Genomic DNA, 57671 nt, shown 5'->3' with positions numbered 1-57671 from the left:
GCGAGACCGCGACGCGCGAGCGTGTCGTGATAACCGCGCTGCCGGTCGCGCACGCCTTCGATCGCCTCGTCGCCGCCCAGAAAGGCAATGCGCGTATGACCGAGCGCGATCAGATGCTCGACGGCCATGCACGCGCCGCCATAGTTATCGACCGATACCGAAGGGAAGCGATTGAGCGTGCCACGCTGATCGACCACGACCACGGGCACGTGCGCGGCGGCGAGCGCATCGAGGCACATGGTTTCGCGCGGCAGGATCACGAGCAGGCCGTCCGAGAACTGACGCACGAGCTTGATGAGTTCCTGATGCGAATGGCTGTCGTCCGAGACGGTGTACACGAGCACTTCGCAGCCGGCGGCGCGCGCGGCGCGGCCCGCGCCCAGGATCAATTCGCTGGAGAACTGCGTGTCGAGCGTGGGCGTCATGATGCCGATGATGCCGTTGCGGCCGCCCGAGAGCTTCTGGGCGGTGCGGTTCACGACGTAACCGATATCGGAGGCGATACGCAGCACTTCATCGCGGGTTTCGCGGGAGACGCCGGGGCGTCCATTGAGTGCGCGCGAGGCCGTCATTTGCGACACGCCGGCCAGCCGCGCGACATCCGCCAGCGTGGGATTTTGCTTGGTCATGCGACGAGCTTGTGATGAAGGAGTGTGCAGCGCGACCAAGATGAATGCTGGTAACGCTATCGTTACAGTGGAAATCATTCTAACAGAACGTCACGTCCCATCCATCTGCGGGTGGCTGCGCCGTCACACGGGCGTTGTACGGATGCCGCAGATCGCGGGTCATTTTCGGGTTAACACCGTCTGGTGAGTACGCTGCGATGTTACTACCATGCCGTAACGTTAAGGCTAACGTTAAGCGATGGTCGATAAAACCAGAATCAGGAGACATCGGAATGGCGTACACGGCGGTAACGAAGACGATCGGCCACGCGGCGCTGTTCGCCGCGCTGGCTGCGACGGGCGTGTTGAATGTGGCGCATGCGCAGGACGCGAAGGTCATCACCACCTGGGATCAGCAGACTAATGCCACGTCGAGCAAGATCCTGCGCGACGCATCGGATCGCTTCGAGCAGAAGAACCCAGGCTACAAGGTCGAGAACTCGCACATTCTCAACGATGCTTACAAAACCAAGCTCAAGGTGGCCTTTGGCGCCGGCCAACCGCCCTGTGTCTTTGAATCCTGGGGCGGCGGGCCGCTCAACGAATATGTGAAGGCCGGTCAGATCGTCGATCTCACACCGTATCTGCAAAAGGACGCGGCTTACCGTGAACGCTTCCTGCCCGCCTCGTGGAAGGCGGTGACCTTCGACGGCAAGACCTATGGCGTGGCCGCGGAAAACGCGTCGGCTGCCGTGATTTTCTATAACAAGGATCTTTTCAAACAGTACGGCCTCACGCCGCCCGCCACGTGGGACCAGCTTATGCACGTCGTGCAGGTGCTGAACTCGCACGGCGTCGCGCCGTTCGCGCTCGCCAACAAGAACAAGTGGACGGGCTCGATGTACTACATGTATCTCGTCGACCGCATCGGCGGCCCGGAAGTCGTGCGCGGAGCGGTGGAGGGCGGTGGCAAGGGCTTCGGCGATCCGGCCTTCGTGGAGGCGGGGAAATACATTCAGGAGCTCGTGAAAGCGGGGGCGTTTGCACAGGGTTATAACGGCCTCGACTACGACGTGGGCGCTTCGCGACGCCTGCTGTACTCGGGCCGCGCCGCGATGGAACTGATGGGCGGCTGGGAAGCCTCGACCATTGCGAACGAGAATCCCGCTTTCGCGGCGAAGCTAGACTTCTTCCCGTTCCCGAGCGTGCCGGGCGGCAAGGGCGATCCGCGCGACGTGATCGGCACCGTGGGCGACGGCTTCCTGAGCATTTCGAGCGCATGCAAGTATCCGGACGCCGCATTCAAACTGATCCAGTCGCTCACCGACGACACCTCGATGCACGCGCGCGTGGGCGACCGCAAGATCCCGCCGGTGAACAACATCGCCATCGACGATCCGTTCCTCAAGCGTCTGCAAAGCCTGATCGTGCAGGCGCCGAACGTGCAGCTCTGGTACGACCAGGCGCTGCCGCCGCGTCTGGGTGAACTGCACAAGGACACCACGCAGGCGCTGTTCGGCCTCTCGGTCACGCCGCAAGCCGCGGCTCAGCAGATGCAGGACGCCGCGAAGGCGGGCGGCTGACGATTTAATTCGCCATCCTGATCGACAGGCTCCCTTGACAAGTCAGGCCCGCACCCGCAAGGGGCGGGCATCCCCATGCGCGCAAACATCGCTCTCACCGTCGCCCCCGAACGCCGCTTGCGCCTGCCGACCCAATGGCTCGTGGCGGCCGCGTTTCTCGCGCCCGCCCTGGTGTTGCTGGGCGTGTTCCTGCTGTATCCGCTCGTCTCGAGTCTGCGGCTGTCGCTGCTCGACTGGAACGGTCTGGGCAGCAACGCGCGCTTCGTCGGCCTGGCCAACTGGGCGAAGCTCGCCCGCGACGCCGTGTTCTGGCAGTCGCTCGCCAACAACGCGATACTCGCGGCCGCGTCGGTTGCCGTTGAACTGCCGATCGCGCTCGCGCTGGCCGTGCTGCTCGAAAAAGCGGGGCGGGGCTCGCGCGTGCTCAAGATCCTGTATTTCCTGCCATTGCTGATGTCGAGCGTCGCCATCGGCGTGCTGTTCAAGAATATCTACGATCCGAATTTCGGCCCGCTCAACGCCGCCTTCCATGCGCTCGGGCTCGATGGTCTCGCGAAGGACTGGCTCGGTGACCCGCATTTTTCGCTGGGATCGACCATCGCCGTGATCTGCTGGCAGAACACGCCGTTCTACATGATCCTGTTTCTCGCCGGGCTGTCCTCGCTCCCCGCCGAGATCGTGGAAGCCGCGCGTCTCGACGGCGCCTCGGAATGGACCACGTTCTGGCGCATCAAGCTGCCGCATTTGCAGGGCACCGTGCGCACCGCCGTGCTGCTGTCGATACTCGGCTCGCTGCGCTACTTCGACCTCATCTACGTGATGACCGGCGGCGGCCCGGAAGGATCGTCCGAACTGATGGCCACCTATATGTACCGCACCGTGTTCAGTTCGTTCCAGCTTGGCTATGGCAGCACCATCGGCTCGGCCATGTTTCTCATCGTGTGCGCCGTGGCCGCCGTGTCGCTGCGTTTCACGCGCCGTTACGCGCAAGAGGCTTGAACGATGCGAACGCAACCACTTAGCCGACTGCGAAATCTCCGCGTGGGCGTGCCGCTGCTTGCATTGATCTGGCTCGCCGTTACCACGCTGCCGTTTCTCTTCGTTGTGGGAACGAGCCTGAAGACCCAGGACGAAACATTCTCCTCGCCCGTGTGGGCGCTGCCTGCGCGTCTCTACTTCGGCAACTACGCGGCCGTGCTCGAAGGCCCTTATTTCACGTACTTTCGCAACAGCCTGTTCGTGGTGGGCGTTTCGGTCGTGCTGATCGTCATCGTAAGCGCGATGGCGGCCTACGTATTCGCCCGCCTGCGCTTCGCGCTCAACAAGCCGCTGTTCGGGCTGATTGTGGCGGGCATGATCGTGCCGCTGCACGCCACGCTGGTGCCGATCTACCTGCTCACGCGCAATCTGGGCCTCTACGACACGCCGTTCGCGTTGATTGGCCCTTATGTAGCACTCAGCCTGCCGGTGTCGATCTTCATCCTCACCGGCTTCATGCGGCAGATTCCGCGCGAACTGGAAGAGGCCGCGCAACTCGACGGTTGCGGGCCGTTTGGGATCTTCTGGCGCGTGTTTTTTCCGCTTTCGGGGCCGGGCCTCGCCACCGTGGCGATCTATAACGGCATCGGCCTCTGGAACGAATTCATCTTTGCCTACATGCTGACCTCGACCTCCGAGCACCGCACGCTGCCGCTCGCTGTGTGGGATTTTCAAGGGCAGTACTCGTCGAACGTGCCCGCGATGCTGGCCGTCGTCACGCTCACGTCGCTGCCGCTGATCGTCGCCTACGCGTTTGGCCAGGAGCGCGTGATCAAGGGGATGATGGCGGGCTCGCTCAAGGGCTGATGCAATCAATCGAAGCGTAACGGGAACGGAATACGACACATGGCAAGCATCACGCTCAACAACCTGCAGAAGGCCTACGCAAACGGTCAGGCCGTCATTCGCAACGCGCAGCTCGAAGTCGGCAAGAATGAGTTTTGTGTGTTTCTCGGGCCTTCCGGCTGCGGCAAGTCCACACTGCTGCGCATGATCGCCGGGCTCGAAACGATCAGCGAGGGCGAGTTGCGTATCGACGGCCAGCGCATGAACGAGGTCGCGCCCGCGCAGCGCCGCGTGGCGATGGTGTTCCAGAACTACGCGCTCTATCCCCACATGAGCGTGTACGAAAACATGGCGTTCGGGCTGCGCCAGGCGAAGATCGGCAAGGCCGTGATCGACACAAAAGTGCGCCGCGCGGCGGCCGCGCTGCAACTGGATGCGCTGCTGGAGCGTCGTCCCGCCGCGCTATCGGGCGGGCAGCGGCAGCGCGTGGCGATCGGCCGCGCTATCGTGCGCGAGCCGGGCGTGTTTCTGTTCGACGAGCCGCTCTCGAATCTCGACGCCTCGCTGCGCGTGCAGACTCGCACGGAAATCGCGCGGCTGCATCGCGAGTTTCGCGAGGCCAGCGCCGTTTATGTGACGCACGATCAGGTCGAGGCGATGGCGCTCGCGGATCGCATCGTCCTGCTTCAGGCGGGCGCAAACATGGAGCGTCACGGCAGCATTGCGCAGGCGGGTTCGCCGCTCGATCTTTACCACCATCCCAAGAGCCGCTTCGTGGCGGGTTTCATCGGCTCGCCGACGATGAACTTCTTCGCGGGCACGGTGGCGCGTGCCGACGAGGGCGGCGTGGAGGTGGTGCTTGAAAGCGGCGAGCGCTTGCGTGTACGCGTTGAGGCGGCTCATGCGCGCGAGGGGATGAAGGTAACGGTGGGCATTCGCCCTGAGCATTTACGCATCGCCACGGATGCGCGCAACGAGCAGACGCTCGCTTGCCGTGTCCGTCTTGTCGAGCGCATGGGCGAGCATAGTTACGTGCATCTTGCGCAGACGCAGGCGGGCTCTGGCGCGCTGATTGCCAAGCTGCCCGGCGACAGTGCGCTCGCGTATGAGGACACCGTGCGCCTGGCGTTGCCCGCGGAGTCCTGCCATCTATTCGACGAGCGCGACATGGCGTTTCGTCGCTTGAACTAAGCCGCGCAATATCGGGCGCTGGGTACGTGCACCCAGCGCTTCACAACGATCAGTCATACTAATTTAAACGGAGTGCCTTGATGTCGCTAGATCACCATAGCGAGGTTCCGCTTTATCGCCGTGCCGATGCGCCCCTCACAGATCGCGTCGACGACCTGCTTGGCCGCATGACGCTGGACGAAAAAATCGCCCAGTTGCACGCGGTCTGGCTCAAGCTGCGCGCGAATGGCCATCACGCCTGGCGCACCGAGGACTTCGCTCAGCGTGACACGGACGTGCCGCTCGATACGCTGTTGCGGCACGGCCTTGGCCAGGTCACGCGGCCGCTCGGCACGCATACGGTGGACCCGATAGAAGGTGTCGAAGCGTTCAACGCCTTGCAGCGGCAGATGGTGGAAGGCACGCGTCTGGGCATTCCGGTGATGGCGCACGAAGAGTGTCTGGTTGGCTTGATGACGAAGGACGCGACGCTTTTCCCCTCGTCTTTGAACTACGCCGCCACCTGGAACCCCGCGCTGGTGCAGCGCGTGGGCGCGACGATAGGAGAGCAGGCGCGCTCGATCGGCTGTCACCAGGGGCTCGCGCCCGTGCTCGATGTCTCGCGCGATCCGCGCTGGGGGCGCACCGAAGAGACCTTCGGCGAAGATCCGTATCTGGTCGGCGTGCTGGCTTGCCATTATGTGCAGGGTCTCCAGGGCGAGCACCGCGACGTGCTTGCCACGCTCAAACACTTCGTCGCGCACTCGGCGAGCGAGGGCGCGCGCAATCACGCGCCGGTGCACGTTGGGCCGCGCGAACTCAACGACACCTTCATGCTGCCGTTCGAGATGGCGGTCAAGCTCGCCAATGCGGGCTCCGTGATGCCCGCGTATCACGACATCGACGGCGTGCCGTGTCATGCGAATCTCGACCTGCTGCAAGACGTGCTGCGCGAGAAGTGGGGCTTCGACGGCTTGATCGTGGCCGACTATGCGGGCGTCAATCTGCTCTACACGCACCACGGCACCGCGCGCGACGCCGCTGAAGCCGCCGCGCAAAGCTTCAACGCAGGCCTCGATATCGAACTGCCGGGCCATGAGTGCGCGCTGCATCTGCAGGAAGCGCTCGCGCGCGGGCTCATCGACGCGCGCACGATTGACGCGGCGGTGCGGCGCGTGCTGCGCGTGAAGTTCGAAATCGGCTTGTTCGAAGCGCCCTATGCGGACCCGCGGCGCGTGAACCTGCGCAGCGAGGCCGCGAGCGGCGTGGCCTATGAAGTCGCGCTGCAATCGGCGGTGCTGCTGAAGAATAACGGCGTGCTGCCGCTCAAAAACGACGACATGCAACACGTGGCCGTGATCGGCCCGACCGCCGACGATCCGCTCGCGCTGCTCGCGGGCTACAGCTTCCCTGTTCATCTCATCAACAGCGGCGAAACTGCGCCTTCGTCGATGACCACGCCCTTGCAGGCCTTGTGCGCGACGCTGGGTGCATTGAATGTCAGCTATGCACGCGGCTGCGCGATCATCGAAGAGCGCCGCGCGGGCGCGCCGGTCTTTCCCGGCGACGTGGCGATGACGACGCGCGATGTGGACGCGCGCAACGCATTGCTCAGCGCGGATCTCTCACAGATCGACGCGGCCGTCGAAGCGGCCCGCGTGGCGGACGTGGCGATCGTCTTCGTCGGCGATCTGGCGGGCCTGTTCCAGTCGGGCACGGTAGGCGAGGGTTCGGACACGGATAGCCTCACTTTGCCGGGCGTGCAGCAGACATTGCTCGACGCGGTGCTCGCCACGGGCACCCCAACGGTGGTCGTGATGACGGGCGGGCGGCCTTATACGCTCGGTGCCCAGGAGGCGCAGGTGGCTGCGCTCGTAATGGCGTTCGCGCCCGGCGAACAGGGCGGCGAAGCGCTGGCCGCGCTGCTCACGGGCCGTGAGAATTTCAGCGGCCGCCTGCCGCTTTCGGTGCCGATCAGCGCGGGCGCCGTGCCTTACGTTTATAACCACCGCCTCAAGAGCGCGGGTACGCCGGTGGCGTGGCACTTCGGCTCGCGCTATCCGTTCGGGTTTGGCCTCGGCTACACGACGTTCGCATACGAATCGCTCGATCTTGCTACCAAAACGGCCTCGATCGAAGACGGCACCTTCGATTTCACCTTCACGCTGAAGAATACCGGCGAACGCGCGGGCACCGACGTCGTGCAGATCTATGTGCGCGACCGGATCGCGTCCACCTCGCGGCCGGTGAAGGAACTGAAAGCGTTCGCGCGCGTGAGCGTGGCGCCAGGCGGCAAGGCACGCGTGCGCGTGCGCCTGCCCGTGGACATGCTCAACTTCACGGACGCGCGCGGCGAACGCATCGTCGAGCCCGGCGAATTCGATCTGATGATCGGTAGTTCGAGCCGTGACCTTCACCTGCAGGCCACGCTTACGGTCACAGGTAACGCCACGCGGACCTTGCCGCGCATGTGGCGCATGCTCAGCGACGTGTCAGTGGAATAAAGCCGCGCAAAAATGCTGCACTGCAAGCGATGACCGCGTGCGCACGCAGTCATCGTTCAATCACGTCGCCGGTGCATAATGGACTCCCGCCGATGCAGTCGATGGCCATCCGTCCCAGGAGTCCGCCATGCAAGCGAGGAACGAAGAATTCGTCGCCCATCTGCTCTCCGATCTCGTGGAATTCGCGCGTGCGCGTCTGCCCGAGCCGGTCTTCCAGACCGTCGAGCCTTTCCTGCGCCACTATTACGATTTCGTCGATGCCGAGGACCTGCGAAGTCGCGCGATCGCCGATCTCTATGGCGCGGCGATGGCGCACTGGCAGACCGCGCAGCGCTTCGTGCCCGGTACGGAGCGCATGCGGGTCTATAACCCGATCCTCGAACAGCACGGCTGGCATTCGGATCACACGGTGATCGAAATCGTCAACGACGATATGCCGTTTCTCGTCGATTCGGTGACGATGGCCGTCAACAAGCTCGGGCTTGCGCTGCACTCGGCCATGCACCCGGTGTTTCGCATCTGGCGCGCGCCGGACGGCAGCATCGCGCGCGTGGACGTGGGCGGCGCGGGCGCCGACGACGGGCAGTCGCAACTGGCCTCGTTCATCCACTTCGAAGTCGATCGTTGTGGCGATGCAGCAAAACTCGACGAGTTGCGCCGCGATATCGCCAGGGTGCTAGGCGACGTGCGTGCCTCGGTCGAAGACTGGCCGAAGATCGTCGACATCGCGCGCGAGACCATCAAGACCATGAAGGCGCGCGAGAGCAGCGCCGAAGACATCGAGTCGCGCGCATTCCTCGAATGGATGGTCGCCGATCATTTCACCTTCCTCGGCCAGCGCGATTACGCGCTGGTTTCGCATGACGGCGGCTTCGGCCTGCGCGGCGTGGAGGGCTCGGGTCTAGGCATCCTGCGCGAGTCGTTGCGCGCGCCCGGCGTGGCCGATGTCACGCCGCTGCCGCCCGCCGCGAGCGAGATCATCTCGGGCGCGTGGCCGATCTTCCTGACCAAGGCGAATTCGCGCGCCACCGTGCACCGTCCCGGCTATCTGGACTACGTGGGCATCAAGCTCGTCGGGCCGGACGGCAAGGTCTGCGGCGAGCGCCGCTTTGTCGGCCTTTACACCTCGACCGTCTATATGGTGTCGATCGCGGAGATCCCGATCGTGCGTCGCAAGTGCGCGAATATCGTGCGACGGGCGGGCTTTTTGCCGAAGGGTCACCTGGGCAAATCGCTGGTGACGGTGCTGGAGACCTGGCCGCGCGACGAACTGTTTCAGGCCGACGAAGACGAGCTTTACGACATCGCGCTCGGCGTGCTGCGGCTCCAGGAACATCAACGCACGCGCCTGTTCGTGCGGCGCGACCGCTTCGGCCGCTTCGTCTCCTGTCTTGTGTACGTGGCGCGCGACAAGTACAACACCGACCTGCGTCGACGCATCGCGCAGTTGCTGAGCGAGGCGTTCAACGGGGAGTCCGTCGAATTCACACCGCTGCTCTCCGAATCCACGCTCGCGCGCATTCATTTCGTCGTCCATATCAAGTCGGGCGAGATGCCCGAGGTCGATACACGCGAACTCGAAGCGCGGCTCGTGCAGGTCACGCGCCGCTGGCAGGACGATCTTGCCGATGCGTTGCTGGACGCCTTCGGCGAGGAGCAGGGCACACGGCTGCTGCATCGCTACGTGGACTCCTTTCCGGCGGGCTATCGCGACGATTATCCAGCCCGCACGGCGGTACGCGATATCGAACTGATCGAGCGCGTGCAGGGCACGCAGCGCATCGCCATGAATCTCTACCGGCCCATCGAGGCGGGACCGCGCGCATTCCGCTTCAAGGTCTATTGCGCGGGCGACGCCATCGCCCTTTCGCGCAGCCTGCCGATGCTGGAGCATCTGGGCGTGCGCGTGGACGAGGAGCGGCCTTATGTGATCGTCGCGCCTGGCGGCCAGCCCGCCTGGGTCCATGATTTCGGGCTTGAACTGGCCGACGACGCCGAATTCGACATCGAGCGCGTGAAAGACCTCTTCGAGGATGCGTTCGAGGCCGTCTGGACCGCGCGCATCGAGAACGACGATTTCAACCGCCTCGTGCTGCGCGCCTATCTGGGGGCGCGCGAAGTTACGATCCTGCGGGCCTATGCGAAGTATCTGCGCCAGGTGGGCTCGACCTTCAGCGACGCTTATATCGAACGCGCGCTCACCGGCAATCCGGCGATTGCGCGCCAACTGGTCGAGTTGTTCCTGATCCGCTTCGATCCGCGTTCGGGCGAAGGCGCCACAGTGACCGAGGCCCGCACGGCGCGCATGGAACTGGCGCTCAAGGCTATCGACGCCGCGCTCGACCAGGTGCCCAATCTCGACGAAGACCGCATCCTGCGGCAGTTCCTCGGCGTGATCAAGGCGACGCAACGCACGAACTATTTCCGTCGCGATGCCGACGGAGCGCCATTGCCCGCGCTCTCGTTCAAGTTCGATCCCTCGAAAGTGCCCGGCCTGCCCGAACCGAAGCCGATGTTCGAAATCTGGGTCTATTCGCCTCGCGTGGAAGGCGTGCATCTGCGCGGCGGACGCGTCGCCCGGGGCGGTTTGCGCTGGTCCGATCGGCGCGAGGACTTCCGCACCGAAGTGCTCGGCCTGATGAAAGCGCAGATGGTGAAGAACGTGGTGATCGTGCCGGTGGGATCGAAGGGCGGCTTCGTGGTGAAGAACCCGCCGCCGCCCACCGACCGCGAGGCCTGGATGCGCGAAGGGATCGGCTGCTATCAGACCTTCCTGCGCGGGTTGCTCGACCTCACCGATAACCTGGTGAACAACGCGATCGTGCCGCCGCCCGACGTGGTGCGCCACGATCCCGACGATCCCTATCTCGTGGTCGCCGCGGACAAGGGCACGGCCACTTTCTCCGACTACGCCAACGCCATATCGCAGGAGTACGGTTTCTGGCTGGACGATGCATTCGCCTCCGGCGGGTCGGTCGGCTACGACCACAAGAAAATGGCGATCACGGCGCGCGGCGCGTGGGAGTCGGTCAAGCGCCACTTCCGCGAGATGGGCGTGGATACCCAGGCGAGCGATTTCACGGTGGTGGGCGTGGGCGATATGTCGGGCGACGTGTTCGGCAACGGCATGCTGCTTTCGCCTCATATCAAACTGGTGGCCGCGTTCGATCATCGGCATATCTTCCTCGACCCGAATCCCGATACGGCGGCAAGTTTTGCTGAGCGCGGCCGGCTCTTCGCGCTCGATCGGTCAAGCTGGGCCGATTACGATCCCGCCGCGATATCGGCAGGCGGCGGCGTGTTCGCACGCACCGTCAAGACCATCCCGCTATCGGCCGCTGTGCAGGCGGTGCTCGGCATCGAGTCGGCGGCGCTCACCCCCAGCGAATTGATCCGCGCGATTCTGCAAGCGCCGGTCGATCTGCTCTACAACGGCGGCATCGGCACCTATGTGAAGGCGGCGCACGAAACCAATGCGCAGGTGGGCGACCGTGCAAACGACGCCGTGCGCGTGAATGGTGCGGATCTGCGCTGCAAGGTGGTGGGCGAGGGCGGCAACCTGGGCGTCACGCAGTTCGGCCGTATCGAGTTCGCGCAGCGAGGCGGGCGCATCAACACGGATGCAATCGACAACTCGGCAGGCGTCGATTGTTCGGATCACGAAGTCAACATCAAGATTCTGCTCGGCCTCGTGGTCGCGGACGGCGAGATGACCACCAAGCAGCGCAACACCCTGCTTGCGGAAATGACCGACGAAGTCGGCTTGCTGGTGCTGCGCGACAACTATTACCAGACCCAGGCCCTGTCGATTGCGGGGCGCTACAGCGCCGAGCTGCTCGACGCCGAAACGCGTCTGATGCGCTGGCTCGAACGCGCGGGCCGCTTGAATCGCGTGATCGAATTCCTGCCCACCGACGAGGAAGTGGCCGAGCGCCAGGCCGCGAAGCTCGGCCTGACGTCGCCCGAGCGAGCCGTGCTCCTCGCCTACAGCAAGATGTGGCTGTACGACGCGCTGCTCGATTCGGACATGCCCGAAGACCCGCTCGTGGCGGCGATGTTGATCGACTATTTTCCGATTCCCTTGCAGCAACGTTTCAGCGCGCCGATGCAACGCCATCCGCTGCGCCGTGAAATCCTGGCGACCCATCTGACGAATGCGCTCGTGAACCGCGTCGGCGGCGAGTTCGTGCATCGGCTCATGGAGGAGACGGACGCGCGCCCCGGCGAGATCGTGCGCGCCTGCATCATGGCGCGCGATGTGTTCGACCTCGACGCGATCTGGCGTGACATCGACGCGCTCGATAATCGCGTGCCCGACGACGTGCAGGCGCGTATGTTCGTCGACGTTGCGCGGCTGCTCGAACGCGCCGCGCTCTGGTTCCTGCGCCATCTCCAGGCGGGTGCGGTGGACGGCGGCGGCGTGAACACGCTGCTTGCTCGCTGCCGCGATGCGGTGGAGCGGCTCGCCCCGCAATTGCCGACGCTTTTGCCGGCCGCCGACCTCGAAGCGCTCTCTGCGCGTCAGGCCACGTACGTGAACGCGGGTGTCGAAAGCGCATTGGCGGTGCGGGTGGCGAGCGGCGAGTTGTCGGTCGCGCTGCTCGATATCGCCGATGTGGCGGCGGCGTGCGAGCGTCCGCTCGAATGGGTCGCCGCCGTGTATTTCGCGCTGGGCACGCGCCTGAACTATGGATGGATCAGCGAGCGGGCGGCGGCGCTGCCCACGCCCACGCACTGGGACACGATGGCGCGCGCGGCGGCGCTGGCCGAAGTGGGGCGCCTCAAGCGTGCGCTGACGATGAGCGTGCTGGCTGAGGCGCCCGCGTCGGCGGACGCGCAGGCGCTAGTGGACGCATGGTGCGCGCAGCATGAGGCGGCGCTGGAGCGGTATGCGCGACTGCTCGCGGAATTGCGGGCGACGAGCGGGGTGAGCCTGTCTGTGCTGCTGGTGATCGTGCGGGCGATGGCGCTGCTGGAGCGGCCTTGAACCGGGGATCGGTAATAAGGAGCGTTGGTATGCGGTAGAGTATTGATCCGGCGATTCTGCTTTCCCGTCTTCTCATGAAAATCATCCGCAGCAAAACCTTCACCGCCGAGCGCGCCTGGGGCGCGCTCGATATCGCCAACATGGGCGGCATCACCACGCGTCTGCACTGGACCGACCAGCCGTACAAGTGGCACGTCAACGACGGCGAGGAAGTTTTCGCGGTGCTCGATGGGCGTGTCGAAATGCGATATCGCGAGAACGGCATTGAGCATTCGACCCTGCTCGAAACGGGCGACGTTTTCTACGCCTCGATCGGCACCGAGCATGTCGCGCATCCGCAGGGCGAGGCACGCATCCTCGTCATCGAAAAAGCAGGCAGCGTCTAGGCCTCGCGCCAGGAGCGCTCAGGCCCGCATCTGGAACGTCTGCACGATCTCGTCGATCGTCGCGCGAATGCGCGCGGTGCGGCGCAGATCTTCGTGCGTGACGAGCCACACCTCATAGGGCGCCTCGCGCGTGCGCAACGGCCAGATGCGGATCAGTCCATCGCGAGCGCCCATGCTCGCGGGTAGCTCGCCGAGCCCGATCCCCGCCTTGATGGCCGCGCGCACGCTCAGATTCGAATCGAACCGTCCCACGATGCGCCCGCCGTGCAGCGGCTCGCCCGCGAACGTCGGCGGTCGGCCCGCTTCCAGATACGGCTGATACACCACGAGATCGTGGCCCGCGAAAGCCGTGCCTTCCTCTGGCAAGCCATGCCGATCAAGATAGGATTCCGATGCAAATATGCCCGTCGGCCAACTGGCGAGCTGTCGCGCGACGAGACCCGGGTTGTGCGGGCGCACCGTTCTCACCGCGATATCGGCTTCGCGTTTGGCAAGGTTGAGCAGTTGCGTCGAGGTGCTCAGATGCACGCACACGTCGGGGTGCTTCGCGTGCAGACGCTCGATGGACGGAATCACGAACTCAAGCGCGAGCGCATCGGTCGTCGTCACCTTGACCTCGCCCGCCAGCCGTTTGTCGAGCCCCTGCGTCTGCCGCGTGAGATCGTGCGCGGCGCGCTCCATCCACTCCGCGGGCGCTAGCGCGAGCTTGCCCGCTGGCGTGAGCGTATAGCCCTTCGTGCTGCGCACGAATAACGCCGCCGACAAGCCATGTTCGAGCGCCGCAAGCCGTCGCCCCACGGTCGCCTGGTCGAGATTGAGCGCGCGGGCTGCAGCGCGTAGCGTGCCTTCGCGGTGGACCGCGAGAAAAATGCGGGCGTCATCCCAGTTCATGCAGACTCCATTCATGACTAACATCGACTGATGCATTTTTGCATCAGCGTGCGGGCAATTTGCTGCGTGGCTAAAGAGGCTTCGAAAACTATACTCGTTTGCAGATCCGAGGCGTGCCGTTCAACGAAACCTTCCGGTTCACACGCCCCCCGATCGAGCTTATGAGGATGAGTCGATGTCGAATGCAGCACACCCCATTGCGCCGACCATGTCGGCAGTCGAAATTACGCAGCCGGGCGGCCCGGAAGTATTGGTGCCGACGGTACGCCCTGTGCCGACGCCGGGCCACGGCGAGGTTCTGATCCGCATTCACGCGGCGGGCGTCAATGGCCCGGACGTGTTTCAACGCAAGGGGCTTTACGATCCGCCGGCAGGCGCGTCCGATCTGCCCGGCCTTGAAATCGCAGGCGAAGTGGTCGCGCTCGGCGCGGGCGTCACGCGCTTCGTGATCGGCGATCGCGTCTGCGCGCTGATTCCCGGCGGCGGCTATGCCGAGTACGCTACGGCGCATGAAGCGAATACGCTGTTCATTCCCGAGGGTTTAAGCCTCGTCGAAGCCGCGGCCATGCCGGAAACCTTCATGACGGTCTGGCTCAACGTGTTCCAGCGCGGCAAGCTTGCGAAAGGCGAGACCGTACTGATTCACGGCGGAGCGTCGGGTATCGGCACAACTGCGACGATGTTCGCGAAGGCGCTGGGTGCGGGCCGCATCATCACGACCGTGGGCTCCGACGAGCAACGCGCGGCGAGTCTCGCGCTGGGCGCGGATCTCGCGATCGACTATCGCCACAGCGATTTCGTCGCTGAAACGCTCGCGTTCACCGAAGGCAAAGGCGCCGATGTGATCGTCGATATCATCGCGGGCGACTATGTCGCGCGCAATTACGCGGCGGCCGCCGTGAATGGACGCATCGTGCAGATTGGCGTGATCAAAGGGCCGGCCACGCAGGTCGATCTGTTCCCGATGCTCACGAAGCGACTCACGCATCTGGGCTCGACGCTGCGCTCGCGCACGCACGAAGAGAAAGCGGAAATCTTCCGCGAACTCGAAACCCACATCTGGCCGCATATTCGTAGCGGTCAAGTGAAGCCGACGATCTATCAACAATTTGCGCTGGAGCACGCACGCGATGCGCACACGCTGATGGACTCGGGCAAGCACATCGGCAAAATCGTGCTGACGACGCGCGCGGCAGGACAGTAAGCGCGGCTGACCCGCACAACCGGGCGAGACGCACGGCGTCCTGCCCGGTTTACTGTTTGGCTGATGGCTGGGTCTGTGCGACGGCTGCGCGCAGATGGAACGCCTTGCCATCGAAGGCGTAATAGTACGTGCCGTGTTCCTTGCTCTCGTTGCGGCTTCCCCGAACAACGACCATACAGCTATTTGCGCGGTACATTAGCGGCTCGGTCACGTCCAATGGCCAGTCCGAAACGGTGAAGGGTAGCGATGTCACGTGGCCGCTTTTTGTATCGACGGCCGCCGCCATCACGCAACCGGCCCCGCATCCCCATTGCGCGAGGATATAGTGCCCCGCGAAGTCGATGGGGCCGCGTGCCGCGTCCTCGATGGCGCTTCGATACCGCCGTGACTGCGCATCGAATACAAGGCGCGGCATGGCGCGCTTCGCTTGAACGGTTGCCGGACAATCATCGAACGTGGGTTGTCGCTGCGCGTAAGCGAGGCTTGACGTCGCGCATAAGAAGCAAAGCGTGACTGCTAGCGTTGGCTTGAACATGGACTAATACGGTGTTTCCGAAGCCTGATGAAGCCGTCAACTTACCCTGATAAGAGCGCGCCCGCAATCATGCCGGGGCGCGCTCGCACACTACGCGCTTACAACCCCACTTCCTTCAACAGCGCAGCCGCCGCCAGCTTGCCGATGTTATGCGACGCCAGCGGACTATCGCCGGTGATGAGCTTGCGATCTGTGTGGCAACGGCCGTCGATGCCTCTGTTCAGCACTTTCACGCCCAGCTTTTCCAGACTTTCCCCCACTAACCACGGCAGCAACCCAGGCATATAGCCGATCTCCTGATTCGCGCCCGTGTCGAGCGAATCGGGAAACACGCAGATTTCGTAGCCCTTGAACGGGTAGTCCGCGGGATCTTCGTCAACCGCAGCTGCAAGCAGGCACGCCGGCCCGTGACACAACGTGACGATGTACTTGTCGTGATCCATCGCCCATTTCAGCGCCTGCTTGACTTCCTTGCTGTACGGCACGCCCGCCAGCACCCCATGACCACCCGGCACGAACACCGCGATATAGGGCGAGTCCTGGCCCAGGCTCTTTTCCAGCACGTCGGCGAGTTTGAGCGGCTGCTTGAGCTTGGGTAAATACTTGCGATACGTGCTCAGGACCGCTTCGTCTTCGTTCGGCATCGCCCAGAGTTCGAGCTTGGCGGGATTGCCCGAGAGTGTAGCGATATCGATTTCGAAACCGGCCTGATCCATGTGATGCATCGGCAGCAGCATTTCGACCGGGTGATTGCCCGTCGAAAAGAATTTGCCGTTGGTCGTGAGGATATAGCGCTCGTCGGTCGCAATCATCAGGACTTTCCATTTGCCCTCTTTATAGGGGTTCGGATAAGTCGTGCCGTCGAAATCGGTTTTCGATGCGGTGTATTGCGTGAGCGAGTACGGCGAGGGAAAGAACGCGTTGTGTTCGGCGTGATCGGGCGAGGGCGCGCGATCGGACGCCTGGTTGGCGGCAGTCATGCTATCTCCTTGAGCGGGATGGCGAAGGCGTTTTGCGAAAAAAAGGGGGGAATTGCAAGCGCGGCGCGAGCCACAGAGGACATGGTAGGAAACCACGCCCCGCATACAAAGCCCCCTGAATGGGGGGCGTTTGCGAAACATCGGATGAAACTAGAGGCTTACTCGCTCGCCACGCGCACAACGACCTTGCCGAAGTTGCGGCCTGCGAGCAACCCGAGGAACGCTTCGGGCGCGCGTTCGAGCCCATCGACAATATCTTCCTGGAGCTTGACCTTGCCCTGCTCGATCCACGCGCTCATGTCGCGCAGGAAGTCATTGAAACCGCTCGCATAGTGGTCGCCGATGATGAAGCCTTGCATGCGAATGCGCTTGAACAGCAGCATTTGCAGGAAGCCCGGCAGCATGTCGGGTGTGGGCGGGGCGCCATCGGCGTTGTACTGCGAGATCAGGCCGCACAGCGGGATGCGTGCGCCCACGTTGAGCAGCGGTTGCACCGCTTCGAACACCGCGCCGCCTACGTTCTCGAAGTAGACGTCGATACCGGCGGGGCAGGCCAGCGCGAGTTGCGTGGCGAAGTCGGGCGCGCGCCGGTCGAGGCAGACGTCGAAGCCCAGTTCTTGCGTCACGTAGCGGCACTTTTCCGCGTCGCCGGCGATGCCGACCACGCGTGCCCCCTTGAGCTTGGCGATCTGCCCCACAACCGCGCCCACTGCGCCGCTCGCGGAGGCCACCACCACGGTTTCACCCGCTTGCGGCTCGCCGATTTTCAGCAGCCCCCAGTAGGCGGTAAAGCCCGGCATGCCGAGCACGCTCAACGCGTGTGAAGGCTCGGCGATGCCGTCGAGCGCCGTGAGCGACGCGCCATGCGCCAGCGCATATTCCTGCCAGCCCGCGTGCGCGAGCACGAGATCGCCGGCCTTGAACTGCGCGTGCTTCGAATCCACCACGCGGCTCACGGTGGCGCCCACCATCGGGTCGCCGAGCGCGACGGGCGGTGCGTAGGAGGCCGTATCGTTCATGCGCGTGCGCATATAGGGATCGAGCGAGAGCCAGAGCGTGCGCAGCAGCACTTCGCCTTCGGCAGGGGCGGGCACGGCGCTTTCATGGAGACGGAAATTGTCGTGCGTGGGCGCGCCGTGGGGGCGCGAATGAAGCACCACGCGACGATTGACGGTAGGGGTGTGCGACATCGGGACATCCTCAAATGAGTGGCGACGCGCAGCGCGGGCGATCCATCGGCACGAGGCCGCCGTGCAACCCGCGCCGGCATCGGTTTCAAGCAGGCCGATTGTAGGGCGGCGGGTTGCACCGAATGCCACGTCGAAAGGAAATCATCGTTGCTGATGGCGTGGGAATCGCGGCGTAGGCGTCACCATGCCGGGCTCCCCCCCAAGCAGGGGGCTCAATGCGTCAGAGCGCTTCGATAATCTGTCACATGACATTCGCGAACGTATACACAAGAGATTGGCATGGCTAAACAAATCACTGAACGAGACGAACAGGACGATCAGGCTTACGCTTATCCGCTCCTCATCAAGCAACTGTTGCATACGACGCTGGCCACCTGCCCGGAGCAGCAGATCGTCTATGGCGACGAAGTGCGTTATACGTATTGGGACTTCCGTCATCGGCTGGGACAACTGGCGAGCGCGCTTGCCGCAGCGGGCGCGAATGCTGGCGACACCGTGGCTGTGATGGACTGGGATAGCCACCGCTATTTGGAGTGCTATTTCGCGGTGCCGATGATGGGCGCCGTGCTGATGACCGTAAACGTGCGGCTCTCGCCCGATCAAGTCCTCTACACGATCAACCATGCAGGCGCGAGCGTGCTGCTGGTGCATCGGGATTTTCTGCCGTTGCTGGAGAGCATCCGCGCGCGGCTCGAAACGGTACGCACGTTCATCCTGATCGGCGATGGCGATGAAGCGGCCGTGCGTCCCGCCGGTTTTCACGGCGAGTACGAGGAGATGGTAAGCGCGAATTGCCCCGATTACGTCTTCCCCGATTTCGACGAACAGACCCGCGCCACGACCTTCTACACCACGGGCACGACCGGCCTGCCGAAGGGCGTGTCGTTCAGCCATCGTCAGCTCGTGCTGCATACGCTCGCCGGCATGGCGGCGCTCGGCAGCGCGCGCGAGCAGGGCCGCGTGCATCGCGAAGACGTCTATATGCCGATCACGCCGATGTTCCATGTACACGCCTGGGGCATGCCGTATATCGCCACCGCGCTGGGGCTCAAGCAGGTCTACCCGGGGCGCTACGCGCCCGAGAGCTTGCTGCGCCTGATCGAGCGCGAAGCGGTCACGTTCTCGCACTGCGTGCCGACGCTGCTCGACATGATCCTCGCGTGCCCCGCGGGCGCCGATATCGACCTCTCGCGCTGGAAGGTGATCGTTGGCGGCTCGCCATTGTCCGAGGGTCTGACACGCACCGCGCGCGCCCGCGGCATCGACGTGTACACGGGTTATGGCATGTCCGAGACCTGTCCGCTGTTGACGCTCGCGCAGGCGCGTGGCGAAGCGACGCCGGGCGACGATATCGGCGTGCGTACGCGCGCGGGCATGCCGCTGCCGCTCGTGGACCTGCGTATCGTCGACGAGCATATGCGCGACGTGCCGCGCGACGGCAAATCGGCTGGCGAGGTGGTCGTGCGCGCGCCTTGGGCCACCCAGGGTTATCTGGGCGATGCGGGCGCGAGCGCGGCGCTCTGGGCGGGCGGCTATCTGCATACGAACGACATCGGCGTGATCGACGCCGAGGGCTATTTGCAGATCACCGACCGCATCAAGGACGTCATCAAGACGGGCGGCGAATGGGTGTCGTCGCTGGAGCTGGAGAACATCCTCTCGACCCATCCGGGCGTGCGCGAGGCGGCGGTGATCGGCGTGAAGGATGCGCGCTGGGGCGAGCGGCCGCTTGCGCTGGTCGTGCTCGCCGAAGGGCACGAAAGTGTGACGCCCGCGCAGTTGCAGGCCCACGTCAAGCGCGTGGCCGAGCGCGGGCTGATCTCGCGCTATGCGGTGCCGGAGAAGCTGTTGATCGTGTCCGCGCTGGAGCGCACCAGCGTCGGCAAGATCAACAAGCGCGTGCTGCGCGAGCGCTATCAGGCGGCCGCCCCCCGAGCGGGGGGCTGATCGCACGGGCAGTCAGCGCCGATAATGCGTGCTTCGATGGCAGTGCGCCCTGGAACGGAGCGCCCGCCTGGCACAAACCGCAGGTCATGATGGACATGCTCGAAAACATGCGTACCTTCGTGCGCGTCGTGGAGGCCGGCAGTTTCACGGCCGTCGCGAAGCGCATGGATACTTCGACGGGCATGGTGTCCCGCGCGGTCTCCCAGCTCGAAGACTCTCTCGCGACACGTCTGCTGCAGCGCACGACGCGCCACCTCGCCTTGACCGAAAGCGGGCGGCGCTATTTCGAACGCGTGCGGCCCATCCTCAGCGATGTCGACGAAGCCAACGCCGAGGCGCGCAACGCTTTGGTCAGACCTTATGGCCGCCTGCGCGTGCATGCCATGCCGGGGCTAGGCCAGCGTCATGTGATGGCCTCGGTGGTGGCGTACCGCCAGCTTTACGCCGATGTCGCCATCGAACTCACGCTCTCGCAGCGTCTGCCCAATCTGGTCGAGGACGGCTACGACGTTTCCGTGCTGACGGCCGCCGCCTTGCCCGATTCGGGCTATATCGCCCAGCCGATCGGGGTGAGCTACAGCGTACTGGTGGCGTCGCCCGCCTGGCTCGCGCGCCACGGTGTGCCACGCACACCGGCGGACCTCGCCCAGCACGTTTGCCTCGGCCTCGACACGCCCGCCGCGCCCGCGCACGAGTGGCGTCTGCAAGGCCCGGACGGCGAGTCGGTGCATGCGCTCGGCGAGCCCGCGCTGCAGGTCAACGAGCCCGAGGCGCTGGCCGTTGCCTTGCGCGCGGGCAGCGGCATCGGGGCGCTCGCCATATACTCGGTGATCGACGATCTGCGTGCAGGCACGCTCGTGCGGGTGCTGCCCGACTATCAGTTGCAGGCCCTCAACGTCTACGCGGTGTATGTGTCGCGCGTCTATGTCGATGCGCGTATCCGCACCTTCGTCGAGCATCTGCGCACGACGCTCGCGCCCGTGCTGCGCACCGAGGAACAGGAGATCGAGCGGCTCGTGCATGCCACGTCCAGCGTGGCCGTGCTGCCGCCGAGGAGCCAACCGCGCCGATGAATCCGCGTCCCGACAGGCGTCGCCGCGAAACGCCCCCAGACAGCGCCGCCGCGCTGATCCGCACCAAGCTCGCGCCCGCCCATGCGCGCGAGCACGTCGCGCGCGCCGCGCCGCTCGAACGGCTGCGAGCGGGGCGCGCCCGCAAGCTCACGGTGGTCTGCGCGCCCGCGGGCTACGGCAAGTCCACCTTGCTGGCCGAGTGGCGCACGGCCTTGCTCGCCGAGGGCGCGCAGGCCGCCTGGGTCAGTTTCGACGACGAGGACGACGAGCCGTCCACCTTCGCAGCCTACCTGGTCGCGGCGGTGGTGGAGGCCACTGGCGGCGTGGGCGCACGGGCCCAGCAGCAGTTGCGCGAGCGCGCCGTGCTGCCGATCCAGGTCGCCTTCGCGGAACTGCTCAACGAACTCGCCGCGAGCAACACGCCGCTGTTTCTCTTTCTCGACGATGTGGACCGCCTCGCCGCCCCGGCGATTCACGATGCCTTGTTCAGCCTGCTGCGCTACGCGCCCGACAACCTTCATCTCGTGCTGGCCTGCCGCTCGACTCCGGCGTTGCCGCTCAGCTATTTCGCCTCGCGCGATCAACTCGTCTGGCTCGACGCCGAAGCGCTGCGTTTCACGCGCCCCGAAGCCGCCGAATTCGTGCGGCGCGTGGCGGGCAAGGAGCTTGCCGCTCCAGACCTCGAAGCGCTGGTCGGCGCGACCGAAGGCTGGGTGTCGGGCCTGCAACTGGCCGCGCTCGCGTTGCGCGACGATGTGGACGCGGGCCAGGTCGTGCGCCGCATCGCCCAGGCGCGCGGCGGCATCGCGGCGTATCTGAACGAGAACGTCATGAACGCGCTGCCGCAGCCCGTGCGCGACTTCCTGCTCGCGACCGCCGTGCTGGAGCGCATGACGCCCGCACTGTGCAACGCGCTCACCGGCCGCGACGACGCGCACGCCACGCTCGAATGGCTCAGCGCGCGCAATCTCTTCGTCAAGACGCTCGATGGCGAGCGGGAGTGGTTCCGCTATCACGCGCTGTTTTCGCACTATCTGCGCGACGAATTGCAGGTGCGCCAGCCCGAAGCCGTGGCCGGACTGCATCGCACGGCGGCGCGCTGGTTCGGGGCGGCGGGCCTGTGGTCCGAGGCCGTGCGCCATGCGCTCGCGGCGGGCGAAGTCGTGCAGGCTGCGGACTGGGTCGAGGCCTGCGCGATGGAGCTGATCGCGGCAAGCGACGTGCGCACTGTCCTCAACTGGATCGCGCGCCTGCCCGACGCCGCGTTCGAAGGCCGCGTGCGGCTGCGGCTCGCGCACGCGTGGGCGCTGGCGCTTTCCTTGCAGATCGTCGCGGCGCGGCGGGCAATCCAGCGTATCGAAGCGGATATCGAAAACGGGGCGCTCTCCGTTGATGACGTGGCTGCGCTCGAAGTGCTCGCGGTGCGTTCGCTGATCGCGGGCCTCGCCGACGAAAGCGCCGAGTCGCTGCGCCTCGGTCGCCGTGTGCTCGATGCGCAACCGCCGCCCGGCTCGTGGATCGAGCAGATCGGGCAGACCACGCTGACCTTCGGCTTGAGCTACGCGGGCGGCCTCGACGAAGTGCTGCGCCTGCGCGCGCGCGACGAAGCGGCGCAAGACGCGCCGCTGTACTCGAACGTCTACCGGCGCAGCATGAGCGGGCTGGGTGAATTCGTCGCGGGACGGCTGCACGACGCGTCGCGCACGTTCGAAGGCGCGCTGCGCATCGCCGAGGAACGCGCGGGACGCCTGTGCGCGGCGGCGGCGCTGCCCGCCGGTTATCTCGGTGCGATCTACTACGAATGGGGCGATCTGGCGCGTGCGCGCGACCTGCAACGCGAGCGCCTGCCGATCGCCTTGCAGGCCTGCTCGCTCGGGCCGATGCTGCGCTTCGCGCTGACGGCGGCAATGGGTCTGGCGCACGCACGTGATTTTGGCGGTGCGCAGGCGCTATTGCGCGACGTCGAGCGTGTCGCGGCGGGGCGGCAGTGGCTGCGTTTGCAAGTGGCGTGCGTGGGTGCGCAGGTGCGCGTGAGTCTCATGGAGGGCAAGCTGACCCAGGCGCATCGCGATGGCGAGGCCTTGCGCACGCTCGTCGATCTCGCGGGCAGCGCGCCGCCCGCCGGGTGCAGCGGTATCGAAACCTGGTCGTTCGCCGAATTGGCCCGCGCCCGCCTGCTGGCGAGCGACGGGCGTGCGAAGGAAGCAGCCGCCACGTTCGGCACGGTGCAGCGCGAGCTGGCGTCGCGCGGCATGCCGTGGTTCGCGGCCCAGGCGGCGGTGCCTGGTGCGCTCGCGTGGCACGCGGCGGGCGACGAAGACGCGGCACTCGCGCTCCTTGCGGATGCGCTGGCTTACGGGCAACGCAACGGACTCGTGCGGACCTTCGTCGACGAAGGTGCGGGCGTGGAGAAGTTGCTGTCGAGCATCGGCAATAGCCTGGCGCGCTTTCCCGACGTAAGCCCGTGGTATCTCGACGAACTCAAGGCGGCCTTCGCGGCTGCGTCCACCGACTGGCAGAACGACGTGCAGGGCAATGTACAAACTCCACCCGAACGCCCCGCGCCGAGCCTCGCGGCGAGCAACCTCAGCGCGCGCGAAGTCGAGATCCTCGACTACGTGGCGCGCGGCCTCTCGAACAAGGAAATCGCCCGTGCGCTGCGTGTCGCGCCCGAGACCATCAAGTGGCATCTGAAGAACATCTTCGAGAAGCTCAACGTGAGTTCGCGTATTCAGGCCGTGCGCAGCGGCCTTGCATTCGACATGCCGCCCGTGCGCCGGGAAGCCGCTACGCCTGGCGCGGACAAGCGGCGCTGAACGCGGCCGCTCATGAAACGCGCTATCGTCACGGCCTGTCGCTGACCAACCGGGAACGCTTTCATGGCCGTTACTGAGAACCCCATTGCCAGCCGCGTGTTCGCGCCGTCGCAATTGTCGATTGGCCTGTCCTTGCCCGTGCTGCGCGCGCAAACCGAAGTGCCCGATTTCCGCGAACAGGTCGCGCTTGCGAGCCATGCCGATGCGCTGGGCTTTCGCGCGCTGTGGGTGCGCGACGTGCCGCTCAATAGCGCCGATTATCCCGATCCGGTCGGTCATCTCGATCCGTGGGTGCTGCTTGGCGCGCTCGCCATGCATACGCAGCGCGCCGCGCTCATCAGCGGTGCGATCGTGCTGACGCTGCGGCATCCGCTGCATATCGCCAAGGGCGCAGTTTCGGTGAGTCATCTGTCCGATGGGCGCTTCGTATTGGGGCTGGGTTCCGGCGACCGTCCCGCCGAGTACGCGGCGTTCGGTCAGGACGGCGAGGCGCGTCGCGAACTGTATCGACGTCATTGGGACACGCTGGCCGCCGCGCTCGCGCCGGATTCGCGCATCGTCCCGGACTTCGCGCCGCCCGATGCGCCCGAGTTCTATCTCCAGCCGCGCCCGGGCGCGCCGGTGCCGATGCTCGCTGTTGGCTCGGGCGGTCAGAGCGTGGACTGGATCGCGCGCAACTCGATCGGCTGGATGACCTATCACCGCGAGCCCGAGGCGCAGCGTGCGCGATACGCGCTTTGGCGTGCCGCCGTGGCGCGCGCGGCGCCCGACGCCTTTCGCGCCTTCGGCACCGCGATGCGCCTGCAACTGAGCGACGACCCGCACGAAGCGGCGACGCCCGTGCCGCTCGGCTATCGCACGGGGCGTATCGCGCTAGTCGGTGTGCTGGAGGCGATGCGCGAGGCGGGTATGCATCACGTGACGTTCAATCTGGGCACCGAGCGACCGGCGCGTGACGTTCTCGACGAACTCGCCGCCGAGGTGCTGCCGCATTTCCACGCGGACTGAACGTCCCGAAGGTTTAGCCGCGCAGGACGGTTTCCATCGCTTGGGCAATCCCCAGCACATGTGCGTCCGAGAGCGCGAGGCCCGCGATACTCAGGCCTACCGGCGCTTCGCCTGGCGGCGTGCACGGCAGCGACACCGCGCAGCCATCGAGAAAATTCACCACCGACGGATTGCGCAGCACCAGCCCATTGGTGGCGGCGAAGTGCGCGGCATCGGCTTCGAGCGCGGCGATTAAAGGCGGCACGATGGGCACGGTCGGCATGAGGAAGGCGTCGAAACCGGCGAGCGCGGCGCGGGCCTCGCCGATAGCGTCGGCGCGGGCGGCGAGCAGGTCGAGATAGTCGGCGGCGCGCGCCGCCTCGCCGTGGCGGATGCGGGCAAGCACGCGCGGATCGTAGGCATCGGCTTGCGTGTGCAGGCGTGCACGATGCGTTGCGTAGGCCTCGATTGGCGAGAAGCCATAGCGATTGATCGACGGCAGCGTGTCGAGCACCGGCAGGCGCAGTGGCACAAGACGCGCGCCCGCGCGGGAGAGTTTCGTCAACGCCGCTTCCCAGGCCTGAGCGACGGTTGCGTCCATGCCTTCCGTCACGTAATTCGACAGCACCGCGAGACGCACGCCGTCTAGCGTCGTGCGCGTGTTCTCAAGCACGCCCGGCTCGAAGGTGGATGCCGACAGCACCTGATCCAGCCGTGCGCAACAGGCCACGCGTGGTGCGATGGCGCCCGTCGTGTCGAGCGTTGTCGAGAGCGGAAACATGCCGCCCGTGGGCGTGCGGCGCGCCGTCGGCTTGAAACCGGTCAGGCCGCAGAATGCCGCCGGGATGCGCAGCGAGCCGCCCGTGTCGCTGCCCAGGCCCGCCGCCGCCATGCCTTGCGCCACCGATGCCGCCGCGCCCGAGGACGAGCCGCCCGCCACGCGCGGCTGGCCCTGGGCGCTATCGCGCCACGGCGAGCGTGGCGTGCCGTGCCACGGGTTCAGGCCCAGTCCCGAGAACGCGAACTCGCTCATATTGGTGCGGCCGATCAGCACCGCGCCCGCGCGGCGCAGGCGTTCAATCGCGGGCGCGTCCTGCGTGGCGGGCGCGGCGTCGTTTAGCACACGCGAGCCCGCGCGCGTGGCCTGGCCTGCGACGTCGAACAGGTCTTTCACGGACACAGGCAAGCCTGCGAGCGGCGAAAGCTTCACGCCCGCGCGACGCAACGCGTCCTGGGCGTCGGCCTGACGGCACGCGCCGTCGGCATCGACGTGAATGAAGGCGTGCGCGCCGTCGCCGCCCGCAGCGGCGATACGTTCGAGCGCGGTATCGACGAGGGCGCGGCTCGTGGTCGTGCCTGCGTCGAGCGCATCGGCGAGTTGCTGGAGCGGGGCGGCGGGCGGAAAGGTCATCGTCGGCATGGGGTTCTGTCGGGGTGGACTCGCGGGTATGGGGGGTTCAGGCGACCACGGGCAGGGCGCGCACGCGGTAACGCTGGCGCAGGCTGCGGCCGAGCACCGGATCGTGCAGTTCCATCTCGAAGCCCTCGCCAGTGCTCATCGCCGCGAGATTGCCGTGCACGGCCAGCGTGCCGCTGAACATCGCGCAGTGTTCGGGCAGCACGGCCTCGGCGGTTTCGGGCGTTTGCGCGTAGCCGCGCCAGAGTGCGGGCGGCGGCAGCAGGCCGTCCACCGCGCCATGCTGATAGGGCCGCGCGTTGCCATCGGCGTCAATCAGCGACGCGCGCAGTTCCAGCCGGTCCCAGTGCGCGGCCACGTCGGCGTAACGCCAGGCTTCGCGGGCGAGCGGCTTCGCGCAGACCTGCTTCGACACGGCGACGCTATAGGCTTCGGCCTTGCGGTCGGTGTGATCGGAGCCGATCGTCACGAGCGTGCCGAGCGGGCTGTCCATCAGCACGCACTCGATCTCGCCGCTCGTATGGGTGCCGAGCACCTCGACGGTCTCGGCCTGGGTCAACTGGTCGGCGGCGACGCGGTAGAAGCAGGGCGTGCTCGTCGGCGGCGCGACGCCCAGCGCGGCGAGTTCGTCGATATGCGCCTGGATGGCCTGCGCGTCGCGCCCGGCCCAGCCCGCGATCACGAGCGTATCGATCTCGACGGGCACGGTGGCGGCGGCGCCATCGGCGGGGAAGACGGTGAAGGAAAGCGTGGTCATGGAGCAGTAAGGCAAAAACGTAGGGTTGAGTGCGGCCCCGGCATGGCGCGCGAGGCGCCTGCCGTGACCGTTCGAAGCGTGAGTGCTACGGGTGCGGGTTTATTCGTCGAGCGGGCGATGCGCCGTCTCGCGCGCTGCGAACAGTGCGAGCGCCGTGACCAGTAGCGCGCCGCTCACGTAGAGCGAGACTGCCGTGGTCGCATGCCAGCTACGGAACAGCGCGACGATGATGAGCGGTGCGAAGCCGCCACCGAGAATCCCGGCGAGCGTATAGGCGAGCGAGGAGCCGGCATAACGCACGCGGGTAGGGAACTGCTCGGTGACGAAAGCCGCTTGCGGGCCGTACATCACGGCATGGATCACGAGGCCGATCATCACCGCGAGCACAATCAATACGGGCTGCGAAGTATTGACGAGCGAGAAGAAGCCGAATGCCCAGACGATAGCGGCCAGCACGCCGCCAAGATAGACGGGGCGACGGCCGAAGCGGTCGGACAACGCGCCGAACAGCGGCACGGTCAGCGCGTTGCAGGCGGTGCCCGCGAGCACGGCGCTCAACGCAAGCGAACGAGAAAGATTGAGCACCGTCGTCACGTAAGTCAGCGTGAAGACCACGAGCAGCGCGTAGAGCACGTCCGAGCCGATGCGTGCGCCACCCGCCACCAGCAGACGCCGCCAGTGCTGCGAGAACACTTCCGCGACCGGCACCTTGGCGGTGGCGTGCGCTTCGTTGAGCTTCTCGAATTGCGGGGTTTCGCCCACGCTGTTACGCACCCAGAGGCCGAAGCCAACCAGCAGCAGACTCGCGAGGAAAGGCACGCGCCAGCCCCACGAGAGGAACGCGTCGGGCGCGACGGCAAGCGTGAGCAGCGCAATGAAACCCGTACCAAGCAGCGTGCCGAACGACGGCCCCACCTGTGCCCATGAGGCGTTGAGGCCGCGCTTTTTCTGGTCGCCGTGTTCGACCGCGAGGAGCACGGCTCCCGCCCATTCGCCGCCCAGCGCGATGCCCTGCACGAAGCGCAGGCTCACCAGCAGGATCGGGCTCAGGATGCCCGCGCTCGCATAGGTGGGCAGCACACCCATCAGCGCGGTAGTGAGGCCCATGAGCACCAGCGTGATCATGAGCACGGCGCGCCGTCCGACTCGGTCGCCCAGATTGCCGAAGATCAAACCGCCAAGCGGACGCGAGATATAGCCCACCGCGTAGGTGGAAAACGCCAGCAGCGTGCCCGCGAGCGGATCGACCGAGGGGAAGAACAAGTGATTGAAGACCAGCGCGGCGAGCGTGTTGTAGACGGTGAAGTCGTACCACTCCAGCGACGTGCCGATCATGCTGGCCGTGGCCAGGCGTCCGCGTCCCGCTCGCGGGCGCTCGAGCGCCGAGGCTGACGATGGTGACGAATCGGTCTGGGCGAGAGAGTTCATCGGGTTCTCCAAGGGATCAAGCGGCACGCCGTGCGTGTGGTGTGCTCTGGTTGTATTGGGTCGGCGCTGTTGCGTCGCTTTTCCGTCGTTGTTGCGTCGCTGTTGCGTCGTTATTCAGGCCGCGAGGCGCCAGAGCAGATCGAAGCTGCGCACCGTATCGGCAGTGGGTTGCACGTCGGCAAGCGTGGCGAGTTGTGCGGCGGTGTCGCGCGCGGCGGCGTTCGTACTGCCTTCGACGATCACCAGCGCGTCCTGCGGCGCGGTGGTCGCTACACCGTCGCTGGTGGGAAGCGGTGCGGACAACGATGCATCGGTCACGAACACGCGCACCGCATGCATACCGGGCGTGAGCGTGACGGCGTGCGCTGCATCGCGCCACGCTTGCGAGGCCACGGCTTGCGGCGACGCGATGAAGATCGCCGCGTGGCCGCCTTCGCCCGCGCCCGCCTCGAAACGCTGTTCGCCCACGCGGCGCTGCGTGTTGCTCATACGCGTGAAGTTCTGCATCGACCAGTCGGTCTGTACCGTGAAGGCCTGGCGGTAGGCGTCGCTATGGAACACGTCGAGCGAGGCCGTTACGTAGAGCGCCAGATAGCGGCGCGCGCCGCCGTCGTTGGCAAGGAAGCGGCGCGCGGAGCGAAAGCCCGGAATCGCGACGCGTTCCTGCATGTGCTCGCGGTCGTACCACGCGTTGAAATCGGCTTCGGTGTTTGGGTCTGTATCGGTCCAGATGCAGAGTTGCCCTGCGTTCGTGGATGCGGTCGTCGTGGTTGCCTGGCTCATCGGGTAATTCCTGCGCTCACAAAGGGAATCGGATAAGCGCAGTTTGGCGAGCGTGGGGTGTTCCGGTCCAACAAGAAAAAAAATACGCGTTGAAAGCGTTTTCTTATCGCTTACGGGAACGGGGGTTTTTGGCAGCGACTTTGGCGACTTCGGCGGCTTTTGCCGGCGCAGCCGCTGCGGCGCGGGCGTTCTGGCCCTCCAGTTCCGGCCCCAGTGCCGCCACGAACGCGCGTGCCTGCTCGGTCGCCAGTTCGGCGATGCGCGCGGGCAGCGGGTGGCTTTGCAGCCGGTAGCTCGCCACCAGTGGCAGAGGCGCAAACGCGCTTTCTACGTCGAGCACTTCGAGCGAACCGTCGTGCAACTCGCGCTGGATGATGGCGGGCGGCAGCGCGGCCACGCCAAAGCCATCGGAGACCAGCCGGATCATCGCGGCCACCGAGCTGATGCAATTGATGCGCACGGGCCGCTCGACGGCGCGCGCGAACTCGCGCTCCACGGCGGTATGCGGTCCCGAGTGACGCGAAAAACTCAGGATCGGCAGTTCAGCGAGACGTTCGAGCGCGACGAGCTGGCCCGCAAGGCCAAGCGTGGGGCTCGCGACCCAGCGCATGGGAAATTCACAGAGCGGGTGATTGACGAAGTCGCGGTCGGGCAGCGAATCGGTCTGCAGGATCAGATCGACGGCATCGGCGCGCAGCAGTTGCACGAGATGGATCGTGGTGTCGCTCGTCACTTCGACTTCGAGATGCGGGAAGCGCTCGCGCACGCGCGCCATCAGCGCGGGGAACCAGCTATGCACGATCGACTCCACCACGCCGATGCGGATCAGGCCCGCATCGCCGCTCGCATCCTCCACTTCGCGGCGCATTTCGTCGCCCAGACGCACGATGCGCTCGGCGTAGGCGAGCATCTTGCGCCCGGCGGGCGTGAGCGTGGCCGAGCGCGAATTGCGGTCGAACAGGCGCACGTCGAAGCTCTCTTCGAGCGAGGCGATGCGGCTCGACACCGCGGCCTGGGTGGTGTGCAACTTCTCGGCGGTAAGACGGAAATTCTGCAGGCGGGCGAGCCAGATGAAGGTCTCGAGAAACCGGATATTCATGGCTTCGTGTGGGGCAGTGGCAAATGCCTATCATATCGCGCCGAAATTCGCACTTATCCGCGCTGACACAAAACACGCGGCGCACGCCTGTGTCCCGGCGGCGATAACAAAATCTTTTCGACGCGAATTTATTTTCTTGTTTGACCGACTGCGCACCGGATCGCGACACTCTCGCATCCAGCCCGCCGATGTCTTTCTTGCGGCGATGCGAGTTTGCTTGTTCGTCAATCGCAACGGAATCCTAATTATTATCAAAAGAGGAAAACAACAATGCCGCGCCCAGCCACTCCTTGCTTCGCCCCCCGTCACGTTGCACTCGCCGTTGCCGCCGCCGCGCTGCTGCCGTGCGCCGCTCACGCGCAAACCAGCGTCACGCTCTACGGCACCATCGACACCGCGCTCGTCTACGCGAACAACGTGGGCGGAAAGCGTCAGGTCGAAATGAACAGCAGCAACGTGCTCGGCAATCGCTGGGGCCTGCGCGGCAGCGAGGATCTGGGCGGCGGACTGCGCGCGATCTTCGATTTGCAGAACGGCTATTCGTCGTCGAGCGGCGGCTTCCAGCAGGGCGGCGACGAGTTCGGCCGCCAGGCGTATGTGGGTCTCGCGTCGGCGCAGGCGGGCACGGTCACGATGGGGCGTCAGTACGATTCCGTGGTGGATTTCGTCGGTCCGTTGATCGCGGGCACGCAATGGGCCACGTATCTGGGCGGCCATCCGGGCGACCTCGACAACACCAATAACGACTACCGTTCGAACAATTCGGTGAAATACACGAGCCCCACGTGGTCAGGCTTTCGAGTGAGCGGTCTGTATAGCTTTGGCGGCGTGGCGGGCGAGTTCTCGCGCAATTCGATCTGGTCGCTCGGCGCGGGCTATGTGCGCGGACCGTTCACGCTGGGCGCCGCGTTCGTGCACGTGAAGGACCCGAACTTCTCGTACTTCGGCAATAACGCCACGTCGAGCGCCACGGCCAGCAATATGGCGGCGAGTCGCGTCTATTCGGGCTACGCCTCAGCCGGTGACGAACAGATCGCCGCCGTGGGCGGTTCGTGGCAGATGGGCGCGCTGACGCTGGGCGCGGTCTACACGAACACGCAGTTTCGCGACCTGGGCGCGCACGCGAGCCTCAATCCCGAAGGCTACGAGGGCGCCGCGAAATTCCATAACGCCGAAGTTAATGCGCGCTATTACGTGACGCCTTCCGTGCTGCTCGGCGCGGCCTATGACTACACGCACGGCTATGGCGTCAACAGCGTGAGCTATCAGCAGGGCGATCTGGGCGTGACCTGGTTTCTCTCGAAACGCTCGTCGCTCTATCTCGTCGGGCTGTATCAGCACGCCTCGGGCACGGATTCGACAGGGCACGCCGCCGTGGCCAACATCAACGGCCTGAGCGCTTCATCGACAGCCAACCAGGTGGCGGTGCTGGCCGGTATCACGCATCGCTTCTAAAACACGCGCCTCAGTGATAACCGGGATCGCCCTCGCGCACCTTGCCGCGAAACACGCGGTACTGCATCGCGTTGTAGACGAGGATGATGGGCAGCACGATCACCGTGCCCACGAGCGCGAACAACTGGCTCGAATGGCTCGACGAGGCTTGCCAGATCGTAAGCGAGGGCGGCACGATATACGGCCAGATGCTGATGACGAGCCCGGTATAACCGAGAAAGCAGATCGCGAGCGTGAGGATGAAGGGCATCGCTTCGTGGCGCTGGCGCAGCGATCGGAAGATGCCCCACACGCAGGCCACCACGAGGATCGGCACCGGCATGAACCAGCCCAGGTTGCCGCTGCCGAACCAGCGCTGCGCGACCGCGGGCAGGCCCAGCACGGTCCACAGGCTCACGACGATGACCGCCGCGAGCAAGATGCCGATGAGCGGGCGCATCAGCTCGCGCATCTTGCTTTGCAGCTCGCCATCGGTTTTCAGAATGAGCCATGCGCAACCCAGCGCCGCATAGGTCAACAGCACGCCAATGCCGCAGAACAGGCTGAACGGCGAGAGCCAGTCGAACGGATCGCCCACGAAGCGCGCATCGACGATCTTGATGCCCTGTAGCAAGGAGCCCAGCACGATGCCCTGGCAAAGCGCCGCGAGCGCCGATCCGCCCATGAAAGCCAGGTCCCACGCGTGCTGCGTGCGAGTCGCCTTGCCGCGCAATTCGAACGCCGCGCCGCGAAAGATCAGGCCCACCAGCATCAGGATCAGCGGCATGTAGTTCGCGGGCAGCAAGGTCGAATACACCACGGGAAACGCGCCATACAGGCCCGCGCCGCCCAGCACGAGAAAGGTCTCGTTGCCGTCCCACACGGGCGCGACGGTGTTGAGCATCACCTGGCGCTCGACCTTGTCCTCGAAGAAGGGAAACAGCAGGCCGATGCCCAGGTCGAAACCGTCGAGCATCACGTAGATGAACACGCCCAGCCCGATGATGAAGGCCCAGACGACAGGAAGGTCGATCTGCATGGCGTCACTCTCCCTTGAGCGCATCGAGCGCGCGGTTGTGCAGGCCCGGGTGAGGGTGCGACTCAGTGTGTTCGAGTTGCGGCTCGGGGCCTTTTTTCATCAGCTTGATCATGTAATAGACGCCCGTGCCGAACACGAGGAAATACACCAGCACGAAGATCAGCAACGAGACGCCGGCCTGCTGTTCGCCGATGGGCGAGACGGAGTCCACGGTGCGCACCACGCCATAGACGGTCCACGGCTGCCGGCCCACTTCGGTCGTGATCCAGCCGGCCAGCAGCGCGAGAATGCCCGACGGTCCCATGCAGAACATGAAGCGGTGATACCAGCGTGCTTCGTAAAGTTGCCCGCGCCAGCGCAAAAAGACGCCGAGCAGGGCGCTCAGCAGCATCAGCATCCCAAGGCCCGCCATGATGCGGAAGGTCCAGAACACGATGGGCGAATACGGCCGGTCCTGAGGCGCGAACTCCTTGAGGCCGCGAATTTCGCCGTTCCAGCTATGCGTGAGAATCAGGCTGCCCAGATGCGGAATCTGGATCGCGTAGCGCGTGACTTCGGCGCTCATGTCGGGCAGGCCGACGAGATTGAGCGCGGTGCCGCCGTGCTCGGTTTCCCACAGGCCTTCGATCGCGGCGATCTTGGCGGGCTGATATTCGCGCGTGTTCAGGCCATGCGCATCGCCCACGAAAATCTGGATCGGCGTGAGCAGGAGCAGCATCCACAGCGCCATCGAAAAGCTGCGCTTGACGGGTTCGTCGCGGCGGCCGTGCAGCAAATGCCATGCCCCGCACGCAGCGACGATAAACGCCGCCACGATGAACGCCGCGATGGTCATATGCGCGAGCCGGTAGGGGAACGAAGGATTGAAGACGATCTTCCACCAGTCCACCGGCACGATGCGGCCGTTCTCCATCGCATAGCCTTGCGGCGTCTGCATGAAGCTATTCGACGAGAGAATCCAGAACGTTGAAATCAGCGTGCCGATGGCGACCATGAGCGTCGCGAAGAAATGCGAGCGCGGCCCGACGCGATGCCAGCCGAACAACATCACGCCGAGAAAACCCGCTTCCAGAAAGAAGGCCGTGAGCACCTCGTAGGTGAGCAACGGCCCGGTGATATTGCCCGCGATGGTGGAGAAGCCGCTCCAGTTGGTGCCGAATTCATAGGCCATCACGACGCCCGACACCACGCCCATGCCAAATCCCACGGCGAAGATGCGCGACCAGAACAGATACATGTCCTTGTAGGCGGCGTCGCCGGTCGCGAGCCAGCGGCCTTCGAGCACGGCGAGAAAGCTCGCCATGCCGATGCTGATCGCCGGAAAGACGATATGGAACGACACCGTGAAGGCGAATTGCAGGCGCGCGAGATGAAAGGCGTCGAAGATTTGCATGATCGTGCACTCGTTCCAGACGTTGCTACGCAGCGTGCGCTTTCGTAGGATCAAAACCGGCCTTGCCGCTTGTGTCGAGCCGCTTGTGTCGAGCTAGCGTCGAACCCGAGTCGATCGTGACAAGCGACCCTCTTTAAAGCCTAGTGCACGGATGCAAACAACGTCAGCGGCGTGCCATTTTTCGTGTGCTTCAATAAAGACAGGCAAGCGAACGAGGAGCGCAATCGTGAATGCGGACCAACGTATCGGCAACATCCAGCAGGCGCAATCCTGGGACGATCTCCACTCGGCGATGGAAGGCTTTCTCGGCGAGGCGCAGTCGCGCTATCCCGCGCTCGAACAGGCGGGCGCACTGAAGGCCTGTATCGGCGGTAGCGCGTTCGCGGACGCGGTGGAGGCGCTCAAGCAATATCAATCGCTGACCGGCGAGTCTTACCCGCAGGCGCAGCGCGTGATCGAAGCCGCCGCGGCAAAGCACGCGGCGCTGGGCGGCGCGCCTACTTGCGCATCATCGCCTCGACCAGGAAATGAAACGGGAGCGTGAGCAGTACGGTGGCCCCAAAGCCCACGCACCAGAGAATCAACATCCATTTGAGGTTATGCAGAAAACCCCGGCGTTGTCCGGTCGAACGCTGCGCCATGATGGTGCCTCCCCTGAGTTTCTTTTTGAGCCCGGTGCTTCGTCTTTACCTTCACCACGCCAGCGTCTGCCGGAACACCTGGCCGCCATAGCCGTGGACGATTTCGTCGATCTGCGCCGGCGCGGGGTCGTGCGTTTCGAGCACGAGCGCCCAACTGCCCGGCTTCAATCCGGTTTCGATTTGTCGGGTGAGTGAGTTGTCGAGACGGGCTTCGATTTCGCGCGTGCCCAGCGCCGCGCCGCCGCCGATCGCAAGACCCGCGATCACGCCGACCGGACCGCCCAGCAAGCCGATGAGCGCGCCCGTGGCCGCGCCGATCACGACGCCCCAGTGCGCTCGGCTGTATTCGTCGAGCACGGTGAGCTTGCCCGCCGCGTCTTTGTGCACCATGACGCCGCTTTCGATCTTCAGGCCCTGGCCGTCGGTCTCGAAGTTTTTGAAGTCGCGCGCGGCCCGCTGTGCCTCGTCCAGCGTCCCGAAGGTCGCGACGATCAATTCCTGCGCCATGTGGATCCTCCCCGCGAGCCCGCTTTGCCCTTCAGACAAAGATAGGCAATTTGGGGGAGGGAGGGGAGAGATTCTGGATCGGGTGACGATCCAGCGGCGCGCGTGACTATCCGGTGATCAAGTCAGGCGCAGTGCGGCCGGGTTTTGATCAGACCGCCGCCTCGCGCCGCGAAGCGAAGCTCAACGCCAGCACGGCGAAGATCAGCACGCCGGTGGCGACCTGCTGCCAGTAGAAGTTCCAGCCGATCAGCAGCAGCCCGTTCGCCACGAGGCTCAGCAGCAACACGCCGAGCAGCGTGCCGGGCACGTTGGGCCGGCGCGCGCGAGAAAGCGTCGTGCCAATGAAAGTCGCGCCGATCGCATTGAGCAGATAGCCGTTGCCCGCCTGCGGCACATAGGCTTTCACCATCGACGACAACAGCAGGCCGACGACGCCATAGATCAGCGCGCCCGCGACGAACGTCGCCACGATGATCGCCGCGACCGGCAGCCCCGAATAGCGCGCGACGCCCGGCTGGCTGCCGAGCGCGGCGCTGTAGCGCCCGAACACCGAATGCGCGAGCGCCACGTGCACCACGAGCGCGAGCCCTGCCACGAGCCATAAGGGCACCGGCACGCCCGCGAAGGTGCCATGCGCGAGCGCGCTGAACAGCGGCGGCAGATCGAAGCCCAGCAGATAGACCGGCTGGCCGCCATCGGTGGCGAGTTGCTGCAAGGTCTGGCCAATGAACAGCGTGCCGAGCGTCGCCAGAAACGGTGCGATGCCCAGGCCCGCGACCAGCACGCCGTTGAACGCGCCCACCAGCAAGGCCGCGCTCAGCGCGGCGAGCGCCGCGAGCGGCACGCCCACATGCTGCGCGCTCAACAGCACGAACACGAGGCTGCTCACGTCGATGGCGGTGCCGATCGACAGGTCGACCGCGCCGATCGAGAGCGCGAGCGTCATGCCGAGCGCGGCAATCGCGAGCAGCGCGAAGTTGTTGAGCAGCACATCGGCGAGATTGCCGGGTCGTGCGAAACCCGGCGAGCACACCGCGAAGAACACGCTGACGGCGACCAGCGCGCCGGGCAGCGAAAAGCGCTGGATACGCGCGAACCAGTCAGTCATGGGCATGGGTTCCGAGGTGACGGCGACGCAGCAGCGCCGTGGTGGCGACCACGAACAGGATCAACGCGCCTTCGACGCCGTTGACCCAGTAGCTGGAGACGTTGTCGAGCTGAAAGCCGTTGCTGATGACGCCGATAAAGAGCACGGCCAGCAGCGTGCCTGGCATCGTCGGCACCATGCGGCGCGAGAACACCACGCCGAGCAGCGCGGACGCCACGACAGCCAGCAGGTTTTCGCCCGCGCCCGGCGAGCTGCCGCTCAGCAGCGCCGACGACGCCAGCGCGGCGAGCGCCGCCGCCAGTCCGCCGAGCAGATAGCTCGCCGACACATAGCCGCGCACGTTCAGGCCCGCCGCGCGCGCGGCCTGCGCATGTTCGCCGCTTGCGCGCAGGCGCAGCCCGAACGGCGTGTAGTGCACCAGCAGCGTGAAGAGCGCCGCCACCAGCAGCAACGCCGTGGCGAGATGCGGGATGCCGAATGCGCCTTCGTCGATCAGGAAGCTCAGCAGCGGCGTGGAGGCGGGCACCGAGGTGTTCTGCGTGAGCACGAGTTCCAGGCCGGCGCAGAGGTTCATCGTCGTGAGGGTGGCGAGCAGCGGCAGGATGCGCAGGCCGAGCACGGCGAACGCATTGAGCGCGCCGACCGCCACGCCTGCGGCGAGCGCGAAACCCACCGCGCCCGTGGCGGGCACGCCCGCCCGCAGCGCCACGGCGTGCACGGCGGCGCTCAGGCCCATGTTGGCGGCGATGGACAGGTCGAGACCGCCCTTGATCGGGTCCGCGCCGCCGCCGATCAGCACCGCCGTCAAGCCCAGCCCGAGCACGCCGACCACCGCCGACTGCTGCACCACATTGGCGAGATTCGCGATCGTGAGGAAGAGCGGCGAGGTCGCCGCGAACACCGCGAACACGAGCGCGAACGCCAGCACGGCGCCGCCGCGCAGCCAGAACTGCGCGCCCGTTGCGCCTGAGGCGTGCGCCGCGTTAGCAGCGGCGCGAGCGCTGTGCAGATCGTCGTTGCCACGCAGCGCGTCGAGGCGCTCGATCACCTTGCCGATCATGCTGCGTCCTCCTGTTTCTGCGCGGCTTGAGCACTCGTGCGCGCGAGCGTGGCCCACGCGAGCAGGTCCTGGGTGGTGGCCGCGTGCGACGGCACGTCCTGCACGATCGCGCCGCGTGCGAGCACGAGAACGCGATCGGTCACGTCGAGCAGTTCGTGCAGATCGCTCGAGAAAATCAGCACCGCCGCGCCTTGCACCACCAGTGAGTCGATGAGGCGGTAGATGTCCGCCTTCGCGCCCACGTCCACGCCGACTGTCGGTTCGTCGAGGAGATAGATGGCCGCGCCGTCCTCGGTCTGACGGCCCAGCCATTTGCCGAGCGCGACCTTCTGCTGGTTGCCGCCCGAGAGATGCCGTACCGGCGCAAGCGGGCCGGGCGTGCGCACGCCGAGCGTGTCGATCAAGGCGCGTGCCGCCGCGGTCTCGCGGCGCGTATCGAGCAGGCCGAAACGGCTGAAGCGCGCCAGACCCGGCAATGAAAGATTGTCGCGAACGGGCAGGGCCGTTGCGACGCCCTGGCGTCGGCGATCCTCAGGCACGAAGGCAATGCCGTGGCGCACCGCATCGGCAGGACGGCGCAGGCGCACCGGCTTGCCTTGCACCCGCAAGTCGCCGAGTACACCGCGCTCCAGACCGAACAGACTGCGCACGAGCGGCTTGCCGCCCGAGCCGACCAGGCCGGTCACGCCCAGCACCTCGCCACGCCGCAGCGTAAGCGACAAGGGACCGAAGCGGCCCGGCGCGTGGAGATCGCGTGCTTCGAGCGCGATCTCGCCGGCCGAGGCCGCGTCACGGCGCGTGCGCGCCGCCGGCTGCGTGCCGATCATCCCCGCAACCAGCGACTCGACAAGCGACTCGGCGGGCGTTTCGCGCGCATCGACGTGGGCCACATCGACGCCATCGCGCAACACCGTCACCCGGTCGCACAGCGACGCGATCTCGTTCAGGTAATGCGAGACGTAGAGGATCGTGAGCCCGCGGGCGCGCAGGCGGTCAATGGTTTGCAACAGACGTCCGACCTCGCGGCTTACTAGCGCGGCGGTCGGCTCGTCGAACACGAGGATGCGTGGCGTGCGCATGAGCGCACGCGTGATCTGCACGATCTGCTGCTCGGCGACGCTCAATTCGCCGATCAACCGGTCCGGCGGCAGGACGATATCGAAATGCTCAGCCAGCGCCTCGCTCGCGCGATGGCGCATGCGGCGAACGTCGAGCGGCAGCAGGGCGCGCAAACCGCCCGGGCGGCGCAGGCCTTGTGCGGCAAGCGGCTCGTCGCCGAGCGCGAGGGCTTCGGCGACCGTGAACGTCGGCGAGAGCAAACGCTCCTGGTGGATGAAGGCGATCTGGCCGCGCGCGGCCGTGCCTGAACCGGCCGTGCCTGGACCGGCCGTGCCGACACCCGCGCTATCGACGACATCGACGCCATCGACACGAATCTCGCCCGCATCCGCGCGCTCCAGCCCCGCAAGAATCTTGATGAGCGTCGATTTGCCCGCGCCGTTCTGGCCGATCAGCCCGTGCACGGTGCCGCGCGCCGCGCTCAACGACGCGCCGCGCAACGCCTGCACGCCGCCGTACTGCTTCACGAGGCCGCGCAGTTCGAGCGCGGGCGCAAGCGGCAATGCGCTCGCACCGTTTGCTTCAACAGGCCCGTCGGCAGGCCCGCTCATTTGGACGCAAGCTGGCCGGACGCGGCCGACTGGCCGAGCGCCTTCTGCACGTCGCCCGCGTTGTCTTTGGTCACAAGGATCGACGGCACGTAGGTGTAGGGCGGCAGATTGTGCTCGCCGGCAAGATAGCGCGCGACATTATCCACGGCAGTCTTGCCGATCAGCGCGGGCTGCTGCGCGACCACGGCGGAGGCGCTCGACTTCGGGTCCTTCACAAGGGTGACGACGTCCGGGCTGCCATCGACGGCGTAAGTGCGGATCTCGCTGCGATGCGCGGCGTCGACCGCCTGCGTCGCGCCGACCTGCGGCACGTCCCAGGCCGCCCAGATCGCCGAAATTTGTCCCTTCGGATACTTCGCCAGCAACTGGCTCACCTGTGCGTAGGCGCTTTGCACGGTGTTGGGAATGACATCGCGCAGCTCGGGCTCGATGATGTGCACCTTCGGGTAATACTTGAGCACGGCCTTCAACTGGTCATAGCGGATCGCGCACACGGGCACGCCGTAAAAACCATTGAACACGAGGATATTGCCTTCGCCGTGAATGTCGTTGACGAGCTTGAGCGCCAGTTGCTCGCCGATGAAAAAGTTGTCCGAGGTCGTGTCGTTCAGGCTCGACGGTGAAGCGGTGTCGATGGTGAACAGCGGGATATTCGCCTGGCGGATTTTTTGCAGCCACGGCTCCAGCACGGTTGCGGTGCCGAGTTGCTCGATGATGGCGTCGGGCTTTTGCGCGATGAGCGTCTGGATCTGCGCGATCTGCCGGTTGTCGTTGCGGCCCGCATCGAGCGCGATGGGCGTGCCGCCCAGACGCTTGACCTCGTCGATCGCGCCTTGATAGGCCTTCAGGTCCCAGTAGTGGTCCGTGCCGGCCGCCGTGATGCCGATGCGCTTGCCTTTGAGCGACGGCACGTCGGCGTCGCCCTGGGCGTGGGCGGCGGTAATCGGTCCTGCCAGGGCGGCTAATGCGCCGAGTGCGACGGCGAGCGCCACGGCGGCGCGTTTGATCGGGGCGTTGGGTCGGGTTGTCTCGCGGGTCATGTCGTCGTCGTGGATTCGTTGGCCTGGCGTTTGCCGCGTGATGGCGGCAAGCGTGTGGTGTTGCGAATCTAAACGGCATGGCTGCGCGGGTGAAACATTGAATCGAGCTAAGGATAGTGGCTGTGGGGTGGAATGCTTTTGGGTTTCTGGGGGAAGATCGGATGCGGTTGATTTAATTTGACATAAGATAAATTATCACCATTTTATTCAGGGTCTGGTGCTATCATCCGGCACGAACCCTCGACAACAATCCTCCAGAAACCTCCGGCCTGGTCGTAAACGCATGAGTAACCCTTGTTCGCGCGGTGCGCGCAATCCGCTGCTGATCATGCTCGACCTTTTGATTCAATATTGGGGAACGCTTAGAAGTTCCTCTGCCGCGGACGACAGCGCTGCCTTGAGACTCGCCCAGGTGCGCGTCATGATTCATCAATTGCCGATGATGTACGGGCTATTGATCGTCAATACATGGGGCCTGGTGCTGCCGCATGAAAGCAGTTTTCCTTACTGGCAAGGCGTACTTTGCCCGCTGGTTCTGACCGTCTTCTGCCTGATTCGCGTCGTTTCATGGCTGCGACTTGCGAACATCGACGTGACGCCTGAGCACGCGGCTGCGGTCTTGCGGGGCACGCGCAGGCTCGCGTGGATTTTTGCAGTCGTCTTCTCGGCGTGGTCGCTGTCACTGCTGCCGCACGGCGGCGAGGCATTCAAGCTGCACGTCGCGTTCTATATGGCCATCACGGTCATCGGCGTGATCTTCTGCCTGATGCACGTCATTCAGGCTGCGTTTACCGTGACGGTCATCGTCAACGGTGCGCTCGTCATTACCTTCGTGCTCTCGGGCAACGACGTGTTTCAGGCCATTGCGATCGATACGTCGCTCGTGTCGCTCGCGATGCTGATGGTTTCATTTACCCATTTCAGAAACTTCGCGGACCTCGTGGCGGCGCAAAGCGAGAATCGCCGTCTGGCGAATATCGACAGTCTCACCGGCTTGCCCAACCGGCGCGCCTTCTTCGACGCGCTCGACCAGCATTTCGACGGCGCGACGGCTTCCGGCAGCGCCCTTGCGGTCGGGCTCGTCGACCTCGATGGTTTTAAATCGGTCAACGACATCCACGGTCATTCGGCAGGCGATCAGGTGCTGGCCAAGGTGGCGTCGCTGCTGGCTGGCGCCTGCGGCGGCGCGACCGTGCTCGCGAGGCTTGGCGGCGACGAATTCGGCATCATCGTGACGCACGACTGCTCGCCGGCCAGCCTCCAGCAACTCGGTCAGCGGATCTGCGAGGCTTTTCGCTATCCCGTGACGATTGGGGAATATTCGGTGCGCCTCGGCACCACCATCGGGTTTTCGACCTATCCCCAGAGCTCGCGAAACAAGGCCGATCTGTTCGATGCGGCCGACTATGCCCTGTACGAGGGCAAGCGCCGCGCGCGTGGCTCGGTGACCGTTTTTACCGAGACGCATCGCAATGCAATCATCCGCGAGTCGCAAATCGCGCAGGCCCTGCGCTCGCCTGATCTGGACCGGGAGCTGAGCGTCGCCTTTCAGCCGATTTTCTCGCTCGACCAGGCGCGCACGGTCGGCTTCGAAGCCCTGGCGCGCTGGCACAGCGCGACGCTCGGCACCGTCGCACCGGGCGAGTTCATCCCGGCCGCCGAACGTAGCGGCGTCATCAACAGTTTGACGCTTGCGCTCTTCAGCCATGCGTTGGCGCGAGCGACGCAATGGCCGTCGGATATCGGCCTGTCCTTTAACCTGTCCGCCCACGATTTCGCCGATGAACGCGTCGTTGCCGGACTCGCGCAACGCATAGTCGACAGCGGCATCGAGCCTTCCAGACTGGACTTCGAGATCACCGAAACGGCGATGGCCCACGATTTCGAGCAGGTGCGCAAGGCAGCCGGGACGCTGCGCAGCCTGGGATGCGGTCTGTCTGTCGACGATTTCGGCACGGGCTATTCGAGTCTGTCTTACCTGTGCAACCTGCCACTGACCCGCATGAAGATCGATCGGACTTTCGTGACCGGTCTCAAAGTGGGCACGACGGCGTTTACCGTGGTTCGCACCTTGCTCAGTCTCAGCCGGCAAATGATGCTCGAATGCGTGATCGAAGGCGTCGAATCGGCCGCAGAGTTGCGAACGGTCGCGAAGCTCGGGGCCACCCTCGTCCAGGGCTATTATTGCGCCCGTCCGATGGAGGGCTCCGCCATTGCGTCTTATCTGGAAGGTGAACGCGCTACGCTGGCCGGCGTAGCGGACTAGTTTCCGGGGGCGGACGGCTTTCTCTTTCTCGAATGAGCCAGCAAATCGCGAATCACATCGACGAGCCGACCGACAGGCGTCGGCTTTCTCAGCAAGGTGTTCCAGAGCGCCTCGGACAAAAGCGGCGGCTCGGCCGCAGTGAGCAATACGACCGGGATGCACGCGGTGAATTTGTCTGACTTAAGCCGCCGACACAACGCAATACCGTCGAGCACGGGCATCATCCAGTCAGTCACGATCAGATCCGGATGCTCGCGTCCCGTCAGGCGTATACCCGCCTCCCCGTCACTCGCCAGGAGCACGCGGTAACCCTCCGCCTCCAGTAAAACCTGCAAAGGCGCGAGTATTTTTGCGTCATCGTCGACCAGCAGAATCGTCTGCACCGCCACGGCCTGCCTGCGAGGGTTCAACCCTGACAACCAGCAATTCGCGTTCCTGGTTGTCCAGACGCCCTAACCCGCCGCGAACAACCCGGCGGCGCAACCCTCAGCTGCGCTCTCGCGATTCAGCAAGCCAATTAATCAGGATGTCGAATCTATTTTCGTGCGTTTTGCAAGCGGCATTGCCCAGCGGATGTCCGGCGATCGACTGCGATCGGCACGGTGCCCTAATTCCTTGACTTCCCCAATCTTCAGGCGTAGGGTAAGAATCTGAAGTCTTCAAGAAGTGTGATTGCTGCTCATCATTCACCGCGGGGCGCGGTACTCGTTGTCCTCTCCCTCCTTGATCCTTTTCCCTGTGCGCCATTCGGAGCACGCCTATACCTGTTCATCTCAGGAGTCTTCCATGGACACCGGTACCGTAAAGTGGTTTAACGACAGCAAGGGTTTTGGTTTTATTACGCCCGACGCAGGCGGCGACGATCTATTCGCCCACTTCTCTGAAATTCGCGGCGACGGCTTCAAGAGTCTCGCTGAAGGTCAGAAAGTCAGCTACGAAACCAAGCGTGGCCCGAAGGGTCTACAGGCAGCCAATATCACTCCGCTATAAGCCATCCGCCGCCTGACGTCACGGCAGGCGCGCTTCTTCACGAAACGGGTATCGCCGGCCGCCTGCGGAGCAGCCGCGACGTGTAGGCCAGACGACGATACCCGCCTCTCCTCGCTCGATCCCCATGCGATAGCGCTCGCTTGAGGGCGCCAATCGAACGTCGTCGGCGCCAGGGCGCATTCCACGTGGCTGTCGACCTGGTGGAGCCCTGTGTTGACCCTGTCACTGACTTCACGTACCGTGAGGCTCTGGAACAGGCCTTACTTCAGCTTTCCCGCCACAAGCGCACAAGTGCTGTGTATCGCCGCACCTGGCTGGGAATGACCTGAAAAATTCACGCAGAAGCGCATCCGCATGACATCAGCGAGATGCACTTTGGCGAGATGCACTACGAACCGAACGGAAGAACGGAACCGCTCGGTCCCACGAGATGCGAGACGGTACACGCCGACTTTTCGAAAGTCGAAACGCAAGAATTTTTCACCACAACATGCCGCCCATGCGAACTGAGCAACGCGCCGTTCCGCACTACCTTGTCCTGCGTGCAGACTGTCCGGTATATGTACTGGATGTCAACCGTGTGATCCTGCGCCGCGAGGCCAGCCAACTGCTTCGGGCGTTTGCGAAGGCCCGGGGTACGCCCACCTCGATCGCCGATGAACCGTGGGACGGTTTTTCCTCGCTGGAATGCATCGAGCCTCACGAGCGCAAAGCCGTCGAAGCGTATGCGTTGATTCGCGGCGATGAAAGCGCCCATCAGCTATCGCTGCTGGTGTCCCTCTAACAGCACAGCAACGTGCGGCATGCCCGCCAGCGGGCGTGCCATTCGCCTCGCTCAATGACGACGGCCGAGATACTTGCTCACCACGAATTCGGCAGACACTTCACGGTGGATCTCGCTGATGGCAATCACGCCATTGCGTGCCGTGCGGGGCTCCCAGTCGATCCCGATCGCGTCTTCACCCCGCCCGTTACGCGGTAAGAGAAACATCTGCAAGCCTGCCGTGTAGCAATCGTGCTCCGGAAGGCGCCGGTTGATCTCGTCAACAAACTCCTCGGGTGTCAGAACGGGCTTTCGCATAGTCCGGGTTCCTTATAGGCGTGATCATCGTAGCACGCCGACTCAGGACCAAGGACGCTGCAAGCGGACCGTATTGAAGGCCGCGGGGAGCGCCGGGGAGACTAGCTCTGCACACCCATCTGCGCGCCCCCCAACGCCGTGAGGTCATCAACGCTCGCGCGCCCGGCGAAGTCCACTTCGAAGTCATCGGCCGGGAAATCGGGCGGGCTCCTGCCTTCGCGGAAGCTCGGCAATTGCCGCTGCAAATAGGCCGCGTTTTTCGCGCAAGCCGGCAGCGAGGCGATGTACATCACGTTGCTGTATCCCGTGCCTCGATGCGCATCCTCGACTGCGTGAATGACGTCGCTATGCCAGAAGACGGTGTCGCCCGGCTGCATGAGCGGTATCGACGAGAGCGCACGGAACAAAGGCGCGTGATAGTCCTCTTTGATCGACAATGCCCGCCCCGGCCTTGCGCCGCAAAGATCGTCATCGGCAATGTCATCCTGTAGTGCGCGCAGCAGGATATACACCATCGCGTTCGCGATCGGAACGAGTTGCAGCGTGCCATCACCGGGGCCTTGCCGGGTCAGCGCCGTCCAGCCCTGGAAGGTGCGAAACATCGAGCAAACCGCGGGCGACGCAATTTCCTCCACCTCCGTCCGGTAGGCCGCGTCGAACGGATCGTAATCCCGCCAGTGGCCGGAAAAAACCTTGCGATAAACCTGGCGGAAGTTGGCTTCGATCCATCGCTCGACCGATCCGCCATCGCAATGCGCCGATAAGCCGAGCGACTCGGAACCCGGCGGACGCCGACGCAGGCGATCGGCATAGACCGGAACGTGGTCGGGATCGAAGTGCACGCGCCCCTCGCTTTCGGCGCGCCAGAGGCGGTTCAGAAATACGCGCGCCTGCGTCAGCTCGGCGGATTGACGCGCCTGCACCTGCGGCCCGGACCAGTACACGCCGTAGATTTGCGGCTTGCTCGATGCGAGTTGACCGAAATAGGGGTCTTCCGCGCGATGCTCCAACTTCTTGTCCAGATGGTTTCGCTCGACGTATTGCGCGATGTCCTGATCCCATTGCTCGGCAAGCGCACGGTCGAACACCTTGCGAATCACACAGGCGCCTCGCGCTTTCACCGACGCAATTTGCTCCGCGCTAACGCGCCTGGCCGCGATATCGTCAAACGCGATCTCGGGAATGACGGGCTCGCCGCGCTCGCGAAGCGTCGCGATGTGATCCGCCTGCTCGATCATCGCCGCTTCGACCTCCAGAAACACCTCGCGATAGTTCGGCAGCATCTCGCGAAGCTCGCGCTTTGCCTGACGAATTGCGGAAGGCAGGTCGTCGATCTGCAATGCCATTGCGTCGTCTCCATGTATGTTTTGAGTGCATGAAGCGTACGCTTGCGGGGCGGTGTTGAGTGATACTATCCGGTCAAAGACTTTGCGTTTTCAGACATGAAGGCGGCTTACGAACACGTCGATTTCGGGCAGGATTGTTCCGTGAGGGTTTACCACCGGCGTTTGCGCCGCATTCCCTTCGAATGGCATCACCACCCCGAATATGAACTCACCCTGACCATGAACAGTCAGGGCAAACGCTATATAGGCGACTCCGTGACCGTCTATAGCGCGAATGATCTCGTGCTCGTCCCGCCAAATCTGCCGCATACATGGGCATCGAATCGCTCCATTGACGAACAGACACCGGAGGTCGCCATCGTCATATGGTTCGATGGAACCTGGGTGCGGCGGCTTGCCGATCTGTGCCCCGAATACGCCGGATTGTGCGATCTGATCCGCCGCGCGGCCTGCGGCCTGGCATTCGATGAAGCGGCGGGCCTGCACATGCGTGATCGCCTCGATCGCCTGCTCTGCGAGAAGCCGCGCGAGCGCTTGCAAGCCGTACTGGACATCCTGTCGTTCCTGGCCGAACTCCCCGCTACACCGCTCGCCTCGCCCAGTGCATTCGATACGCAGACTGGCGCCGCAACCGGCCACGAGCCCGAACAGATCAACCGCGTCCTTGCGCTGATAGAAACCCGGTTCGCCCAACCGTTGCGGCTTTGCGCGCTCGCCAAAGCCGCCGGCATGTCCGAGCGCTCACTGACGCGGCACTTTACCCAGCATCTTGGCGAGAGTGTGGGCCGATACATTACGCGCGTCAGGATAGGACACGCCTGTCGTATGTTGACCGACACATCGGTCCCGGTTTCCATCGTTGCCGCACGCTCAGGCTTTTCGAATGTGGCGAATTTCAACCGGCAGTTCAAGATCGCCAAAGCCATGACGCCGGCTGGATTTCGCGAGCAGTTCACCGGCGCCCGGCGCGCCGAGGACGACCTGACACCGGGTCTGACCGAGCGCTCGCCATCGCTTCAGCGTGCGGGCAAACGCGCGAGCCTCTCACGCGGGCGCTAGCACCGGTTGGCTGGCGCGCGCGGCAACGGTGCGCGCGCAACGAACAACGCCACCACGCCCTTCTGCTCGACCGAGACCTCGTTGAAATGAAGACTGAGCGCGGCATGGAGCGATTGCCGTGTGTCGCGCTGATTGTCGAAGATGCCCTTGCGGTTGTATTCACGCTGCAGCGCGCGCCCGAACAGATTGTGTCCAGCTTCGTCGCCGAGCACCGTCGCACCGAACAGCACGCCGTCCGGTGCGAGATGCGCCTTCAGTTGCGCGAACGCGCACGCTTTCTCGCTCATGGTGCCCGGCAAACAATGCAGCAGGTAAAACAGCGCGATCGAGTCGAACTGCCGTCCCTCCAGCATCGTCAGCGGCTGCATGACATCGCCCACCTGCTGCGTAACCTGCGTATGGCCGAGTCGGCGCGCGGTTGCCGCGAGACTGTGCTCATTGAGATCGAGCAAGGTGACCTGTTGACCGGCGTGAAAGCCGGCATGCGCCGGGTAGAACCCGGAACCCACCCCAACCTCCAGATGATTCGCGCTCACATGGCGACGGTAAAACGGCAGCAGCACCTGCCGGGTGCCGCACCGCCAGGCCAGCTGGTTGGAGATTCCCAGTACCCACGCGTCATAGAGCTTCAGGACGAGCGAACCATACACTGCACTGCCGGGCCGCGTATCGAACTGCCGTGCGGAATCAATCATGTGTTCCATATGCTTGCCTTTTCACCATTTCGCCCTTTTACAGGCTGGATAACGCCGCGTCTTACGGTTGCCTGTCGGCAAGATTAACCGTAGAAAAAGAGATGAAAACGACAAGTTTTCACCGCAAACGGACAAACCGTCTCATCGCGCTGGACACCTTGCGCGTGCTCTTGCCTGAGCGTGCGCAAAAAAATCAACCCAGAACGACCCTGACGCCGAGGCAGTCGTTTCCGGCTACCGAAAACCGGATTTCGGCGCTTATTGCGAAACGCTATAAGGCCTTATAAATTTCAGGTTCCTCTCCTCGAAACCCAGCGATCGGGAATTGAATGTGAATGCGACGACAAAAAGTCCGCGTGAGACAGCCAAACAGTTGCGTCGCGAAGCCATCTTCGAGGCCGCCGAACGGCTGATCCGGCGCTCGGGCAGCACGGACTTCTCGATGCAAGACCTCGCCCACGCTGCCGGACTCAGCCTCGCGACCACGTATAACCTGATCGGCCCAAAGGCAACGGTGCTGTATGCGTTGCTAAACCTGCGTGCGGACAGCATTCGCCATGTACCCGAGCGCCTGCACGAAAGCGGCGACCCACTGGGCGTGGTCATGACGAGCGCGCGCTGCGCCGTACAGCGATATACGGGCGACCCTGACTTCTACCGGCCGCTGATGCGCTTCCTGCTTGGCGTGCCGGACCCGGTTCATCACCCGGCTTTCATGGCGCGCGGCCTTGAATACTGGCGAGCAGTCATGTGTCCCATCGGGGCATCGGGACGATCTTCGCTGGATGTATCAGCCGACGAACTCGCGACCTTCGTCCACGTGTTCTTTACCGGCGCACTCAGCATGTGGGTGCAGGCGCATTACGACGAAAACCGTTTCCTGAGCGAACTGGAGCGCTACCTGGCCCTGCTCTTGCGCTCGCTGAGATAGCCCCTGAGATAGACCATTACTCAACTTCAATTCACGCGCAAAGGCACTGAAAATATGAAGGATACCGAAGTTATCATCGTGGGCGGCGGAGCAACCGGCCTCACGGCATCCATGCTGCTCTCGACCTATGGCGTCAAAACGTGGCTGGTGAGCAAGTATCGTCACACCTCGGCCTTACCCAAGGCGCACCTGCTATCCATCAAGACGATGGAGATCTATCGCGAACTGGGCGTCGAAGCGGCCATCCGCGCGCAGTCGTGCCCGGACGAAAATATGCGCTACGTGGGATGGTTCGCGGGGCTCGCCGGTTCGGACCCGGATCATGGACGCGAGATCGCCCGGCTTGGCGCCTTCGGACGAGGCCGTGAGGATCTGGATTGGCGCGGCGTCAGCGATAACGGCTATGCGAATCTTCCGCAGGCGCGGCTCGAACCGCTGCTACGAACGCATGCGCAAGCGCTTGCGCCTGAATCGGTGCACTTCCATCACGAGTTCATGGCATTCGAGGAAGACGGCGACGGTATCGTGGCGACCATCCTCGATCGTGACAGCGATACGCGCTATGAAGTCCGCGCGCGATATCTGCTCGTCTGTGATGGAGGGCAACGGGTAGGCGCGCAACTGGGCGTCGAGATGGAAGGCCATACCGCAGTCGCCACGACGATCTCCGTCCATTTCAGTGCGGACCTGGCGCAAGCCGGCGCGCGCGCCGACGATGTTCTCAACCGGACCATCCTTAATCCCGACAGCGGCGAGCCTGGCGTACTGGTTCCAATGGGCCCGCAAACATGGGGCTCACGTTCGAGCGAATGGGTCTTCAGCATGATCGCCGCTCCCGGCGAGCACAAGCAGGACGACGACACGGCCGCCATCGGCAAACTGCGCAGAACGCTCGGTATCGACACCTTGCCGTTGCAGGTGCACCAGATTACGCGCTGGCCGCTCAACGCGGTGGTGGCTTCGCGCTTTCGTGTGGGCCGAGCGTTCATTCTGGGCGACGCGGCGCATCGTATGCCACCCGCAGGCGCTCACGGTCTCAATACCGCCGTACAGGACAGCTATAACCTTTGCTGGAAGATCGCAGCGGTGCTCAAAGGCCAGGCGGGAGAGTCCCTGCTCGACACTTATGAAAGCGAGCGTCGTCCCGTTGCGCGCGCAACGGTCGATTCGGCCTACGAGAACTGGCAGAACGCGTGGCGCATTGCGGCCTCGTTCGGGTTTTCGCCCACCCACACAGCGGCCGAGAACTGGCAGAACCTGAAGCTGCAATGGGCCGATGGCCCCGAAGGCGACGCCGCGCGCAAACGGGCAACGCAAGGCATTTCGATTGCCTTGTCGACCTACAACCACCTCAACTTCAACTTCGGTTACCGCTATACAAGCGGCGCGATCGTTCCGGACGCCATCGCGGCACCCGAGCCGCTCGATCGTTTTGGCGACTTCCGGCCATGCAGCAAGCCGGGACACTCGCTCGCCCACGCATGGCTCGAAAACACGCGCGGCCGCTATTCCATCAACCAGCTCGTGGGCCACGGACGATTTACGCTGATCGCTGGCGAACAGGGTGAAGCGTGGTGTATCGCTGCCCGCAAACTGGCGGCCGAACTGGGCCTCGCGCTCGACGCGTTCACGATTGGCGTGCATGACGGCGATCACTTCGACTTCCGTTGCGAGTGGCTCAAGCATCGAGAGTTCGGGCCGACGGGCGCATTGCTCGTGCGTCCGGATCATTTCATCGCCTGGCGCGCGATGGCACTCGACGACGCGCCCGAAGCCGTGCTTTCGGCGGTATTGGGGCGGATTCTGTCGCGGCCTTGAGCGACGCGCGGCGGCGCAACGGCCCGCCCCCTGCCCTATGGGAAAATACCCCTCCTATCCAGCGCGCATCGCACCCGAAACAACGCGATGCCCGCTGATCGGCACAAAAGGCACAAAACGGACAAAAGGGAGCAAGGGAGACAGGATGGATAGCGTCGAAAACGCCAGGGCGTTCCTCGCGGTCGCAGAAGTCGGCAGTTTTGCAGGTGCAGCATTGCGCCTGAATCTCGCGCCCTCGGTAGTCACCAAACGCGTCAGCGCGCTCGAAAAGGAACTCGGCCTGCTGCTGCTCCAGCGCACGACGCGCAGCCTGCATCTGACCGCCAGCGGCCGCGACACCCTCGTGCGCGCCCGCGATTTCCTCGCCGCCTACGAGCGCATGATGCGCGGCCCCGACGAGGATGACGGCTCGCGCCTCACCGGCCGCCTGCGCATCAAGGCGCCCTCGTCGTTCACGAATCATTTTCTCGGCGCGATGTTCAACGATTTTTTCCGCGAACATCCCAAGGTCGATGTCGAGTTGCAACTGACCAACCGGCCCGTCGACCCGGTGGTCGAGGGTTTCGATTTCGTCATTTCCGGCCTGCCCGTTGCTTACGATGGGGTCGAGGATTTCCCGCTGTGCCCGTTCAAGCGGCTCGTCTACGCGTCGCCCGCGTATCTGGCCCGACACGGCGAGCCCGCGCACCCGTCCGAACTCGCCACGCACCGCTGCCTGCGCTATTCGTACCTCAATCCGGCCGGCACCTGGAACTTCGTCGAGCCAGGCTCGGGTTGCGCCATCGACGTGGCCGTCAACGGCGCATTCGCGACCAACGATATCGACGCCATGCACCGCGCCACCGTCGACGGTCTCGGCGTTGCCGTGCTGCCGCGTTACCGGGCGCGCGCAAGCGTGCAGTCGGGCGATCTCGTGCAGATCCTCACCGGCTTCGAATTGCCCGACTTCTGGGTCAAGGTCCTGCGCCCCGCCGATCACAGCAACCCGAAAGTGTTCCGGGCGCTGCTCGACCATCTGACGCGCGGGCTCGCCACGCTGGTCGAAGGCGACGGCTACCTTTAACGTTCGCGCCCCCCTGCGCGCGATCCTTTCCGAAAAACGCGTTCTGAAGTTCCGGATCGCTGCTATTTCCCGATCGCCATATCACCGACTATCTCGCCGACGGACGCGCCAGGGCCACTCAGCCCGCGCGCCGGACACAAAACGGGCGCGCTCCGCGCGACCCACGACGAGAGGAGACAGCTTTGAGACAGTGGATGGCTTATGTGCCGTTGGCCGTGTGTGCCGCGGCGGCGCACGCGCAGAGCAGCGTGACCTTGTACGGCGCGGTCGACAGCGCACTGACGTGGTCCAGCAACCAGGGCGGCAAGGCCGCGTGGCAAACCTACAGCGGCGGCCGCGCCGGCGACAAATGGGGCTTGCGCGGCGTCGAGGACCTCGGCGACAACCTGAAGGCGATCTTCGTGCTCGAATCCGGTTTCAGCATCGAAACAGGCGCGGCGCAGCCGGCGAACACCCTGTTCGGGCGGCAGGCGTACGTGGGCCTGAGCGGCAACTGGGGCAACGTCTGGCTGGGTCGTCAATACTCGATGACCAACGACTACTTCGTGCCGCTGAGCACCAGCATGCTGTTTGCGGGGGGGCTGGGCGCGCCGCTCGGCGATATCGACGGTTCGTGGAATTACAACAAGATCAGCAACGTCGTGAAGTACGAGACGCCCGTCTGGCATGGCTTCAACGGTAGCGCGATGTTCAGTCTCGGCGGCACGCCCGGCGATTTCTCCCGCAATCGCGTCTATGGTTTCGGCGCGCAGTACTCGAACGCGGGCCTGACGATCGCGGGCGCCTACATGAACATGCGCACGCCCGCCACTTCGATCTATGGCGCGAGCGCGGCGCCCGTGGCCGGGGCGGCCTTTGCGAATCCGGTGTCGAATCCGATCTTCTCCAACTACGTGAGCGCCGCGAGCCAGCAGGTCGCGGGCGGCGGCGCGCGCTACACGTGGGGCCGCTCGCAGATCGCTTTCCTGTACGACAACATCCGCTTCCTCGACATCACGCGCACCGCGTCGAATCCGTCCGCACCGGCCAATGCCGCCTTCAACGACTATCAACTCACCTACGGCTTCACGCTCACGCCCGCCGTAATGCTGGGCGCGGCATTCCAGTACAGCGTCGCGCCGGGCAGCCGCTATCGCACGGCCTCGGTGGGCGGCGCGTACCTGCTGTCGAAAGCGACCTACCTTTATGGCATCGGCATCTGGCAGCACGCGAGCGGCATCGACTCGACCGGACACGAAGCGGTCGCGGACCTGTTCGGACTCTCGCCGTCGAGCAACGCGAACCAGGGCGCGGTGCGCATCGGCTTGCGGCATCTGTTCTGAACCCGGCCATCGCGACGAGCAACCGACCATGCATCGAGGAGACATTTCGTGAATGCAGTGAATTCAACCCACCGCGCGGACCGCACGGGTCATAGCGACGTGCAGGCGTTCATCGACGAACGCCCGCTCAGCCGCTTCCAGACGCTCGTGATCGTGCTGTGCTTCCTGACCGTCGCCATCGACGGCATCGACATCGGCCTCGCCGCCTATATCGCGCCCTCGGTGCGCGCCGAATGGGGGCTGACCGTCACCCAGCTCGCGCCGATTTTCCTCAGCGGGCTGGTCGGCATGATGGCGGGTTCGCTGATTTTCGGGCCGCTCGCCGACCGTTACGGTCGCCGCCCGGTGATGCTCGCGTCGGTCGCGTGCTTCGGCGTGGCGACGCTCGCGAGTCTCGTCGCCACCAACGTCGCCGAGCTTTCCGCGCTGCGCGTGCTGGCGGGTATCGGCATCGGCGGTGCGACGCCCACGGCCGTCACCCTGACCGCCGAATATGTGCCCGCCCGCCGCCGCCTCACGCTCATTACCGTGATGCTGTGCGGCAATTCGCTCGGCTCGGCATTCGGCGGCGTGATCGCGTCGCAGATCATTCCGCGCTTCGGCTGGCACGCGATGCTGGTGGTCGGCGGCGGCGTGCCGCTGGTGTTGCTCGTGGTGCTGTGGGTCCTGCTGCCCGAGTCGATGCGCTATCTCGCGCTGCGCCGCCCGGAACGCGAGGCCGATCTGTTCGCGCTCGGCCGGCGCATCGCGGGCAACGCGCTCGCGGCCGGCACGCGTTTCGTCGCACTCGAATCGCGCCCGGGGCGCGCCGCCGTGCGCGAGTTGCTCGCGCTGCCTTACCGGCGCGGCACGCTGCTGGTCTGGACCACGTTTTTCATGGGCCTCTCGGTGCTGTTCCTGATGGCGAGCTGGTTGCCGACGATCATCACGCACTCGGGCGGCTCGATGCGCGCCGCCGCGCTCACTACCGCACTCTGGTCGGTCGGAGGCACCACAGGCGGCCTGCTGATCGGACGCATCATGGACGGCAGCCAGCCAAGCCGCGTACTCGGCATCGCCTACCTGTGCGCCTGCGTCGCCATCTGCGTCGTTGGCCAGGCATACGCGACGCCGCTCGTCGCCGCGCCGTTCGTGTTCATCGCGGGCATGTGTATCAGCGGCACCCAGGTCGGCGTGAACGGACTCGCCGCCACGCTGTATCCCACCGCGATGCGCGCCACGGGCGTCGCGTGGGCGACCGGCATCGGCCGCTTCGGCTCGATGCTCGGCTCGGCGCTCGGCGGCTATCTGCTGTCGTCGGGGCTCACCTATAGCGTGCTGTTCGCGCTCGTCGCGATGCCAGCCGTGATCGCCGCCGCCTGCATGTTCGCGATGCCGCGCCGCGAGACGCAGCCGCTCGCCGCGCCCGCGACCTGACGGGCCACCCGACCATTTTCGATCGATTTTTCGCAATACGGAGTTCACTTCATGGCCCTATCCGGCTCCGCGTTTCTCGCGCTCTGGAATGACGTCGACGCCGACGTCGAGGCGGATTACGAGCGCTGGCACACGATCGAGCACGTGCCGGAACGCGTCGGCATCCCAGGCTTTCTCGCCGGGAGACGCTATCGCTCGGACGGCGCAGACGCCGCCAGCCAGGCGCGCTACTTCACGCTCTACGAAGTGTGGGACGCGTCGGTGTTCGAATCGGCGGCCTATCGTGACGTCATCGATCATCCGACGCCGTGGTCCGCCACGATGCGCCCGCGCTTGCGCAACGTGATGCGCGCGACCTGCGAAGCCGCCGGATCGTTGGCGGGTCAAGGCGCGCATAGCGTCGTCGGTGATGCCAACGCCATCGCCTGTGCCCGCTTCTTCTGCGCGCCGCACGCCGCGCCGCAGATTCAGCCGCTGCTCAACGCCTGCGCAAGCCTCACGGGCATACGCGCGGTCTATCTCGGCGCGACGCACGATTCGGTGCCCCAGGCATTCCAGCAGTGGTCGAAAGGCGCAGCGCCCAGTCACGTACTGCTGATCGAAGGCGACGACGAAGCCGTCCTGCGCGCCGCGCGCGCCGACATTGCAAGAGCGATCGCTACGCATGCGCCGTCGAGCGAACCCGCGACGATCGACATCTATACGCTCGCGTTTCGCATCGAGCACGCGCAGGTCGACGACTCGCTGCGGCGCGCCGCCAGTGCGCCCTTTTCTATTGACGCCCATTCAGAACATTCAGGACATTGATGATGCAGGCCCTACAAAAAACCACCGCTGCGTTCGGGCTCGAACTGCGCGACGTTCCCGCACCACAAGCGCCCGCCGAAGGCGAAGTGATCGTCGAAGTCGCCGCGGCTGGCATTTGCGGCAGCGACGTTCATATCTACGACTGGTCGGGCGGCTATGACTTCCTGAAATCGGCCTTCCCGGTCACGATCGGCCACGAATTCGCGGGCCGCGTGGTCGAAACCGGCGGCAATACGGGCACGATCGCCGTCGGCCAGCCGGTCGTCGTGATTCCTTCGGTCGAATGCGGCGTCTGCGAAGCGTGCCGCTCGGGGCGAGTCGATGCATGTCGCGACCGCCGCGGCATCGGCATGTTGCGCGACGGCGCGTTCGCCCGCACCGTGCGCGTGCCCGCCGCGAACTGCCTGGCGTTGCCCGACGACATGGATCTGGGCATCGCGGCACTCGGCGAGCCGCTGTCGATCGCCATGAGCGCGGTCAAGACCGCCGAGGTCGCGGCCGGCGACCGCGTACTGGTGATGGGCCCGGGCACGATCGGCCAGGGTATCGCGCTGCTCGCCAGCGTGCGCGGCGCCAACGTGGTGGTCGTGGGCTACGACGACGCGGACCGGCTCGCGACAGTGCGTGCGCTCGGCATCGAGCAGACTTTCGATCTGCGCGAGCACGCGCTGGCCGACATCAAAACGCACACCGGCATCGACGAATTCGACATCGTCATCGAAGCGACCGGCGTGCCCGCGACGGTGCAGGCCGGGCTCGATTGCCTCAGGCCATCGGGCGTATTTGTGATCTGCGGGATTCACGGCAAGCCGGTCAGCTTCGACGCCGCAAAGCTCGTGCGCAACCGGCATCAGATTCGCGGCACCTATCGCGCCACGCGCGCGACGTGGGCCGAAGTGCGGGATTTCGTGGTCGCCCAGCAGGCGCGTGTCGCACCGATGGTGACGCATCGACTGCCGCTCGCCGACGCCATCGCCGGGTTCGAAATGGCGCGGCAGAAGATCGGCTCGAAGATTCTTCTGCTGCCTTAACCGCAACGTTCCGCCTCAATTGCGCCGGTGCGAGGGTCGCATTGGCGCTCATTTATGCCCAACGGATAAGCGAGGGAAACACCAGGGTTTTATCTCGCCTGGGAGTACGACGAACCTCGGCCGCGCGGTGAGTTGCCTTGTTAAAATCGTTCACGATCGCTTGCGTCGCTGAGTCCCTTTGCGTTGAGTCCCCTTAAGCAGAGGGCATCATCGGTTCGCAATGCGCATCGAATTTGCCGGATCGCGCGTTGATGAAGTCGAGAGTCTTCGACCCACACGTGCAGCGGCGCCGTTCGATTCCGACCTTTTGAGGCGATGCAATGAGTGGCCAGACTCAGCCGTCACACTTCATTCTTTTCGTTGACGACGACGAGATGTCACGCACCCTTTTTGCGCGCGCCACACGCGGTCTATACCCCGTTCGCCTCGCCCAGGGCGCGCAAGAAGCGATGGCGATCCTCGAACGGCACGCCGCGGAAACGGCCATCGTGGTGACGGACTTCCGCATGCCGGGCTGCAACGGCGACGATCTTCTGCGTGAGATCGCCGGGAAATATCCGCATATCGTGCGCATCCTCGTCACGGCCTATGCGGACAAGGACCTGCTGCTGAATGCGGTCAATACCGACAACGCATTTCGCATCATCGAGAAGCCGCTGAGAATGGAGGCGGTCAATGAGGTCCTGAGTCTGGCGCTCGCGCACTTCAACGAGCGCGAGGCGCGTCACCAGCGCCTGCTGGCGATGGACGAGACCCTGGCCTTTCTCGCCCACGAATTGAATACGCCGCTGGCGACGATCGCGCTCCATGCGCGCGCCATTGGCGAGGATCAGCCCACCGAATCCGATGCCGAGCGTCATGCCCGCTTCGCGGGCGCGGCGTCCTCGATGCTGAACAACGCGCAGTATTGCCTGAGCCTGATCGAGTCCTTCTGGTCGACCATCAAGGATGGCGGGCACCGGCCGTCATCGGCCACGGGCGGGCACGAGGTCCGGGCCACGCGCCTCGTTGCCGGGCTGATCGAAACGTATCCGTTCTCCGGCTCCCAGCGTGACTGGATCCAGGTCGATATACAGGGCGATTTTGTGGTCAGCGCCATGCCTAATTGCGTCGCCCTCGTCCTCTCCTCACTGGTGTCGAATGCCCTGCGGGCGCTCAGTGGCAACAGTGGCACAAGCGCGCCATTTTTGCGTATCGAAGTGGTCGCGCGTCCGCGCCCGGCGATCCGGGTCTGCGATAACGGTCCCGGCATTGCACCGGACATCAAGGCGCGCCTCGCGCACGACGTGGTGACCACCCATGCCGGCAACGGCGGGCACGGCATGGGCACGATCTTTTGCAACCGCATCATGCAATCGGTCGGCGGAAGCCTGCTGATCGACTCGACCGTAGGCGCGGGCACGACGGTCACGATGGACTTCGGCAACGCCAGGAATCGGGTTCGCGCCATCGACGAGCCCGACGCACTCGCCGATCATTCTGCGCGCGGCACCTTGTCGTAACTTGGGTAGCCCTGGTAGCTTCGGCCGGTCATCGCAGCAGTCGCAGCAAAATACGCCTCCAGCGCATCGGCCGAGCGCTCGCCCAATGCCGTGGTCCGCTCCAGCCAGTCGGGCTCCGCGGGCCACTGGCCGTCCACCAGTCGTGGGTAGATCGGCCGCACCCAGGCGTGCAAGGCCTGCGCCCCCATATTGCCGCTCACGCCCAGCAGGCGATGCAGCGCCGCATGGGCCGCTTCGATATCGCGCTTCTGTGAGGCTTCGGCCAGTTGCGGCAGGAGCGAGC

General features: G+C 64.8%; 48 protein-coding genes (2 of these 48 cut by a window edge). 26 read left to right on the top strand and 22 right to left on the bottom strand.

Going from position 1 to position 57671, the window contains the following annotated elements; genetic code table 11:
- Positions 1-629: the 5' portion of a LacI family DNA-binding transcriptional regulator gene (locus tag U5782_RS28895; RefSeq protein WP_322047280.1), read on the bottom strand. The gene continues 439 nt to the left of window position 1, outside the view; the window shows 629 of its 1068 coding nt (coding positions 1-629); it begins with the start codon at positions 627-629; its stop codon lies beyond the left edge, outside the window.
- A gap of 272 nt (positions 630-901) precedes the next feature.
- On the opposite strand from U5782_RS28895, the gene U5782_RS28890 reads away from it, so the two are divergent.
- The 7 genes from U5782_RS28890 (at position 902) to U5782_RS28860 (ending at position 13062) form a co-directional block, all read left to right on the top strand.
- The gene (locus tag U5782_RS28890; protein WP_322047279.1) at positions 902-2191 is read left to right on the top strand and encodes an extracellular solute-binding protein; all 1290 of its coding nucleotides are present in this window, start codon (positions 902-904) and stop codon (positions 2189-2191) included.
- A gap of 75 nt (positions 2192-2266) precedes the next feature.
- A complete protein-coding gene (locus U5782_RS28885; protein WP_322047278.1) occupies positions 2267-3190 on the top strand; it encodes a sugar ABC transporter permease in 924 nt (307 codons plus the stop codon).
- A 42-nt stretch (positions 3191-3232) separates the two neighbouring features.
- A complete protein-coding gene (locus U5782_RS28880; protein ID WP_322047277.1) occupies positions 3233-4036 on the top strand; it encodes a carbohydrate ABC transporter permease in 804 nt (267 codons plus the stop codon).
- A gap of 39 nt (positions 4037-4075) precedes the next feature.
- Complete coding sequence (locus tag U5782_RS28875) at positions 4076-5206, top strand: sn-glycerol-3-phosphate ABC transporter ATP-binding protein UgpC (RefSeq protein ID WP_322047276.1); 1131 nt, start codon at positions 4076-4078, stop codon at positions 5204-5206.
- An 80-nt stretch (positions 5207-5286) separates the two neighbouring features.
- The gene (locus U5782_RS28870) at positions 5287-7689 is read left to right on the top strand and encodes a glycoside hydrolase family 3 N-terminal domain-containing protein (protein WP_322047275.1); all 2403 of its coding nucleotides are present in this window, start codon (positions 5287-5289) and stop codon (positions 7687-7689) included.
- 127 nt (positions 7690-7816) lie between these two features.
- Entirely contained in the window at positions 7817-12676 is a 4860-nt protein-coding gene (locus U5782_RS28865; RefSeq protein WP_322047274.1) for an NAD-glutamate dehydrogenase, read from the top strand.
- Between the two features lie 74 nt (positions 12677-12750).
- Entirely contained in the window at positions 12751-13062 is a 312-nt protein-coding gene (locus U5782_RS28860) for a cupin domain-containing protein (RefSeq protein ID WP_322047273.1), read from the top strand.
- Between the two features lie 18 nt (positions 13063-13080).
- On the opposite strand, the gene U5782_RS28855 is transcribed toward U5782_RS28860, so the two are convergent.
- Positions 13081-13953 (bottom strand): LysR family transcriptional regulator, encoded by an 873-nt coding sequence (locus U5782_RS28855; RefSeq protein ID WP_322047272.1) that lies wholly within the window; start codon positions 13951-13953, stop codon positions 13081-13083.
- Positions 13954-14128: 175 nt separating this feature from the next.
- Between U5782_RS28855 and U5782_RS28850 the strand changes: the two genes are divergently transcribed.
- The gene (locus U5782_RS28850) at positions 14129-15157 is read left to right on the top strand and encodes an NAD(P)H-quinone oxidoreductase (protein WP_322047271.1); all 1029 of its coding nucleotides are present in this window, start codon (positions 14129-14131) and stop codon (positions 15155-15157) included.
- 49 nt (positions 15158-15206) lie between these two features.
- Here the strand turns inward: U5782_RS28850 and U5782_RS28845 are convergent, their stop codons facing one another.
- The 3 genes from U5782_RS28845 to U5782_RS28835 all read right to left on the bottom strand — a co-directional run bounded on the left by U5782_RS28845 (position 15207) and on the right by U5782_RS28835 (position 17862).
- Complete coding sequence (locus tag U5782_RS28845; RefSeq protein ID WP_322047270.1) at positions 15207-15692, bottom strand: hypothetical protein; 486 nt, start codon at positions 15690-15692, stop codon at positions 15207-15209.
- A gap of 98 nt (positions 15693-15790) precedes the next feature.
- On the bottom strand, positions 15791-16672 hold the full coding sequence (gene hchA / locus U5782_RS28840) for a glyoxalase III HchA (protein WP_322047269.1): 882 nt from the start codon (positions 16670-16672) through the stop codon (positions 15791-15793).
- Between the two features lie 158 nt (positions 16673-16830).
- A complete protein-coding gene (locus tag U5782_RS28835) occupies positions 16831-17862 on the bottom strand; it encodes an NADP-dependent oxidoreductase (protein ID WP_322047268.1) in 1032 nt (343 codons plus the stop codon).
- Between the two features lie 279 nt (positions 17863-18141).
- Between U5782_RS28835 and U5782_RS28830 the strand changes: the two genes are divergently transcribed.
- The 4 genes from U5782_RS28830 to U5782_RS28815 all read left to right on the top strand — a co-directional run bounded on the left by U5782_RS28830 (position 18142) and on the right by U5782_RS28815 (position 24706).
- Positions 18142-19809 carry a fatty acid--CoA ligase gene (locus U5782_RS28830; protein WP_322047267.1) on the top strand — a complete coding sequence of 556 codons (1668 nt, stop codon included), beginning with the start codon at positions 18142-18144 and terminating at the stop codon, positions 19807-19809.
- Positions 19810-19898: 89 nt separating this feature from the next.
- Positions 19899-20882 (top strand): LysR family transcriptional regulator, encoded by a 984-nt coding sequence (locus U5782_RS28825; protein ID WP_322047321.1) that lies wholly within the window; start codon positions 19899-19901, stop codon positions 20880-20882.
- Positions 20879-23698 (top strand): LuxR C-terminal-related transcriptional regulator, encoded by a 2820-nt coding sequence (locus tag U5782_RS28820; RefSeq protein WP_322047266.1) that lies wholly within the window; start codon positions 20879-20881, stop codon positions 23696-23698. Before U5782_RS28825 ends, U5782_RS28820 begins: the two co-directional genes overlap by 4 nt.
- Positions 23699-23761: 63 nt before the next feature.
- Complete coding sequence (locus U5782_RS28815; RefSeq protein WP_322047265.1) at positions 23762-24706, top strand: TIGR03571 family LLM class oxidoreductase; 945 nt, start codon at positions 23762-23764, stop codon at positions 24704-24706.
- A 13-nt stretch (positions 24707-24719) separates the two neighbouring features.
- Here the strand turns inward: U5782_RS28815 and U5782_RS28810 are convergent, their stop codons facing one another.
- From U5782_RS28810 to U5782_RS28790, 5 genes are all read right to left on the bottom strand, one after another.
- Entirely contained in the window at positions 24720-26096 is a 1377-nt protein-coding gene (locus tag U5782_RS28810) for an amidase (RefSeq protein ID WP_322047320.1), read from the bottom strand.
- A gap of 46 nt (positions 26097-26142) precedes the next feature.
- On the bottom strand, positions 26143-26859 hold the full coding sequence (locus U5782_RS28805) for a DUF2848 domain-containing protein (RefSeq protein ID WP_322047264.1): 717 nt from the start codon (positions 26857-26859) through the stop codon (positions 26143-26145).
- 99 nt (positions 26860-26958) lie between these two features.
- On the bottom strand, positions 26959-28287 hold the full coding sequence (locus U5782_RS28800; RefSeq protein WP_322047263.1) for an MFS transporter: 1329 nt from the start codon (positions 28285-28287) through the stop codon (positions 26959-26961).
- A 114-nt stretch (positions 28288-28401) separates the two neighbouring features.
- A complete protein-coding gene (locus U5782_RS28795; protein ID WP_322047262.1) occupies positions 28402-29070 on the bottom strand; it encodes a DUF4286 family protein in 669 nt (222 codons plus the stop codon).
- 103 nt (positions 29071-29173) lie between these two features.
- Positions 29174-30169 carry a LysR family transcriptional regulator gene (locus U5782_RS28790; RefSeq protein ID WP_322047261.1) on the bottom strand — a complete coding sequence of 332 codons (996 nt, stop codon included), beginning with the start codon at positions 30167-30169 and terminating at the stop codon, positions 29174-29176.
- A 270-nt stretch (positions 30170-30439) separates the two neighbouring features.
- Here U5782_RS28790 and U5782_RS28785 point away from each other — a divergent pair, with 270 nt between their 5' ends.
- The gene (locus U5782_RS28785; protein ID WP_322047260.1) at positions 30440-31624 is read left to right on the top strand and encodes a porin; all 1185 of its coding nucleotides are present in this window, start codon (positions 30440-30442) and stop codon (positions 31622-31624) included.
- Positions 31625-31634: 10 nt separating this feature from the next.
- Here U5782_RS28785 and cydB read toward each other — a convergent pair whose 3' ends face one another.
- Both cydB and U5782_RS28775 read right to left on the bottom strand, forming a co-directional pair.
- Positions 31635-32642: a cytochrome d ubiquinol oxidase subunit II gene (gene cydB, locus U5782_RS28780; protein WP_322047259.1), complete on the bottom strand. Its 1008-nt coding sequence runs from the start codon at positions 32640-32642 to the stop codon at positions 31635-31637.
- A 4-nt stretch (positions 32643-32646) separates the two neighbouring features.
- The gene (locus U5782_RS28775; RefSeq protein WP_322047258.1) at positions 32647-34035 is read right to left on the bottom strand and encodes a cytochrome ubiquinol oxidase subunit I; all 1389 of its coding nucleotides are present in this window, start codon (positions 34033-34035) and stop codon (positions 32647-32649) included.
- Positions 34036-34261: 226 nt separating this feature from the next.
- Here U5782_RS28775 and U5782_RS28770 point away from each other — a divergent pair, with 226 nt between their 5' ends.
- Positions 34262-34579 carry a hypothetical protein gene (locus tag U5782_RS28770; RefSeq protein ID WP_322047257.1) on the top strand — a complete coding sequence of 106 codons (318 nt, stop codon included), beginning with the start codon at positions 34262-34264 and terminating at the stop codon, positions 34577-34579.
- A gap of 148 nt (positions 34580-34727) precedes the next feature.
- On the opposite strand, the gene U5782_RS28765 is transcribed toward U5782_RS28770, so the two are convergent.
- The 5 genes from U5782_RS28765 to U5782_RS28745 all read right to left on the bottom strand — a co-directional run bounded on the left by U5782_RS28765 (position 34728) and on the right by U5782_RS28745 (position 40061).
- Complete coding sequence (locus U5782_RS28765) at positions 34728-35183, bottom strand: DUF1269 domain-containing protein (protein ID WP_322047256.1); 456 nt, start codon at positions 35181-35183, stop codon at positions 34728-34730.
- A gap of 148 nt (positions 35184-35331) precedes the next feature.
- Positions 35332-36291 carry an ABC transporter permease gene (locus tag U5782_RS28760; protein ID WP_322047255.1) on the bottom strand — a complete coding sequence of 320 codons (960 nt, stop codon included), beginning with the start codon at positions 36289-36291 and terminating at the stop codon, positions 35332-35334.
- Entirely contained in the window at positions 36284-37351 is a 1068-nt protein-coding gene (locus tag U5782_RS28755; protein ID WP_322047254.1) for an ABC transporter permease, read from the bottom strand. Before U5782_RS28755 ends, U5782_RS28760 begins: the two co-directional genes overlap by 8 nt.
- Positions 37348-39021 carry a sugar ABC transporter ATP-binding protein gene (locus U5782_RS28750; RefSeq protein WP_322047253.1) on the bottom strand — a complete coding sequence of 558 codons (1674 nt, stop codon included), beginning with the start codon at positions 39019-39021 and terminating at the stop codon, positions 37348-37350. The genes U5782_RS28755 and U5782_RS28750 overlap by 4 nt, the downstream gene beginning before the upstream one ends.
- Positions 39018-40061, bottom strand: coding sequence for a sugar ABC transporter substrate-binding protein (locus U5782_RS28745; RefSeq protein WP_322047252.1), 1044 nt, complete (start codon positions 40059-40061; stop codon positions 39018-39020). Before U5782_RS28745 ends, U5782_RS28750 begins: the two co-directional genes overlap by 4 nt.
- Positions 40062-40482: 421 nt before the next feature.
- On the opposite strand from U5782_RS28745, the gene U5782_RS28740 reads away from it, so the two are divergent.
- Positions 40483-42327 (top strand): putative bifunctional diguanylate cyclase/phosphodiesterase, encoded by a 1845-nt coding sequence (locus tag U5782_RS28740; RefSeq protein WP_322047251.1) that lies wholly within the window; start codon positions 40483-40485, stop codon positions 42325-42327.
- Here U5782_RS28740 and U5782_RS28735 read toward each other — a convergent pair.
- On the bottom strand, positions 42324-42716 hold the full coding sequence (locus tag U5782_RS28735) for a response regulator (protein ID WP_322047250.1): 393 nt from the start codon (positions 42714-42716) through the stop codon (positions 42324-42326). The two genes, U5782_RS28740 and U5782_RS28735, sit on opposite strands and share 4 nt — an antisense overlap.
- A 397-nt stretch (positions 42717-43113) precedes the next feature.
- Between U5782_RS28735 and U5782_RS28730 the strand changes: the two genes are divergently transcribed.
- Positions 43114-43317, top strand: a complete 204-nt coding sequence (locus U5782_RS28730) for a cold-shock protein (protein ID WP_322047249.1) — start codon at positions 43114-43116, stop codon at positions 43315-43317.
- A 580-nt stretch (positions 43318-43897) separates the two neighbouring features.
- A complete protein-coding gene (locus tag U5782_RS28725; protein ID WP_322047248.1) occupies positions 43898-44101 on the top strand; it encodes a hypothetical protein in 204 nt (67 codons plus the stop codon).
- A 51-nt stretch (positions 44102-44152) separates the two neighbouring features.
- Here the strand turns inward: U5782_RS28725 and U5782_RS28720 are convergent, their stop codons facing one another.
- Positions 44153-44398, bottom strand: coding sequence for a hypothetical protein (locus U5782_RS28720; protein WP_322047247.1), 246 nt, complete (start codon positions 44396-44398; stop codon positions 44153-44155).
- Between the two features lie 101 nt (positions 44399-44499).
- Complete coding sequence (locus U5782_RS28715) at positions 44500-45744, bottom strand: DUF1479 domain-containing protein (RefSeq protein ID WP_322047246.1); 1245 nt, start codon at positions 45742-45744, stop codon at positions 44500-44502.
- A 96-nt stretch (positions 45745-45840) separates the two neighbouring features.
- Between U5782_RS28715 and U5782_RS28710 the strand changes: the two genes are divergently transcribed.
- Positions 45841-46803 (top strand): helix-turn-helix domain-containing protein, encoded by a 963-nt coding sequence (locus U5782_RS28710; RefSeq protein ID WP_322047245.1) that lies wholly within the window; start codon positions 45841-45843, stop codon positions 46801-46803.
- Here U5782_RS28710 and U5782_RS28705 read toward each other — a convergent pair.
- Positions 46800-47507 carry a class I SAM-dependent methyltransferase gene (locus tag U5782_RS28705; RefSeq protein WP_322047244.1) on the bottom strand — a complete coding sequence of 236 codons (708 nt, stop codon included), beginning with the start codon at positions 47505-47507 and terminating at the stop codon, positions 46800-46802. The genes U5782_RS28710 and U5782_RS28705 overlap by 4 nt on opposite strands.
- 322 nt (positions 47508-47829) lie before the next feature.
- Between U5782_RS28705 and U5782_RS28700 the strand changes: the two genes are divergently transcribed.
- The 8 genes from U5782_RS28700 (at position 47830) to U5782_RS28665 (ending at position 57388) form a co-directional block, all read left to right on the top strand.
- A complete protein-coding gene (locus U5782_RS28700) occupies positions 47830-48429 on the top strand; it encodes a hypothetical protein (protein ID WP_322047243.1) in 600 nt (199 codons plus the stop codon).
- Positions 48430-48483: 54 nt separating this feature from the next.
- Complete coding sequence (locus tag U5782_RS28695) at positions 48484-50247, top strand: FAD-dependent monooxygenase (protein WP_322047242.1); 1764 nt, start codon at positions 48484-48486, stop codon at positions 50245-50247.
- A 145-nt stretch (positions 50248-50392) separates the two neighbouring features.
- The gene (locus tag U5782_RS28690) at positions 50393-51310 is read left to right on the top strand and encodes a LysR family transcriptional regulator (protein ID WP_322047241.1); all 918 of its coding nucleotides are present in this window, start codon (positions 50393-50395) and stop codon (positions 51308-51310) included.
- 182 nt (positions 51311-51492) lie between these two features.
- Complete coding sequence (locus U5782_RS28685; RefSeq protein ID WP_322047240.1) at positions 51493-52632, top strand: porin; 1140 nt, start codon at positions 51493-51495, stop codon at positions 52630-52632.
- Between the two features lie 48 nt (positions 52633-52680).
- Positions 52681-54048, top strand: coding sequence for an aromatic acid/H+ symport family MFS transporter (locus U5782_RS28680; protein WP_322047239.1), 1368 nt, complete (start codon positions 52681-52683; stop codon positions 54046-54048).
- A gap of 51 nt (positions 54049-54099) precedes the next feature.
- Positions 54100-54855 carry a DUF4286 family protein gene (locus U5782_RS28675; RefSeq protein ID WP_322047238.1) on the top strand — a complete coding sequence of 252 codons (756 nt, stop codon included), beginning with the start codon at positions 54100-54102 and terminating at the stop codon, positions 54853-54855.
- Positions 54855-55886, top strand: a complete 1032-nt coding sequence (locus U5782_RS28670; protein WP_322047237.1) for a zinc-dependent alcohol dehydrogenase — start codon at positions 54855-54857, stop codon at positions 55884-55886. Before U5782_RS28675 ends, U5782_RS28670 begins: the two co-directional genes overlap by 1 nt.
- A 320-nt stretch (positions 55887-56206) precedes the next feature.
- Positions 56207-57388: a hybrid sensor histidine kinase/response regulator gene (locus U5782_RS28665; RefSeq protein WP_322047236.1), complete on the top strand. Its 1182-nt coding sequence runs from the start codon at positions 56207-56209 to the stop codon at positions 57386-57388.
- Here the strand turns inward: U5782_RS28665 and U5782_RS28660 are convergent.
- Positions 57361-57671 carry the final stretch of a hybrid sensor histidine kinase/response regulator gene (locus tag U5782_RS28660; RefSeq protein ID WP_322047235.1) on the bottom strand. 2290 nt of this gene lie beyond the right edge of the window, so 311 of the gene's 2601 nt are visible here — the last part of the coding sequence; the start codon falls outside the window, past its right edge; it ends in the stop codon at positions 57361-57363. The two genes, U5782_RS28665 and U5782_RS28660, sit on opposite strands and share 28 nt — an antisense overlap.

This window comes from Paraburkholderia sp. J67 (assembly GCF_905220265.1).
GTDB lineage: Bacteria > Pseudomonadota > Gammaproteobacteria > Burkholderiales > Burkholderiaceae > Paraburkholderia.
The sequence above is the reverse complement of the archived record's forward strand: the minus strand, read 5'-3'. Positions and strand labels throughout refer to the sequence as shown.

Excerpts from the sequence above, each read along its gene's own strand:
- U5782_RS28795 (WP_322047262.1), bottom strand. The coding sequence starts at position 29,070 with ATGAGCCAGGCAACCACGACGACCGCATCCACGAACGCAGGGCAACTC.
- U5782_RS28705 (WP_322047244.1), bottom strand. The coding sequence starts at position 47,507 with ATGGAACACATGATTGATTCCGCACGGCAGTTCGATACGCGGCCCGGC.
- U5782_RS28695 (WP_322047242.1), top strand. The coding sequence starts at position 48,484 with ATGAAGGATACCGAAGTTATCATCGTGGGCGGCGGAGCAACCGGCCTC.
- U5782_RS28785 (WP_322047260.1), top strand. The coding sequence starts at position 30,440 with ATGCCGCGCCCAGCCACTCCTTGCTTCGCCCCCCGTCACGTTGCACTC.
- U5782_RS28855 (WP_322047272.1), bottom strand. The coding sequence starts at position 13,953 with ATGAACTGGGATGACGCCCGCATTTTTCTCGCGGTCCACCGCGAAGGC.
- U5782_RS28665 (WP_322047236.1), top strand. The coding sequence starts at position 56,207 with ATGAGTGGCCAGACTCAGCCGTCACACTTCATTCTTTTCGTTGACGAC.
- U5782_RS28775 (WP_322047258.1), bottom strand. The coding sequence starts at position 34,035 with ATGCAAATCTTCGACGCCTTTCATCTCGCGCGCCTGCAATTCGCCTTC.
- U5782_RS28730 (WP_322047249.1), top strand. The coding sequence starts at position 43,114 with ATGGACACCGGTACCGTAAAGTGGTTTAACGACAGCAAGGGTTTTGGT.
- U5782_RS28810 (WP_322047320.1), bottom strand. The coding sequence starts at position 26,096 with ATGACCTTTCCGCCCGCCGCCCCGCTCCAGCAACTCGCCGATGCGCTC.
- U5782_RS28675 (WP_322047238.1), top strand. The coding sequence starts at position 54,100 with ATGGCCCTATCCGGCTCCGCGTTTCTCGCGCTCTGGAATGACGTCGAC.
- U5782_RS28805 (WP_322047264.1), bottom strand. The coding sequence starts at position 26,859 with ATGACCACGCTTTCCTTCACCGTCTTCCCCGCCGATGGCGCCGCCGCC.
- U5782_RS28875 (WP_322047276.1), top strand. The coding sequence starts at position 4,076 with ATGGCAAGCATCACGCTCAACAACCTGCAGAAGGCCTACGCAAACGGT.
- U5782_RS28890 (WP_322047279.1), top strand. The coding sequence starts at position 902 with ATGGCGTACACGGCGGTAACGAAGACGATCGGCCACGCGGCGCTGTTC.
- U5782_RS28860 (WP_322047273.1), top strand. The coding sequence starts at position 12,751 with ATGAAAATCATCCGCAGCAAAACCTTCACCGCCGAGCGCGCCTGGGGC.
- U5782_RS28800 (WP_322047263.1), bottom strand. The coding sequence starts at position 28,287 with ATGAACTCTCTCGCCCAGACCGATTCGTCACCATCGTCAGCCTCGGCG.
- U5782_RS28845 (WP_322047270.1), bottom strand. The coding sequence starts at position 15,692 with ATGTTCAAGCCAACGCTAGCAGTCACGCTTTGCTTCTTATGCGCGACG.
- U5782_RS28870 (WP_322047275.1), top strand. The coding sequence starts at position 5,287 with ATGTCGCTAGATCACCATAGCGAGGTTCCGCTTTATCGCCGTGCCGAT.
- U5782_RS28750 (WP_322047253.1), bottom strand. The coding sequence starts at position 39,021 with ATGAGCGGGCCTGCCGACGGGCCTGTTGAAGCAAACGGTGCGAGCGCA.
- U5782_RS28710 (WP_322047245.1), top strand. The coding sequence starts at position 45,841 with ATGAAGGCGGCTTACGAACACGTCGATTTCGGGCAGGATTGTTCCGTG.
- U5782_RS28740 (WP_322047251.1), top strand. The coding sequence starts at position 40,483 with ATGATTCATCAATTGCCGATGATGTACGGGCTATTGATCGTCAATACA.
- U5782_RS28820 (WP_322047266.1), top strand. The coding sequence starts at position 20,879 with ATGAATCCGCGTCCCGACAGGCGTCGCCGCGAAACGCCCCCAGACAGC.
- U5782_RS28720 (WP_322047247.1), bottom strand. The coding sequence starts at position 44,398 with ATGCGAAAGCCCGTTCTGACACCCGAGGAGTTTGTTGACGAGATCAAC.
- U5782_RS28760 (WP_322047255.1), bottom strand. The coding sequence starts at position 36,291 with ATGACTGACTGGTTCGCGCGTATCCAGCGCTTTTCGCTGCCCGGCGCG.
- U5782_RS28835 (WP_322047268.1), bottom strand. The coding sequence starts at position 17,862 with ATGTCGCACACCCCTACCGTCAATCGTCGCGTGGTGCTTCATTCGCGC.
- U5782_RS28715 (WP_322047246.1), bottom strand. The coding sequence starts at position 45,744 with ATGGCATTGCAGATCGACGACCTGCCTTCCGCAATTCGTCAGGCAAAG.
- U5782_RS28815 (WP_322047265.1), top strand. The coding sequence starts at position 23,762 with ATGGCCGTTACTGAGAACCCCATTGCCAGCCGCGTGTTCGCGCCGTCG.
- U5782_RS28850 (WP_322047271.1), top strand. The coding sequence starts at position 14,129 with ATGTCGAATGCAGCACACCCCATTGCGCCGACCATGTCGGCAGTCGAA.
- U5782_RS28885 (WP_322047278.1), top strand. The coding sequence starts at position 2,267 with ATGCGCGCAAACATCGCTCTCACCGTCGCCCCCGAACGCCGCTTGCGC.
- U5782_RS28755 (WP_322047254.1), bottom strand. The coding sequence starts at position 37,351 with ATGATCGGCAAGGTGATCGAGCGCCTCGACGCGCTGCGTGGCAACGAC.
- hchA (WP_322047269.1), bottom strand. The coding sequence starts at position 16,672 with ATGACTGCCGCCAACCAGGCGTCCGATCGCGCGCCCTCGCCCGATCAC.
- U5782_RS28865 (WP_322047274.1), top strand. The coding sequence starts at position 7,817 with ATGCAAGCGAGGAACGAAGAATTCGTCGCCCATCTGCTCTCCGATCTC.
- U5782_RS28790 (WP_322047261.1), bottom strand. The coding sequence starts at position 30,169 with ATGAATATCCGGTTTCTCGAGACCTTCATCTGGCTCGCCCGCCTGCAG.
- U5782_RS28765 (WP_322047256.1), bottom strand. The coding sequence starts at position 35,183 with ATGGCGCAGGAATTGATCGTCGCGACCTTCGGGACGCTGGACGAGGCA.
- U5782_RS28690 (WP_322047241.1), top strand. The coding sequence starts at position 50,393 with ATGGATAGCGTCGAAAACGCCAGGGCGTTCCTCGCGGTCGCAGAAGTC.
- U5782_RS28830 (WP_322047267.1), top strand. The coding sequence starts at position 18,142 with ATGGCTAAACAAATCACTGAACGAGACGAACAGGACGATCAGGCTTAC.
- U5782_RS28825 (WP_322047321.1), top strand. The coding sequence starts at position 19,899 with ATGGACATGCTCGAAAACATGCGTACCTTCGTGCGCGTCGTGGAGGCC.
- U5782_RS28745 (WP_322047252.1), bottom strand. The coding sequence starts at position 40,061 with ATGACCCGCGAGACAACCCGACCCAACGCCCCGATCAAACGCGCCGCC.
- cydB (WP_322047259.1), bottom strand. The coding sequence starts at position 32,642 with ATGCAGATCGACCTTCCTGTCGTCTGGGCCTTCATCATCGGGCTGGGC.
- U5782_RS28670 (WP_322047237.1), top strand. The coding sequence starts at position 54,855 with ATGATGCAGGCCCTACAAAAAACCACCGCTGCGTTCGGGCTCGAACTG.